This is a genomic window from Neorhizobium sp. NCHU2750, from assembly GCF_003597675.1.
Lineage (GTDB): Bacteria > Pseudomonadota > Alphaproteobacteria > Rhizobiales > Rhizobiaceae > Neorhizobium.
Genome location: NZ_CP030829.1, coordinates 400,591 through 448,010, shown reverse-complemented (window position 1 = coordinate 448,010; position 47,420 = coordinate 400,591). Strand labels below are relative to the sequence as shown.

40 protein-coding genes and 2 pseudogenes (1 of these 42 running past the window's edge) are annotated in these 47,420 nt (G+C 60.1%); 25 read left to right on the top strand and 17 right to left on the bottom strand.

The genetic code is table 11. The annotated features are described in order from the left end of the window. Nucleotides 1-363: 363 nt before the first annotated feature. Nucleotides 364-486: pseudogene (locus NCHU2750_RS30985) on the top strand (IS6 family transposase); the annotation flags it as partial. Between the two features lie 14 nt (nucleotides 487-500). Here the strand turns inward: NCHU2750_RS30985 and NCHU2750_RS31320 are convergent. The 3 genes and pseudogenes from NCHU2750_RS31320 to NCHU2750_RS26125 all read right to left on the bottom strand — a co-directional run. After that, nucleotides 501-623: pseudogene (locus NCHU2750_RS31320) on the bottom strand (hypothetical protein); the annotation flags it as partial. Between the two features lie 166 nt (nucleotides 624-789). Further along, nucleotides 790-1,398, bottom strand: coding sequence for an O-methyltransferase (locus NCHU2750_RS26130; protein ID WP_119944703.1), 609 nt, complete (start codon nucleotides 1,396-1,398; stop codon nucleotides 790-792). 178 nt (nucleotides 1,399-1,576) lie between these two features. Next, nucleotides 1,577-2,551 (bottom strand): helix-turn-helix transcriptional regulator, encoded by a 975-nt coding sequence (locus tag NCHU2750_RS26125; protein WP_119944702.1) that lies wholly within the window; start codon nucleotides 2,549-2,551, stop codon nucleotides 1,577-1,579. Nucleotides 2,552-2,734: 183 nt separating this feature from the next. Between NCHU2750_RS26125 and NCHU2750_RS26120 the strand changes: the two genes are divergently transcribed. From NCHU2750_RS26120 to NCHU2750_RS26110, 3 genes are read left to right on the top strand one after another with little or no spacing between them, the layout of a single operon-like run. After that, nucleotides 2,735-4,975, top strand: coding sequence for a TonB-dependent siderophore receptor (locus tag NCHU2750_RS26120; protein ID WP_119944701.1), 2,241 nt, complete (start codon nucleotides 2,735-2,737; stop codon nucleotides 4,973-4,975). A 10-nt stretch (nucleotides 4,976-4,985) separates the two neighbouring features. Next, nucleotides 4,986-6,092, top strand: a complete 1,107-nt coding sequence (locus NCHU2750_RS26115; RefSeq protein ID WP_119944700.1) for an ABC transporter substrate-binding protein — start codon at nucleotides 4,986-4,988, stop codon at nucleotides 6,090-6,092. Then, the gene (locus NCHU2750_RS26110; protein WP_245480505.1) at nucleotides 6,080-6,949 is read left to right on the top strand and encodes an alpha/beta hydrolase; all 870 of its coding nucleotides are present in this window, start codon (nucleotides 6,080-6,082) and stop codon (nucleotides 6,947-6,949) included. Before NCHU2750_RS26115 ends, NCHU2750_RS26110 begins: the two co-directional genes overlap by 13 nt. 84 nt (nucleotides 6,950-7,033) lie before the next feature. On the opposite strand, the gene NCHU2750_RS26105 is transcribed toward NCHU2750_RS26110, so the two are convergent. Further along, on the bottom strand, nucleotides 7,034-7,645 hold the full coding sequence (locus tag NCHU2750_RS26105; RefSeq protein WP_119944745.1) for a DnaJ domain-containing protein: 612 nt from the start codon (nucleotides 7,643-7,645) through the stop codon (nucleotides 7,034-7,036). A gap of 825 nt (nucleotides 7,646-8,470) precedes the next feature. Between NCHU2750_RS26105 and NCHU2750_RS26100 the strand changes: the two genes are divergently transcribed. Beyond that, on the top strand, nucleotides 8,471-9,484 hold the full coding sequence (locus NCHU2750_RS26100; RefSeq protein WP_119944698.1) for a 2-keto-3-deoxygluconate permease: 1,014 nt from the start codon (nucleotides 8,471-8,473) through the stop codon (nucleotides 9,482-9,484). A 406-nt stretch (nucleotides 9,485-9,890) separates the two neighbouring features. Here the strand turns inward: NCHU2750_RS26100 and NCHU2750_RS26095 are convergent, their stop codons facing one another. The 6 genes from NCHU2750_RS26095 to NCHU2750_RS26065 all read right to left on the bottom strand — a co-directional run bounded on the left by NCHU2750_RS26095 (nucleotide 9,891) and on the right by NCHU2750_RS26065 (nucleotide 17,740). Next, entirely contained in the window at nucleotides 9,891-10,886 is a 996-nt protein-coding gene (locus NCHU2750_RS26095; RefSeq protein WP_119944697.1) for an ornithine cyclodeaminase, read from the bottom strand. Further along, nucleotides 10,883-12,466 carry an FAD-dependent oxidoreductase gene (locus NCHU2750_RS26090; protein WP_119944696.1) on the bottom strand — a complete coding sequence of 528 codons (1,584 nt, stop codon included), beginning with the start codon at nucleotides 12,464-12,466 and terminating at the stop codon, nucleotides 10,883-10,885. Before NCHU2750_RS26090 ends, NCHU2750_RS26095 begins: the two co-directional genes overlap by 4 nt. Before the next feature lie 28 nt (nucleotides 12,467-12,494). Further along, nucleotides 12,495-14,249 carry an ABC transporter ATP-binding protein gene (locus NCHU2750_RS30685; RefSeq protein WP_162939802.1) on the bottom strand — a complete coding sequence of 585 codons (1,755 nt, stop codon included), beginning with the start codon at nucleotides 14,247-14,249 and terminating at the stop codon, nucleotides 12,495-12,497. After that, nucleotides 14,243-15,091, bottom strand: coding sequence for an ABC transporter permease (locus NCHU2750_RS26075; protein WP_119944695.1), 849 nt, complete (start codon nucleotides 15,089-15,091; stop codon nucleotides 14,243-14,245). The genes NCHU2750_RS30685 and NCHU2750_RS26075 overlap by 7 nt, the downstream gene beginning before the upstream one ends. Nucleotides 15,092-15,113: 22 nt before the next feature. Continuing rightward, nucleotides 15,114-16,073 (bottom strand): ABC transporter permease, encoded by a 960-nt coding sequence (locus NCHU2750_RS26070; protein WP_119944694.1) that lies wholly within the window; start codon nucleotides 16,071-16,073, stop codon nucleotides 15,114-15,116. A 65-nt stretch (nucleotides 16,074-16,138) separates the two neighbouring features. Next, entirely contained in the window at nucleotides 16,139-17,740 is a 1,602-nt protein-coding gene (locus NCHU2750_RS26065; RefSeq protein ID WP_119944693.1) for an ABC transporter substrate-binding protein, read from the bottom strand. A gap of 408 nt (nucleotides 17,741-18,148) precedes the next feature. On the opposite strand from NCHU2750_RS26065, the gene NCHU2750_RS26060 reads away from it, so the two are divergent. From NCHU2750_RS26060 to NCHU2750_RS26045, 4 genes are all read left to right on the top strand, one after another. Further along, complete coding sequence (locus NCHU2750_RS26060; RefSeq protein WP_119944692.1) at nucleotides 18,149-20,224, top strand: NADH:flavin oxidoreductase; 2,076 nt, start codon at nucleotides 18,149-18,151, stop codon at nucleotides 20,222-20,224. Nucleotides 20,225-20,243: 19 nt separating this feature from the next. Next, on the top strand, nucleotides 20,244-21,410 hold the full coding sequence (locus tag NCHU2750_RS26055; protein WP_119944691.1) for a mandelate racemase/muconate lactonizing enzyme family protein: 1,167 nt from the start codon (nucleotides 20,244-20,246) through the stop codon (nucleotides 21,408-21,410). A 78-nt stretch (nucleotides 21,411-21,488) separates the two neighbouring features. Next, nucleotides 21,489-22,517 carry a GlxA family transcriptional regulator gene (locus NCHU2750_RS26050; RefSeq protein WP_119944690.1) on the top strand — a complete coding sequence of 343 codons (1,029 nt, stop codon included), beginning with the start codon at nucleotides 21,489-21,491 and terminating at the stop codon, nucleotides 22,515-22,517. 155 nt (nucleotides 22,518-22,672) lie between these two features. Continuing rightward, on the top strand, nucleotides 22,673-23,095 hold the full coding sequence (locus NCHU2750_RS26045) for a DUF4174 domain-containing protein (RefSeq protein WP_119944689.1): 423 nt from the start codon (nucleotides 22,673-22,675) through the stop codon (nucleotides 23,093-23,095). Nucleotides 23,096-23,266: 171 nt separating this feature from the next. Here the strand turns inward: NCHU2750_RS26045 and ftsZ are convergent, their stop codons facing one another. Beyond that, the gene (gene ftsZ, locus NCHU2750_RS26040; RefSeq protein WP_119944744.1) at nucleotides 23,267-24,238 is read right to left on the bottom strand and encodes a cell division protein FtsZ; all 972 of its coding nucleotides are present in this window, start codon (nucleotides 24,236-24,238) and stop codon (nucleotides 23,267-23,269) included. A gap of 342 nt (nucleotides 24,239-24,580) precedes the next feature. Between ftsZ and NCHU2750_RS26035 the strand changes: the two genes are divergently transcribed. From NCHU2750_RS26035 to NCHU2750_RS25995, 10 genes are all read left to right on the top strand, one after another. Next, entirely contained in the window at nucleotides 24,581-25,963 is a 1,383-nt protein-coding gene (locus NCHU2750_RS26035; RefSeq protein WP_119944688.1) for a M20 family metallopeptidase, read from the top strand. A gap of 76 nt (nucleotides 25,964-26,039) precedes the next feature. Continuing rightward, nucleotides 26,040-27,536, top strand: a complete 1,497-nt coding sequence (locus tag NCHU2750_RS26030) for an amidase (protein ID WP_119944687.1) — start codon at nucleotides 26,040-26,042, stop codon at nucleotides 27,534-27,536. Nucleotides 27,537-27,714: 178 nt separating this feature from the next. Next, nucleotides 27,715-28,854, top strand: a complete 1,140-nt coding sequence (locus NCHU2750_RS26025; RefSeq protein ID WP_119944686.1) for an ABC transporter ATP-binding protein — start codon at nucleotides 27,715-27,717, stop codon at nucleotides 28,852-28,854. Continuing rightward, nucleotides 28,851-30,131 carry an ABC transporter substrate-binding protein gene (locus tag NCHU2750_RS26020; RefSeq protein ID WP_119944685.1) on the top strand — a complete coding sequence of 427 codons (1,281 nt, stop codon included), beginning with the start codon at nucleotides 28,851-28,853 and terminating at the stop codon, nucleotides 30,129-30,131. Before NCHU2750_RS26025 ends, NCHU2750_RS26020 begins: the two co-directional genes overlap by 4 nt. 69 nt (nucleotides 30,132-30,200) lie before the next feature. Continuing rightward, nucleotides 30,201-31,082, top strand: coding sequence for a carbohydrate ABC transporter permease (locus NCHU2750_RS26015; RefSeq protein WP_119944684.1), 882 nt, complete (start codon nucleotides 30,201-30,203; stop codon nucleotides 31,080-31,082). An 8-nt stretch (nucleotides 31,083-31,090) separates the two neighbouring features. Then, nucleotides 31,091-31,903: a carbohydrate ABC transporter permease gene (locus NCHU2750_RS26010; protein ID WP_245480503.1), complete on the top strand. Its 813-nt coding sequence runs from the start codon at nucleotides 31,091-31,093 to the stop codon at nucleotides 31,901-31,903. Nucleotides 31,904-32,190: 287 nt separating this feature from the next. After that, complete coding sequence (locus NCHU2750_RS30680; RefSeq protein WP_162939778.1) at nucleotides 32,191-32,346, top strand: hypothetical protein; 156 nt, start codon at nucleotides 32,191-32,193, stop codon at nucleotides 32,344-32,346. After that, entirely contained in the window at nucleotides 32,343-33,074 is a 732-nt protein-coding gene (locus tag NCHU2750_RS26005) for a metal ABC transporter ATP-binding protein (protein WP_119944682.1), read from the top strand. The genes NCHU2750_RS30680 and NCHU2750_RS26005 overlap by 4 nt, the downstream gene beginning before the upstream one ends. Beyond that, entirely contained in the window at nucleotides 33,074-33,937 is an 864-nt protein-coding gene (locus tag NCHU2750_RS26000) for a metal ABC transporter permease (protein WP_119944681.1), read from the top strand. The genes NCHU2750_RS26005 and NCHU2750_RS26000 overlap by 1 nt, the downstream gene beginning before the upstream one ends. Before the next feature lie 23 nt (nucleotides 33,938-33,960). Next, complete coding sequence (locus NCHU2750_RS25995) at nucleotides 33,961-34,857, top strand: metal ABC transporter substrate-binding protein (protein WP_119944680.1); 897 nt, start codon at nucleotides 33,961-33,963, stop codon at nucleotides 34,855-34,857. A gap of 173 nt (nucleotides 34,858-35,030) precedes the next feature. Here the strand turns inward: NCHU2750_RS25995 and NCHU2750_RS25990 are convergent, their stop codons facing one another. After that, complete coding sequence (locus NCHU2750_RS25990) at nucleotides 35,031-35,666, bottom strand: c-type cytochrome (protein ID WP_119944679.1); 636 nt, start codon at nucleotides 35,664-35,666, stop codon at nucleotides 35,031-35,033. Between the two features lie 73 nt (nucleotides 35,667-35,739). Between NCHU2750_RS25990 and NCHU2750_RS25985 the strand changes: the two genes are divergently transcribed. Further along, nucleotides 35,740-36,408: a DUF1007 family protein gene (locus tag NCHU2750_RS25985; protein ID WP_119944678.1), complete on the top strand. Its 669-nt coding sequence runs from the start codon at nucleotides 35,740-35,742 to the stop codon at nucleotides 36,406-36,408. 133 nt (nucleotides 36,409-36,541) lie between these two features. Here NCHU2750_RS25985 and NCHU2750_RS25980 read toward each other — a convergent pair whose 3' ends face one another. The 5 genes from NCHU2750_RS25980 to NCHU2750_RS25960 all read right to left on the bottom strand — a co-directional run bounded on the left by NCHU2750_RS25980 (nucleotide 36,542) and on the right by NCHU2750_RS25960 (nucleotide 41,630). Continuing rightward, complete coding sequence (locus NCHU2750_RS25980) at nucleotides 36,542-38,017, bottom strand: M48 family metalloprotease (protein ID WP_245480502.1); 1,476 nt, start codon at nucleotides 38,015-38,017, stop codon at nucleotides 36,542-36,544. A gap of 7 nt (nucleotides 38,018-38,024) precedes the next feature. Further along, nucleotides 38,025-38,804 (bottom strand): N-acetylmuramoyl-L-alanine amidase family protein, encoded by a 780-nt coding sequence (locus tag NCHU2750_RS25975; RefSeq protein WP_119944677.1) that lies wholly within the window; start codon nucleotides 38,802-38,804, stop codon nucleotides 38,025-38,027. Nucleotides 38,805-38,925: 121 nt separating this feature from the next. Beyond that, nucleotides 38,926-39,996: a nickel/cobalt transporter gene (locus tag NCHU2750_RS25970; RefSeq protein WP_119944676.1), complete on the bottom strand. Its 1,071-nt coding sequence runs from the start codon at nucleotides 39,994-39,996 to the stop codon at nucleotides 38,926-38,928. Beyond that, nucleotides 39,993-40,655 carry a DUF1007 family protein gene (locus tag NCHU2750_RS25965; protein WP_119944675.1) on the bottom strand — a complete coding sequence of 221 codons (663 nt, stop codon included), beginning with the start codon at nucleotides 40,653-40,655 and terminating at the stop codon, nucleotides 39,993-39,995. The genes NCHU2750_RS25970 and NCHU2750_RS25965 overlap by 4 nt, the downstream gene beginning before the upstream one ends. A 291-nt stretch (nucleotides 40,656-40,946) precedes the next feature. Beyond that, nucleotides 40,947-41,630: a DJ-1/PfpI family protein gene (locus tag NCHU2750_RS25960; RefSeq protein ID WP_119944674.1), complete on the bottom strand. Its 684-nt coding sequence runs from the start codon at nucleotides 41,628-41,630 to the stop codon at nucleotides 40,947-40,949. 53 nt (nucleotides 41,631-41,683) lie between these two features. Here NCHU2750_RS25960 and NCHU2750_RS25955 point away from each other — a divergent pair, with 53 nt between their 5' ends. From NCHU2750_RS25955 to NCHU2750_RS25935, 5 genes are all read left to right on the top strand, one after another. Beyond that, complete coding sequence (locus NCHU2750_RS25955; protein WP_119944673.1) at nucleotides 41,684-42,673, top strand: GlxA family transcriptional regulator; 990 nt, start codon at nucleotides 41,684-41,686, stop codon at nucleotides 42,671-42,673. Between the two features lie 655 nt (nucleotides 42,674-43,328). Continuing rightward, complete coding sequence (locus NCHU2750_RS25950; protein WP_119944742.1) at nucleotides 43,329-44,903, top strand: dipeptide ABC transporter ATP-binding protein; 1,575 nt, start codon at nucleotides 43,329-43,331, stop codon at nucleotides 44,901-44,903. Between the two features lie 59 nt (nucleotides 44,904-44,962). Beyond that, complete coding sequence (locus NCHU2750_RS25945; RefSeq protein ID WP_119944672.1) at nucleotides 44,963-45,931, top strand: ABC transporter permease; 969 nt, start codon at nucleotides 44,963-44,965, stop codon at nucleotides 45,929-45,931. Nucleotides 45,932-45,941: 10 nt separating this feature from the next. Beyond that, entirely contained in the window at nucleotides 45,942-46,892 is a 951-nt protein-coding gene (locus NCHU2750_RS25940) for an ABC transporter permease (RefSeq protein WP_119944671.1), read from the top strand. Between the two features lie 114 nt (nucleotides 46,893-47,006). Further along, nucleotides 47,007-47,420 carry the start of an ABC transporter substrate-binding protein gene (locus NCHU2750_RS25935; RefSeq protein ID WP_119944670.1) on the top strand. 1,341 nt of this gene lie beyond the right edge of the window, so 414 of the gene's 1,755 nt are visible here — the first part of the coding sequence; its start codon is at nucleotides 47,007-47,009; the stop codon falls past the right edge of the window.

Genomic DNA, 47,420 nt, shown 5'->3' with positions numbered 1-47,420 from the left:
GCTTGAACCGTTCTGGCGACAAAACTCTAGTTTTCGGAAAACTGCCGCCAGTATCTGCGATTCGCCCGGACTGACAAGGAATTTCTGGTGAATCGTTTCTTAATCCAACGGAATCGGATTCTCGAGCAATTCAGTTATACCACTGAATTTGATAGGTTTTGTGACTGGTCGCCAGAATTTCGCCGACGGGATGCCACTTATAATCTCCCGGTCAGATTGCACGCCACACGTCGCGACGAGCCGATTTCCCACCAGATTGTCATGCGAATCGCAGAGGCAAGACTGATTCTGCCGCCCGTGATTGCGATGAGGTCAAAGCAAGAGCAGTTAAAGATCGTAGACCCCAAAGCGTGGCGCTCGACCCTGACTGACCGAGATCTTCTTTGCCGTCGCCGTCGTTTTCCTTCGGAAATAATCGCCTATGACGTTTGGTTATATTTGCCGTTTTCTCTCAGCCTGCGGATGGCCGAGGACATGTTGGCGGCGCTTCATCTCAATTTCTACTTAGGCAGGGCATAGGCGATGACATAGTCGCCACGATTGCCATTGGTACCGGTGCGGGTGGCACCACCTGCAACGACCACGACATATTGCCTGCCATCCTTACCAACATAGGTCATCGGAGCACCCCCAATTACCCGTTTGTGAAGATGTCCCAAGGGTATCAAGCTGATGCGTCTCCATCAGCAATACTGGAGAGCCAAGCCAGCAGCTTGAGCGCCCTCAAAGGCGGCGCCCATTCAGTTCATGGAGGAAAAGCCGCCGGCCCGTGTGCGGCGACCTGCCTGATCACGATTTCCGGCTGACCTCGATGCCTTCTCCGACCGGCAGGGTCAGGCTTCTCATGTCAGGCAGGGCGCGGATTGCCTCGACATAGTCGGCCACCATGGCCCTGCCCGGGCTGATATTGTCCGCGACGACGATGGCGCCATGGCTCAGCTTGGGATGGAAGGCCTTGAGGCAGGGGAGGTAGAGATCCTTCCACAGGTCGACGAGCACGAAGTCGATCGGCTGCGAGATGTCCCCGATCATGGCAACCGCATCGCCGACGCGGAAATCGATGTAGTCGGCAAGGCCGGCTTTTTCTGCCATGTCCCTTGCGAAGTCCGCCTTGTACTGATGCAGTTCCATGGTGATGACGCGGCCGCCGGTGGCGCGGGCGGCCTGCGCAAGCCAGATTGCCGAATAGCCGAAGGACGTCCCCAGTTCCACGATCGTCGGCGCTTTCAGGCCACTGGCCAGAATGTTGATCAACTGGCCGGTCTGAGGCCCGACCGCGCGCAACCGCATGTCGTTGCCGCCGTCACGCCCGCCCGGCACCTCGATCCTCGGGCTGTTCTTTTCCCGCGTGATCATCTCATGGTAGGTTTCGAGCACTGCGAGAATCTTGTCGTCCATGATTGGCTCCTTGGTTCTGAATTTGGGCGACTAGCACTCCGGACGCTATTGCGGATGCCGGCTCGCGATTTTTGCCCGAAATCTGATGAAGGCTCTGTGGGAGTCAATCAACAAGATCGTGTTGCGGCGTTTGCGGATGCCGAGGAGGTGGACTGCAGCGGTTGCCCATCGCCGCCCATCAGCGGCGGCACTGTTTCGGCGTGAAGCCGTAGCGGCGCTTGAACGCAGTGGAGAAATTGGCCGGGCTTGTATAGCCGGCGATATAGGCGGCCTGGGCGATCGGCAGGCCCTCGGTTTCAAGTGCGAGACGCGCCTGATCAAGGCGGCGGTCGCGAATATAACTGAAGACGCTCGTTCCGTGCGCAGCCTGGAAGAGCCTTTGCAATGTGTTGACGCTGACGCCCGTCGCCGCGGCCACGGTCTCGATGGATGGCGAGGCCTTGTAATCGAGCAGCATGTCTTCGGCCCGCTTCAGGCGTTTGCACTCCGCCAGGCTGAGGGAATTGCGGCCCGTGGCACTGTCTTCCGACAGCAGGCCGAATGCTTCGGCCACCACGCTGATGACCCTGCTTTCCATGTAGAGCCTGGCCAGATGCGGCTCGAAGACCGGGGGATTGATCATCTGTTCGGCGAGCGCCAGAAGCGCGCGGCTCGGGGTCCAGGATCGGGCGGCAAGCTTCTGCTCGGTGAAGCGTTGCAGGCTGAGCGCCTCTCCGCCGGCGAATACGTCGCCGCTCTCCAGCCATTCGGGCAGGATCTTGATGGTGAGCTTGCGCGTCCTGTCGCCGGCACCGGCATGGCGGGTGAACACTTCGTGCTCGCGCTGATGGAAGAGGGTCGCCGACGGGACCCAGCTGCCGCCGGATTGTTCCACCGGCATGGGAATGTCGAGATTGCCTATCCGTGCCGCGATTCCGCCCTGGAAGAAGAGCTTGATACCGAGATGCGGCGGCGCCTCTGTCTTGGTCTGGAGGTCGCGCAGATTGGTGAGATCGGAATAGTGGAAGGTGAGGCCGCGGCGCACCGTCATTTTGCGGAACGATCCGCGCATGAGATCCTCGTCGGCGCCGACATTGGAATCGAGCAGCCTGAACGATCTGTTTGCGGCCTGCATCTGGCCGAAGAATTCGTTTGCCTTCACCATGCTGCTCATAGATGAGCCCTTTCCGGCCTTCAATCCGATCCTTTAACCACCGCAATTGCCGCAAATGCATATGGCGTTTTTGCAAACATGTTTGCGATGGCTTGCAAGCCTCAGATCGCTATAAACCGTAAACATGACTAGTACCATCATGTTTATCGAATGGCTGGGTGTGACGAAATGGCGAGAGGGACGATGAAGAGAACTGCGTTTGTGACGGGGCTGCTGGGGTCGGTCGTCGTCATCATGGCGACGGGGGCAGCGGCGCAGGAACAATCGTCCAACACGCTGAAACCCATCGTGCTCAATTCGTCCGGCAAGTCGGACGCAAAGGATGACAAGGGACCGATCGCCAAGCGCGCCCGCGCCGGCACAAAGACATCGACCCCGATCATCCAGACATCGCAGTCGACCAGTGTTGTCACGTCCGAGCAGGCTCAGAAGCAGGGTGCGACCAGCGTGTCGAGCGCCTTGCGCTACGAGCCCGGCGTCACCACCGGCTCGCGTCCGGGTGACCGGTTCGACAGCGTCTTCGTTCGCGGCTTCGGTGGCTTCGGCGGCAATGCCAACTACGTGCATTACTGGGATGGGCTGCGCCTGCCGACCGGCATCAACTACGACATTCCCTCCGTCGACCCGTTCTTCCTCGACCGTATCGAGATCATGCGTGGTCCGGCATCGGTTCTCTACGGTTCCGGCAATCCGGGCGGTCTCGTCAACCTCGTCAGCAAGACGCCTCAGGCGGAGGCCTCCAACGAAGTGTTCACCCGCTTCGGCAATGATGGCCGCGCGGAAGCAGGCTTCGATTTCACCGGACCGGTGACCGACGATGGCGATCTGCTTTACCGGGTAACGGGTGTCGGCCGGCTTTACGATCTCGGCTTCGACAGTTCCGACAGCAAGCGCGTGGCGATTGCGCCGTCAGTCACATGGTCGCCGGATGCAGACACGACCCTGACCGTCAAGGCGAGCTACACCCGTGATCCGAAAGCGGCTCTGACGAACTGGATGCCGGCGCTCGGCACGCTGCAATCCAATCCGAACGGTCAGATCCCCTCCGACTTCTTCAGCGGCAACCCGAACTACAATACGTTCAGCCGCACCCAGTCGACCATCGGTTACGAGTTCGAGCACCATCTGGACGATGTCTGGACGCTTCGCCAGAACACCCGCTTCATGCACAGCAACAGCGAGTTCAAGGCCTATTCCGTCGTGCCGAACGCCAATGCCTGGGCTGCTGCGGCAAGCTGCGGCGGCGTTGCCTATCTTTGCCTCGGCCGGCAGTCGACCCATTATATCGAGCAGTTCAACGCGCTGGCGATCGACAACCAGGCAGAGGCAGATTTCGATACCGGCCCGCTCGAGCACAAGCTGCTGCTCGGCCTCGACTACCAGCTGGTCAATGCCCAGTCGAAATACGGCAATGGCGCGACGACCTATATCAACTATCTGGACCCGGTCTATGAAAGCGCCCCGACCGTGGCGCTGACGGGACGCCAGGATCAGGTCCGCCACCAGACCGGCCTTTATGCCCAGGACCAGATGAGCATCGACAACTGGCACTTCGTGCTGGCCGGCCGCAACGACTGGTCTTCGATCGATAGCAGTACGACGACGCTCTCGACCGGTGCGTCAAAGGATGTCGACACGCGTGACCATGCCTTCACCTGGAAGGCGGGCATGCTCTATGAATTCGACAACGGCATTGCGCCCTATGCCAGCTATGCCACGTCCTTCGACCCGACCATGGGCACCGGCTATGGCGGCACGCCTTTCGAGCCGACCACCGGCCAGCAGTATGAAGTCGGCGTGAAATACCAGCCGACCGGCATCGATGCCATCTTCACGGCCGCTCTTTATAACCTGACCCAGCAGAACGTGCTGACCACCGATACGGCCCATACCAGCACCGACACCACGGCCACCGGCTGCAGTTCGACGACCTGCCAGACGCAGACCGGTGAGGTCCGCTCGCGCGGTGTCGAGCTCGGTGCGAAGTTCGCCCTCACCCAGGGCCTCAACCTGAGTGCTTCCTACACCTATGCGGATGTCGAGGTGACAAAGAGCAACGTTGCCACCACGCTCGGCAATACGCCGGTCGGTGCGCCGACCAATATGGCGAGCCTCTGGACCGACTACACGATCGGGGAGGGCGCCCTCGAAGGCCTGAATTTTGGTGCCGGCGTCCGCTACATGGGCTCCACCTATGGCGATGCAGCCAATACCCGCGCCATGAAGGTGCCGGCCTATACGCTGGTCGATGCTTCCATCAGCTACGATTTCGGCCATTACGATCCGAAGATGAAAGGGTTCGAACTTGCGGTCAACGCGACGAACCTGTTCGACAAGAAATATGTCTCGGCCTGCGCCTCCGCATACCAGTGCTTCTACGGCACGGGCCGTGTCGTGATGGCAACCGCGTCCTACAAATGGTAAGGCAGATCCGATGAAACGCCACGTCTTGTCCCTGCTGATCGCGCTCGTCGGCACGGTCTCCCTCGCCAATCTCGCCAGGGCAGATATCCGGATCGACGATATCAGGGGCAATGCCGTGACGCTGAAGGCGCCGGCGGATCGGATTGCCGTCGATGACGGTCGCACGATCCTCGCCATGTCCTTCCTGAGTGACGATCCGGTCGGGCTCGTTGCGGCATGGCCGCATGATGTCGACCGTATGGGCCGCGAAATCTACAACGTCTATCGCCGGAAGTTTCCGGCGATAGAGACGCTTCCGCGGCTTGCCAGCAATGCGCAGGACACGAATGTCGAGCAGATTCTTGCGGTCAATCCGGACGTGGTGTTCCTCTCGGCCTTCTCGCATGTCAGTCAGGCTCAGATCGACCAGATCAAGGATGCCGGCATTGCCGTCATCTTCATCGATTTCCAGAACGACCCGCTGAAGGATACCGATCGCAGCCTCGAGATCATCGGCAAGGCGATCGGCAGGGATGAGGCGGCAGAACGGATCGTCTCTCTGCGCCAGAATGCCCGCAAGGCGATCGAGGCGAAGTTGGACGAAGCGAAGAAATCGGCGCCTGCCGATGGCGCGGCAAAGCCGGTCGTGCTGGTCGAGCCGCATGCATCGACGCAGGATCCATGCTGCAATTCGCCGGGAGAGGCCGGTGTCGGCACGTTCCTGAGCCTCATCGGCGTCGACAATGTCGGCCATGTCATCGGCAAAAAGCCGGCGGGCAAGCTCGGGCTCGAATACCTCATCACCGCCAAGCCGACCGTCTATATTGCCACCGGCGGTACTTATATGAAGGATCGTGGTGGATTGCTGGTCGGGCCGGATTTCGACCAGGCGCAGACGAAGGCGTCTCTTTCGGCACTGGTGGAACGGACCGGCTTTTCGGCTCTGGATTTCAAGCCCGATCAGGTCCATGGACTTTCCCAGCAGCTGTTCAATTCGCCGCTCGATATCCTGGCGCTGGAACTCTTTGCCAAATGGTCCCGGCCGCAGCTGTTTTCCGATCTCGATCCGGACAAGACGCTACAGGAGATGAACCGGATGATGGCGGTACCACTGGAGGGACGCTATTGGACGCGTTGAAAAACGCCATGCCGGACGGTGTAACTCTCTGTCTCCCCGGCGCGACGGCCTTCGACCTTGCGCCCGAAAAGGGCGGGCCGGCCTACCGCATTTTCGTTTCGGTGCCCGATGGCGATGCCCCGCCGTCGGGCTTTCCGGTGATCTATGTGCTGGATGGCAATGCCGATTTCGTCACCGTCTCGGAGACGGTGCGGCGGGTGACGCGCCGGCCGGCAGCGACGGGCATCCATCCGGCGATCGTCGTTGGCATCGGATATCCGAACACCGCCAGCTATGATGCCGAGCGCCGCTATTTCGATTTCACCCTTAAGGCGCCCGCCGGCGGCCAGGACCATGACGCGGGCCTTGCCTATGGCGGCCAGGCGGCCTTCATCGATTTCCTGACGCGATGTCTGATGCCGCGCATCGAACGGCGGTTTGCCGCCGATCCGACGCGGCGGATGCTGCTCGGCCATTCGCTGGCCGGTTATTTTGCGCTCGAAGTAGCGGCGCGATGTCCCGGCCTCTTCAGCGGCTATGCCTGTTTCAGCCCGTCGATCTGGTGGGATCGGGAGGGCCTGGGCCAGCGGCTTGACGAGGGTGGGTTGATGACCGCCAGCTCCCGGCTTTATCTCGCCGCCGGCCGTTACGAGCAGGAAACGGCCCCATGGCAGGCGGCCCATGCGGCAAGCGAGGATTATCTGGCGGTGCGCGAAAGCCGCAGAATGGTCGACAATGCCCGCGACCTCGCGGCAAGGCTTACCGCGACCTTTGCGGATGAGGAGCGCATCCGCTTCGAGCTCGGCGAGCAGGAAGACCATGCGACCATCCTGCCGAGCCTGCTCTGCCGGGCCCTGCGCTTCCTGCAGTCAAGCTAGACGGAATTTTTGCGACGGGGCAAAGACAGGTCCTTGCCTGCGTCGCCTCGAAGGAAAGGCGCACCTGTAGCCTTCTCATTCGGTTCAGCAGAAGTCGTTCAACTTGAGGATCTTGAAAGCCTCAATCGCCGCACGCAGCTCATCCTCGGATGAACGGCTGCCCTGGTTGGCATCAGGGTGAAGCATTTTTAGCTTCTGTTTGTAGGCATCCTTGATTTCCCGTGGAGTCGCATCCTCCGACAACCCCAATGTGTCGAATGCCTTTGCTTCAAGGACCCGCAGTTTCCGCTTCTTCTTTTCCGCTTCCTGGGCTTTGCGTTGCTCGACCGATTTTCGGGCGTTCAGCGCTTTCGCCGACCCTGAGCGGGACGTCGATGGAAGAGGCGCGTCATTTGGGACGTCTCGCTGCGTTTTCCCCATCGAGCGCCGCGCGCCGGCTGCCGCCTCTTTCTGATAACGGGCAACTTCCGGGCTCGAGAGAGCACTCGAATAGTTGTATCCGCTGTTGTAGTCCTTGACGTGTTCGGTACAGAACAGGAAGAAAAGCCCCTCGGCTTCCTGGCCTACGGGCGCCTTGTGTTGCCCGACACGTTCGCAGCCATCCCATTGGCATCTGGGGCCTTGAGGAGCCGGCTTCTGTGTCTGCTTGGCACGGATCGGCTTGAGGCCGACGAATATTCTGGAATCGGAGGTCATGCGGCTCATATGCCGCTATCCAATGCATGAGGCAAGACGCATGTGGGACAGCTCTTCCCTTTTGCGTGTTCGTTGGCAAAGCCATCAGAGATTTTGCTCCACCGCTCACGATGGCGGATGCGGCCCCATGATAGCGGCCTCCAGCTCATCTCGTCCCGCCCAGACCTCGACTGACGGGGTTCACTAGATTGACCTGGGCGCAATCGCCACTGGCCCTTCCGACAGTCAACGAACACTTGTGCAACGGTTACGTCGACTGCGTGCGACATCTGTGCGGAAGAGCTGCACCGGCAGGCAGGTTGCGCCGATTTTCAGAAATACAAATCCTCGAAAATATTTGACATTTGAACAGCCAAGGACGAGCTTAGCGAAGGCCTTGCAAGCAAGGCCAACAGCCGGATCACGGGAACGGAGGAGTATCGTGAAGTTGCTGAAATCTGGCAGGTGCTGGCATCATTGCATGCTTCAATCGAGCATAATCATGATTTTTTCGAGGTCCCCTTCTTCGTAGGGTGACAGCACTGCGAGTGGCAGTGCTGTACCCGCGGAATTTCACACGCACGCCCGATCTCAGGGATTTGATGACTGGCGGTGTGCCTGTCCAGGCATAATCACTGCCTATCCAGCTATCGACCGCGTGTCGCCCATACGCCACTGGCTGCCCACATGGTGAGCGCCAAGCCGCCTGTAATCCATCGTTAGAAGGAAACCGCCTCGAAAATTATCACATGTCTGAAAGATCGACACACGCGGGGGGAGCCTGCGTTTTCGAATTGAAATTTGAACAATGCTCTGAGCGCCAGGCACTCAGGGGAGGAGATTGAGATGAATATCAAGGATACTATCGACCGCATACCCGGCGGATTGATGCTGACGCCGCTGCTGCTCGGCGCTCTTTGCAAGACATTTGCCCCGGATGCACCAGCCTATTTCAAGGGCTTCACGCAGGGGATCATGACCGGTGTGGTCCCTATTCTCGCCGTGTGGTTTTTTTGCATGGGAGCTTCGATCAAGTTGAGCTCCACCGGGACTGTTTTGCGCAAATCCGGGACTATCGTTGTCACCAAATTCGTGACCGCCTGGATCATCACGATGATTGCTTCGCTGTTTCTGCCCCCTGAGGGCATACAGACCGGCATTTTCGCTGGCTTGTCTGTGCTCGCGATCGTGTGCGCCATGGATATGACCAATGGGGGACTCTATGCCTCGTTGATGCAAAGCTATGGCACGAAGGAGGAAGCTGGTGCTTTCGTCTTGACCTCCATCGAATCCGGGCCGCTTATGAGCATGATCATCCTCGGCTCGTCGGGCGTGGCACATTTCGAGCCGCAGATCTTTATTGGTGCGGTTCTCCCCTTCATCGTCGGCTTCGCATTGGGAAATCTCGATCCGAAGCTCAGGGCGTTGTTTGCCCCGGGAAGCGTGCTGATGATCCCGTTCTTTGCCTTTGCCCTCGGCAACACCATTGATCTGAGCACTCTGTTGTCGCCACTCGCTGGGCTGGGTATCGTGCTCGCGTTGGCCGTGATCGTATTGACCGGGATCCCGCTCATACTGGCCGACAAATACATCGGTGGTGGAAATGGAACTGCCGGACTTGCCGCGTCTTCGACCGCAGGCGCTGCGGCGGCCAATCCGCTGGCTATCGCAGCCGTAGCACCGCAATTTGCCCCGGCCGTCGGCAGCGCCACGATACTTGTGGCGATCTGCATCATCGTGACGTCTATCGTCGTGCCGATCATCACGGGCCTCTGGTATCGAAAATTTGGCGGTAACGTCGCGGAAAACCAAAGAGACGGAGAAGACTTTTCCGCAGGCGGATTGCGACCTGCTGATTAAGTAATCCAAAATACGGCGTTGCCATCTTCTTATATCCCATATCGGGGTCAAAGATGTGCAACGCCTTTCATACACAGCGGAAATTGTGTTTTTCCGGACTTCTGCGCGGAAGGCCTGAAATCCGAAAGCCTCGGTAGTCTGGAACGATCCGAGGCTTCCTCACCTCTGTGTCGCAACTGTCGGCAGGCCACGGCATGGCAACATTGTCGAAGATATCATTGCTGTTGATGCCATGGAGCGCTGCGGGGCCTGCAGCCCCATGTTGTCTCTCAAGGTCTGACCATGATGCGGCAGCAGACCTTAATCATGTCATCGAGAATCTCCGCAGCCGAGCAATGCTTGATCAGCGTCTTCGACTTCATGAAGATTCGGGCACCCGAGCTCCAAAGGCCATCGCATGGAGCATTCAATTCGGAACCCTATCCGACATGGCGACAGTTTGATTCCCGTTGAGAACGGCAAGGATATGCTGCGCGACAAACAGATCGAGATGTGCCGCACCACCATTCTTGAACACCGTGACGGTGTCTGCATGCTGAGGCGGGCAACGGCCCTGGCATAGCGCGAAAAGGTCGCCGAGGACATCATCTGCCGAGATTACGCCGCGTGAAATGGGCTCAATGAATTCGCCGGTTTTTTCGATCGCGCTGAGATCATCGACATAGATCGCCGCACGCCGCATCAGATCGTCGTCAGCCTCCCGCATGCCGGCCGTGAAGGAACCGATCAGCCCAACATGGGCGCCCGGCTTGAGGCGCGCACCTGCGATCAGCGGCTTTTCGGACATGGTCGCAGAAATGACGATATCCGCCCAGCCCAACGCCTCCGACAGGTCGCCCACGGCACGCGCGCTCACATTGGCCGACTTGCCGACCTGATCGGCAAGTTCGACGGCGCGCTCGTGTGTGCGGTTCCAGATTGCGATTTCGCGAATGCCTGACCGCACGGCACGTACCGCCTCGATGACGTAGGGGGCCAGTGCACCCGCTCCCACCATCAGCAGGCGCGTTGCGGAGGGTGACGAGAGTAGTTTGACGCCGAGCGCGGTGTCGGAGGCCGTCTTGCGGAAGACGATCGCCTCGCCATCGATGATCGTGGATGGCTTGCCGGTGTTCGGGTCGAAAAGCACATAGAGTGCGTCGACCGTCGGCAGGCCATGGCGTGTGGTATTCTGCGGAAAGGAGGTCACGAGCTTTACCCCGATCGCCTCTCCTTCCTGCCAGGCCGGCACGAGGATAAGAGCGTCGGGCTGGCCGCCATCGCGAGGCTGCGTCATCAGCAGGCGGCTTCCCATCGGTTTTTGTCCGACATGGCATTGCCGCATCGTTTCGATCAGCCCTTCCCATTTGGCGACACGGTGTACCGTTTCCGCATCGACCATTCTCAGATTGCGACCCTTCATGCTGTCTGTTCCGCATAGTCGGCGGCAGGCGATTTCAGGATGCGCGGATCGAAATGATCTGCAACGTAGGCGCGGTAGGCATCGACCTCTTCATCGATCCTTTGCTCGTCCCAGCCGAGGATATCCGCAACGGACTGTGCCACCGCGCGAGCATGCGGAATGCCCATGTCCCCCTGCCATCCCATGTTGACGCGTCGGAACATCAGGTCGAGCAGGGTGTGGACATGTTCGTTCGCCGCCGCAAATCGCAGGCTTTCCACCGGCACGCCACCGATCTTCGGCCCATCGCCGGACGGAAGCAGGCGCGCGGCATAGGAAAGCGGCCGCGCCCGGCCGGAAGGGCTTATTCTGCGGGCGACTTCGGCCGCAACCTTGCGGCCCGCATGCCGGTGGACCATGATCGGCGTACCGGTGATCGTCAGTGCATTCGGCATGCCCTCGGCAGCCATGTCGTGCATGGTGAAGGACTTTACCCCCATCTTGCCGGTGTCCGAGGTGCGCGGACGCACGCCACACCATCTATAGACGACATCCTTGCGTGTGAGATTGAGCTTGGGGAAGACCCGGTTTGCTTCCGCGATGATGAAATCTATCTCCTCGTCAAGCACGCGGACGTCTTCCGGCGGGCCTTCATAGATGGTCTCCGTCGGGCCGAAGAAATGGTAATCGCCCCACGGCATCAGGTAGAAAGGCTGGTCAATCGAGCTGATCGTCTCCATCCCCTGGCCGCGGCAATCATCCGGCAGGCGAACCACGACGTTGACGCCCTTGATGCCGACAAGGTGCTTCTTGGGTGAAGCGATTGCCTTCTTCAACACACGGTCAGCCCATGGTCCGGCGGTGTTCACCAGGATCTTGCCCGAGACCTGAATGGTCGCATTGGAGGCCGGCTTCGGTGCCTTGCCCGGATGGCCTGCCGGGGCAAGGGTGATGCGCCAGTCGTCTCCCGCTCGGTCGATTGCGGTAACCTGCGTGTAATTTGCGATCGTCGCGCCGCAGCGTTCGGCATCCATCACGGTATCGATGCATATCCGCTCCGCCCAGTTGTACTGGTATTCACGGAAACAGGCGAGGCCGGAGAGCTTGGACTTCTCCATATGGCGCACCAATCCGTGCCTGGAGGCCGCCTTTTCGGTTTCGAGGTGGTGGTAGCCGAGCGGCGCTTTGCGCGAGCCGAACAGGCTGAGGGCGCGATAACCGAGCGCTACCTTCCAGCCGGCATATTTCCCCTTTTTCTCGACGGGAAAGAAGAAGGTGTAGGGGTTGACCCGTTCCGGCATGGTGCTGGCAATGTGGGTCCTGTTCCTCATGGAAAGACGCGCCATGCGGATGCGCGTAAACAGATCGCGTGGGCGATAGAGGAAGCGCCACAATTCGTAATCCGGTGAGAAATAGGCAAGTCCGCAATAGAGCAGGCGGCTAGACCGGCTGGATGTGCCGGATGCAAAGTCCCCCTGGTCGACCAGCAGCGTCTCGTATCCGGCTGCGGCAAGATTCTGCGCGGACGCTGCGCCGGCAGCTCCCCCGCCAATGACGATTACGTCGTATTTCTTGCCGTCGATGATAGGCTGAGCTGTCATGTTCCATATCCCGCTTGTTCGCGCGGCCTCAAAGTGATGTCTCAAACGATCTGCGCACCGCCTCTGCCTCTTCGAGCCAGCCGATGCGCAATTGCGGCACGGAGCTGCAAAGCAGCCGTGTGTAGGGATGTTCTGGAGATGTCAGCACCGTCTCGGTTGCCCCGGTTTCGACGACCCGCCCGGCTTTCAGCACAACCACCCTGTCGGCAAGCGACGCCACCGTCGCAAGGTCGTGGCTGATATAGAGTACGGCGAGCCCCAGACGCCGGCTGAGATCGGCGATGAGGTCGGTAATGCCGACCGCGACGATTGTGTCGAGAGCGGAGGTGATCTCGTCGCAGATCAGCACCTCGGGGTCCGCGGCGAGCGCGCGGGCAAGGTTCAGGCGCTGCTTCTCGCCGCCGGACATCTCGGACGGCTTCTTGTCGAGATAGCGGGCGGAAAGATGGACGAGGTCGAGCAACTCGATGGTCCGCTCCTCGCGCCTGCGCCCTTTCAGACCCTGGTAGAATGTCAGGGTCCGCCCGAGTATTTGCCTGGCGGTCTGGCGCGAATTCAGGGCGGTATCTGCTGATTGATAAACCAGCTGGATCTTGCGACGCTGGTCGCGGTCCCTTGTCGCGATTGCCGGCGACAGCACTTGCCCGTCGAGCGTCACCGTGCCTGAGCGAGACGGCAAAAGCCCGGCGATGACGCGCGCAAAGGTCGATTTGCCTGAGCCAGACTCACCGATCAATGCAACGACTTCTCCGCGTCTGACTGCAACCGAGGTGCCGTGAAGGGTGGTCACAACCGGTTCGCCATCGCGCGTCATGCCATAGCCGGCAACGACATCCTCGGCGACGATCGCCGGCGGACCGCTTTCGTCCGTTTGAAGTGCCTTGCCGGAAAACGCAGGGGGGAAATGGCGACAGGCATCGAGAAGCTGGCGGGTATAGTCCTCTCTCGGCGCCTCGAGGATCTCTTCTGTCGTACCGATCTCCACGAGTGCGCCATCCCGCATGACGGCGATCCTGTCGGCCAGCTGTGCGACAACCGCCAGATCGTGGCTGATGAACAAGGCTGCCGTATTGCGGGCCTTGATGACCCGCTTGAGTTCGGCGATGACCTCGACCTGCGTGGTGACGTCGAGCGCACTTGTCGGTTCGTCGCAGATCAGCATCAATGGCTGTTCCTGCATGCCCATGGCGATCATGAAGCGCTGCAACTGGCCGCCGGAAACTTCATGCGGAAAACGCTGGGCAATCTTTTCGGGGCTGGGCAGGCTCAGCAGATCGAAGTTTCTCCTGGCAACGGCATCCGCCTCGCTTCGGTTCTGGCTTCGATGAAGAAGGGCCGATTCCGTCACCTGCCTGCCGAGGCGAATGCGAGGGTTGAATGACGCCGACGCGCTCTGTGCGATGTAGGAAACAACGCGTCCGCGCATGCGATTGAGCATGCCCCTCGGTGCCGCAACAATCTCCGTGCCACCGACGCGAACCGATCCGCTTCTGAACACCAGGCCGGGGCGCAGTCGTCCCAGCGCTGTGAGGGCAAGTGTCGTCTTGCCGGACCCGGATGCTCCGATAACCGCAAGGACCTCGCCGCGATTGACCTGCAGGCTTACGCCGCGAACAACATCATGCCCCGCTAGCGTGGAGATCCTGATATCCGTGAGTTCAAGGGCGACACTATCCTTCGCAGCACCCGCCACTGGTGCGGAGGAGGTTGTTGTACTGCCGGCACTTCTTGGCGCGGCGGAAGCGCTGGCCCCATCCTGCATCGTTGCGAAAAGGCTCACCATTTCATCTTCCTTTCCGTCGCATCGACCAGCAGGTTGAGGCTGATCGAGACGAGTGCGATCGCAATCGATGGAGCGAGTGCCGCCCATGGGTTGGTCGACAGTCCATCGAGATTTTCGTGCGCCATGCCGCCCCAGTCGGTCAGCGGCGGCTGTACGCCGAGCCCGACAAAGCTGAGGCTGGACATGAACAGGATCGCGAAACTGGTCCGGATGGCGAAATCGGCGGCCAGCGGGCGGATCACGTGCGGCAGCATTTCGCCAAAAATCACCCAGGCCAGATTTTCGCCGCGCGATTTCACGATCTCGATGAACTCCAGGCGCGCCAGGTCTGCACCTAAGGCCCGCGCAATGCGGAATACCCCGGCCGAATAGACGATGGCTGCCATAATGACGATGACCCAGATCGAAGGTCCGAGAGCGGCGACGACCACCAGTCCGACAATGACCTTCGGAAGGGACAGGATGACGTCGACGATGCGCGACAGAGCCATATCTGTCGCACCGCCTCGGGCCGCAGCCACAAGGCCGAGGCTGCTGCCGATCAGATGGGCAAGCACGGTGGCGCTCAGGGCCATGCCGAGTGTCAGTCGGGTCCCCTCCAGCAATCTGGAAAGGACGTCCCTGCCCATATAGTCGGAGCCCAGCCACAGGCCGGGGCCGATCGGGGCGAAAGGCTCGTCGGTGACGAAGTCCGTCGGATCATGCGGCAGCCAGACGATGGAGAGAAGCGCTGCGCAGATCATCACGCCGATGACCGTCGCCGCCAGGATGAAAGTCAGCGAACGCAGCGGCCCGGAACGGTCCGGCCGAAAATCGTCATTGGTGCTCAAGGTGAGGGTCATGCCTCTACTCCTTTTCCGGATCTCAGGCTCTGGCCGGCATCGAGCGCGGGTCCGAAAGCGAGGCCACAATGTCGGCAAGCAGGATCAGCAGCACGTAGCTGCCGCAGAAAATGAGAGCGCAGGCCTGCACTACCGGGAAATCGCGGGATTGGACCGCATCGACCATCAAGCGGGCGAGGCCCGGATAGGCAAAGACCGTTTCCACCACCAGGATGCCCGAAACCATGTAGGCGATGTTGAGCGCCACCACATTGACGATCGGGCCTATCGCATTGATGAGCGCATGCCGGATGACGACCAGATAGACGGGAACACCCTTCAGCATCGCCATCTCGATATAGGGATAGGCAACGATGTTCATGATGATGGAGCGGGTCATGCGGGCAATCTGCGCGCTGACGACGACGGCAAGTGTACCGGCGGGCAGGATCATGGCCTCCAGCGTCTCCCAGAAGCCCATTCCGGGATTGAGGTAGGAGATCGTCGGCAGCCATTTCAGGTGAAGGGCGAAGAACAGGACCGCGACGGAGGCGACCAGAAATTCCGGCACCGCGGAAAAGGCGAGTACGATCATTGTCAGCACGCGATCGGTACGGCCGCCGTTGTTGATCGCCATGGCGATACCCAGTGCAATCGCAGTCGGGACGGCAATTACCGTGGTGAAGGCTGCCAGCATCAGGGTATTGCCCAGCCGCTCCGACAACATCGCGGTCACCGGCAGCTTGCTGACGATAGACGTTCCCCAGTTGCCGTGCAGGACGAGCGCTCCGAGCCAGTTCAGATATCGCCAGGCTGCTGGCTCATTAAGGCCGAGCTGCTCTCTGAGAGCCGCGACATTCTCCGGGGTGGCGAACTGTCCGAGTGCCACCTGTGCGACATCGCCGGGCAGGATTTCGCATCCGACGAAGACGAGAATGGAGACGGCCAGCAACAAGGCCAGGATGATGATCAGGCGACGGACGATAAAGATTGCAAGCGGCATTTACGCCCCCCTCACGGTTACGGAAAGGCACCCGCCGGCTGAGCGCCCGCGGGTGTTGGTACCGATCAGGCGTCGATCCAGATCTTGTCTGTGAAGTTGAAGCCGCCGAGATTGCCGATCTGCAGCGGTTTCATGCCCTTGATCTTCTTGGATACGCCGTCGACGTAGTTGAGGAAGCAGGGGATGATGATCGCACCCGAATTGTGGAGGATCGTCTGGATGTCGGCATATTGCTCCTTGCGCAACCCCATATCCAGGGTCGAGCCGGATTCGACGATCAGTTTCTCCAGCTTGTCATTCTCATAGTGCGAGAAGTTCCAGACTGCGCCCTTTCGCCAGGCAAGGTTGAGCAGCATCCCATAAGTCGGGCGCGGGTGGAAATTGGTCGTCGCGTAGGGCTTTTTGCCCGCCACTGCCGACCAGTAGCTTTCGGATGGTTCGCGACGGATGGACAGTTTCATCCCGGCGCGGCTCGCCTCGCGCTGAATAAGCTGGCCGAGATCCACCGAATAGAGCACGGCGTCGGAAACGGAGACTTCGAATGGCGCCTGACCTATCCCCGATTTCTGGAAGTGATACTTGGCCTTGTCGAGGTCATAGCCGCGCTGCTCCAGGTCGTGATTGTAGAGCGGGCTCGACGGGCCGATCGGCTGATCGTTGGCAATCGTCCCGTATCCGCGAATGACCGTGTCGAGCAGTCTCTTGCGATCGATCAGATGAGCAATGGCAAGGGTGAGGTCGACATTGGACGAGGGAAGCTGGTTCATCAGCGCCTGGACGGCGGTGAAGCGGGTGCTTTCCGTGACGAACACATCGGCGACGCTCGAGGCTTCGACATCCTGAATCCCGTTGCCGCGCAGCTCCAGAACCATGTCGACATCGCCGGAGAGGAGGGCGTTTGCACGGGCCGCATTGTCCGGAATGGGAAACATTTCGAACCGGTCGATATATGGTTGGCCCTCTTTCCAGTAGTTGGGGTTCTTGACCAGGACCGTCCTCAGTCCCGGTTGGAAGTCCTCGACGGTGAAGGCGCCGGTGCCGATCGGCTTGGAGAAGTCGGTTGTGCCCGCCTTGACCAGAGCGAACTGGAAGAGGCCAACGAGGATCGGCAGATCGACATCAGGCGTCGCCAGTTTGACGGTGAAGCCATCGGTGCCGTCGGGATCGACGGACTGGATGTTGCCGACCAGCTGTTTTGCGGTCGAAGCAACTGCTGGATCCTTGTGGCGCATGATCGAGAAGGCAATGTCCTTTGCCGTCAGCGCGCTGCCGTCGGTGAAGGTGATGCCCTGACGGAACTTGAAGTTCCAGACGGTGGCATCGGCATTCGGTTCCCATTGCGTGGCCACCTCGGGCTGCGGCGCGCCGCCGCGGTCTATCGTCGTCAGATAGCTATAGACCGAGGTGCCGCGGATATAGTCGTTGCCCTTGTCGTAGCGGGCGGAGTCGAAGGTATCCGTCGAGGTTTGCTGAACGAGTGCGAGCTTGACCGAGCCGCCGCGCTTGGGGGTCTCGACCGCCTGGGCGTAACCAAGACCGGGCGCCATCATCGTGGCCAAGCCGCCGGCGAGCAGGCCGCCGGTAAACATCCGGCGGCTCATCGAACAGCCGATCAGCGTATTGGGATCGATCAGGGGACTGCCAGGCGGAAGCTTTGAACTGGTCATTCTGTGGTTCCCTTTTTATGAATTGCCACGGCAAGGCCTCCCGTCAATCAAGACGGCTTGCCGTAGATTTTTGGTGCTTTTTGTGCGTCGATGCCCGTTATCGGGTGTTTCGGGCGTCTGGTGCGACCGTCAGTCTTGCATCGCTCTTGACGATGATCTTTGGAAAAAAGATTGACGAACGAAAGTCCCATTTTGGACGTGATGACTTCCTAATTTGGACATTTTCGCGTCGGCCATTCGACTGCTGATGGCAGGCGCCAGTTTGGGTTGAAGTCGCTGCCAATGTCCAAAATGGGCATGCGATATGTCCGAATTCCAGCTATCCGCCGGTCCACCATTGCAGACAGGCTTAGATGCAAGACAGCACCGGGAAGCCCGGGCGTCAGCCACCAAACCGCCGTGAGCCCCATGATCCCCCAGCAGGCGCAATCTACATTTCCGTCCAGCGATCCCTCTCCGAGCCGGTCTCGCGATCCGCTGCTTCAACCGCTTCGCATCGGTCATCTCACCCTTCGCAATCGCATCATGAGCACAAGCCATGCGATCAGTTACGGTGAAGATGCCATGCCGAAGGAGCGCTATCAGCTCTATCATGAGGAAAAGGCCAAGGGCGGCATCGGCCTTACCATGTTCGGCGGCTCGTCGAACGTGTCGCCGGATTCCGGCTCCGTCTTCGGCCAGTTGTCTGTCGGCCACGACAGGATTATCCCCTATTTCCGTGAATTCTCCGAACGTATCCATCAGCATGGTGCGGCCATCATGTGCCAGATCACCCATCTTGGTGGCCGCAGCCACTGGCGTTCGGACAATTGGCTGCCCACGATATCGCCGTCCCGTTATCGCGAGCCATCGCATCGCGGCTTCACCAAGGCGATGGAGCGGCACGATATCGAGCGCGTCATCCTGGAATTCGGCGAAGCGGCGCGGCGATGTCGCGAAGGCGGCCTGGACGGGCTTGAGATCCATGTCCACGGCCATCTCGTCGGCCAGTTCTGGTCGCCGACGATCAATCAGCGAACCGACGAATATGGCGGGTCGCTGGAAAACCGTGCCCGTTTTGGTCTTCGAATATTGGAGGAAATTCGCCGCCAGGTCGGTGATCGCTTTCTTGTCGGCCTGCGCATGGCGGTCGGCGAGGGGCATGACGATGCGATGAGCGACGAGGAATATCTCGCCATGGGCCGACTGCATGAGCAGTCTGGCCTCGTCGATTTCTTTAACCTCACCTATGGCCGCATCGATACCGAAATCGGCTTGGCCGAATATATGCCGGGGATGGCCGTTCGGCTTGCGCCCCAGCTTCCCTTCATTGCCGCGTTCCGCAAGCATGTCGGTCTGCCGACATTCCACGCGGCCCGGATCACGGATCTTGCAACCGCACGGCATGCGGTGGGCGAAGGGCTCGTCGATCTCGTCGGAATGACCAGGGCGCATATCGCCGACCCGCATATCGCCCGCAAATTGTCTGAAGGGCAGGAGGAGACGATCCGTCCCTGCGTCGGCGCCACCTATTGTTCGTGGCAGCGCAGATGTATCCACAACGCATCGATCGGGCGGGAGAAGCAACTGCCTCACATGATCGAGCGGTCCGAAATACAGAAGCGTGTGACCGTGGTCGGCGCCGGGCCGGCAGGGCTGGAAGCTGCCCGCGTCGCGGCGGAGCGCGGCCATGTCGTCACGTTGCTGGAAGCGGCGCCGCAGGCTGGCGGCCAGCTGCTGCTTGCCTCACGCCTGTCCGGCCGTCGGGACCTGATCGGCATTGTCGACTGGCGGGTGAGCGAACTTGCGCGTCTTGGAGCAGAGATCCGCTACAACTGTTTCGCCGACGAAGAGATGATCGCTGAAACTTCCCCAGACATCGTCATCCTGGCGACCGGTGGCATGCCGGACAACATGGAAAACGAGATCGGCGGAGCCGAGCATGTCGAAACCCTGTGGGAAGTCACCGAGAACCGGGGAACGATGACCGGCAAGGTGCTTTTCTTCGATGCCGTTGGCACGTTGAGTGGCATTATCGGCGCGCAGACGATCGGCGAGCGTGGGGCACAGGTGATTTACGTCACACCGGATAGCGCTCCGGGCAAGGAAATGAGCTACCTGGACCGGCCGTTCGCCATGCGGGGCCTCTACAAGATCGGAGCCGACCTGCGCCCCGACAAGCGGCTGGGCTCGGTGGAGCGCCGCGGCAACCATCTGGTTGCGACGTTGATCAACGAATACACGCTGGAGGTGGAGGAGGTCGAATGCGACCGAGTTGTCGTCGAGCGCGGCACGCTTCCGGTCGACGATCTCTATCATGCTCTTGCACCCAACTCCCTCAACCAGGGCATCATCGATCTCGATGCCTTCGTTGCCGGTGAGGCTCAGCCTCTGATCGATCATGATGAGAATGGCTGGCTCCTTTACCGGATCGGCGACGCCGTATCCTCGCGTGACATCCATGCGGCGATCCTGGATGCCACACGTCTTTGCCAAACGCTCTAGACCCGCATTGGAGATGCACTTGAAGATCAAGACTGCCAATATTTACCTCATCGAAAGCGGCGGCATCAGGCCGATCATTCTCGAACTCATTACCGACGACGGCACGGTCGGCATAGGCGAGGCGGGCGTGGCCTACGGCATCGGCGGCACGGCGGCGGCCGGCATGCTGAAGGATATTATCGAACGCTACATGCAGGGCGGGGTTGATCCGTTCCGCTCCGAACGTCTGTGGCTGGAGATTTACGACCACGGCTTCTGGGCAAAAGGTGGAGGCGCCGTGGCGTTTTCGGCCATGAGCGCGATCGAGCAGGCAATGGTCGACATCAAGGGCAAGGCGCTCGGCGTACCCGTCTACGAACTGCTCGGCGGTCGCATCCATGATGATCTGAGAGCCTATGCCAATGGCTGGTATTTTGGCGCGACCAAGGATGCGGACCTGCCGGCTGCGGCCGAGAAGGCTGCAAAGGACGGCTACAAGGCCCTGAAATTCTACCCCTTCGTCAAGATTCTGCCCGAGGGACGTCTGAGGCATCCTTCTTTCCGTGCCTGCTCGGATCCGGACGTCGTGCGCCGAGCGCTCTATAACATCTCCGAAATCCGTCGGGCTGTCGGGCCGGATGTCGAGATCATGCTGGATCTGTCGGCCGGGCTCTCGCTCGACGACACGATCCGCTTCTGCCGCCGGGTCGCGGAATACGACATAACCTATGTGGAAGAGCCGGCTGTCCCTGGCGATACCGGTGCCCTGGTCAAGCTCGCGAATTCGATCGAGCAGAGCATTGCCGTCGGCGAAAGGCTTTATACGCGCTATGACTTCCGGGACGTTCTCGAATCACGGGCAGTCGACATCCTGCAGCCGGATATCGCCAATACGGGGGGCCTGATGGAAGCCCGGCGGATTGCCGCCATGGCCGAAACCTACAGCCTGAAGGTTCAGCCGCATATCTGCGCCTCCGCCGTATCGACGGCCGTCGGGATGCATTTCTCGGCATCCGTCCCGAATTTCTACATTCAGGAGCATTTCCCCTACTGGGCACGCATTCCGGGCCATGTCGATTTCGTCGAAGACCCGATCGAGGATACGGTCAGGAACGGCAGCATCCCGGTTAACGATCGGCCGGGGCTTGGCATCAGTATCAACCAGGCGCGTCTTGCCGAATGGCGCTGGGCGACATTCCAGCTATGACCGAATTGGCGCCCCGCACTTTCGGACTGGAAAAGCGGGCGCGCGGCAGCAATACTCGCCCGACATGAACGGGCGGGTATGATGTATAAACTGGCATTCCTGTTGTTACCGAATTTCCAGATGCTGGGCGTGATATCGGCGATCGAGACGCTGAGGGTGGCAAACTCTCTCTATACCGAGCCGCCTTTCGAATGGGTTCTCGTGCATGACATGGAGACGCCGGTGAGATCCAGCGCGGGTCTCGGTCTCGATACGTCGGGACATGTGTCAGATCTTCAGGGTTTTGATGCGCTGATCGTCAGTTCCAGCTTCAGTCACGATGCCTACCAGCAGGAAAGCACTCTCAGCCTGCTGCGCCGCTACGACCGGCACGGCAAGACGCTTGGGTCTATTGAAAGCGGTGTCTATCATCTGGCCAAGGCCGGCGTGATGGACGGCCATACGGCAACGTCCCATTTCAACAACCTGCCACTTTTCGCCCAACTGTTTCCCAAGGTAAGTTTTGTCCGGCGGGTCTTTACCTTTTCCGACCGACGCATGACCTGTGCCGGCGGGTCCGCATGCATCGACATGATGCTGCATCTGATCGCCAAGCAATTGGGAGCATTGGTGGCTGCCCGCGTCGCCAACATCATCATCTATCCCTATCGTCGCGACGTCAGCGCACCGCAGGACGATCTTTTCACCTCGGCCTATAATGGTCTGCAGCCGGTGGTCCGCGATGCCTGTCGCGAGATGGAGGCTGCGATCGAGGAACCTCTCAGCATCGGGGAGATTGCGGCCAAGGCGAAGGTTTCGAGACGCCATCTCGATCGCCTCTTTGCGGAAGCGTTCGATTGCACGATGGCTGATTACTACCGGAAGATACGTCTTTCGCGCGCGCGCAAACTGGTCAAGGCGAGCAATCTGGACTTTGCCACGATCAGCAGCAGATGCGGCTTCAGCTCCTATTCGCATTTCCTCCAGCGCTACAGGGAGGTCTATGGAGCGTCTCCGACAGAGGACCGCCATCACGTCCTTCTCGATGCGGGCGATCCGAGCCGTATCTCGCCCAGTCGCGACCTGCATCCGTTTCAAACGCAACTCGATCCGAAACGGATGATCTAGCTTTCGGACCGGCGCTGCAGAAATTGGAGTATCCGACTCCCGAGGCACCCGTTCCGGCGCGGTAATGCAGTTTCTAGCCCTTTGCGAGCAATCACGTCGTTGTGACAGAACACCGTGAGTGCAACTACGTTCTCCGTCTTTGGAGGAAGTTCACAATGAAAAAGATCCTTTTCGCGACGGCTATCGCCGTTCTTGCCGTTACCAGCCAGGCCTCTGCGATGGAAAGTCTGTCCCAATACGCGTGGAAGAATCGTGTGCTGATCCTGTTCGGCACGTCAGGTAACCAGAAACTGGCAAGCCAAGTGCAACTCCTCAAAGGCAGACAGAGCAATCTGGCCGCTCGCGACATGGTCGTCATATCGGTCATTGGTGACGAGATCAGACCGATCTACGGCAATTCCAGCAAGATCGATGCGCGCCAGTTGCGGCGGGAGGCCGACATAACAAGCGGCGGCTTTCAGGCCGTCCTTGTCGGAAAGGACGGCGGGATCAAGCTGCGCAGCCAGGATGTCATCACGGACGCGACCGTGTTTGGTCTCATCGACAGGATGCCGATGAGCAAGAGCGGGCGTAGCTGAGAATGCGGACACCCGCCTAGCCAAACTCACATGAATACAGGCTTGAGATAGGTCCGAGGAAAATTCCTGGTCGCATTCGACCGACGCGACTGTTTTGGAAAAGACGGTCGCGACGAAAGCGAGCATCACTGCCGCCTAGAGCAATGTAGCGGAATACGTCGATACCGGTCTTCAGACCGGCCGGCGGTCGCCTATGCCGGCCGCAACCACAGAGACGCGGAACTTGCCGTCGAGATTGGGATCGAAGATCGCGCCGACGACGATGTCGGCATCCACTTCCACCTCGTCGCGGATACGGCTTGCCGCTTCGTCGACCTCGAACAGGGTCATGTCGGTGCCGCCGGAAATCGAGATCAGCACGCCCTTGGCGCCCTTCATCGAGATCTCGTCGAGCAGCGGGTTGGCAACCGCTGCTTCGGCGGCCGCAAGCGCGCGACCATCGCCGGAGGCTTCGCCGGTGCCCATCATTGCCGGGCCCATGTTGCGCATGACCGATCTCACATCGGCGAAATCGAGGTTGATGAGACCTTCCTTGACGATCAGATCGGTGATGCAGCCGACGCCTGAATAAAGCACCCGGTCGGCGATCATGAAGGCATCGGCGAAGCTGGTCTTGGCATCGGCGATGCGGAACAGGTTCTGGTTGGGAATAACGATGACGGTATCTGCCGCATCGCGCAGCGCCTCGATGCCTTCGTTTGCCGTCTTCATCCGTCGCTGGCCTTCGAAGGTGAAAGGCTTGGTGACGACCGCGACCGTCAGGATGCCGGCATCGCGGGCAGCCCGCGCGATGACCGGAGCAGCACCCGTACCGGTTCCGCCACCCATGCCGGCGGTGACGAAGCACATATGCGAGCCGGCGAGATGGTCCATGATTTCATCGAGCGATTCTTCCGCAGCCGCGCGGCCGACATCCGGAAGCGAGCCGGCGCCGAGGCCTTCGGTAACCTGGGTGCCGAGCTGGATGCGTCGCGATGCCTTGGAAGTGGCCAGAACCTGCGCATCGGTATTGGCCGCGACAAATTCCACGCCGCGCAAATTTTCGGCGATCATGTTGTTGATCGCGTTGCCGCCGCCGCCGCCGACGCCGATCACGGTGATCTGCGGCTTTAGTTCGACAAGACCGCTTTTGATATCCGTCATCGTCGTCTCCTTGAATGTCATGTGTCGTCCAGACCGGGACGACGAATCGCGCGACAGGCTATATTCGCAACGTGTCGGAAACTAGGTGGAAATCCTGCATGGGTGGGTTCAATTTTCACCTTTGCCTTGCAGGCAGCGCATCGATCGAACGGGCTCCTGCCACTTGCCGGTGAGGCCGGTCGTCGCCCTGAGATTCATCGGTGCAAATGCAGCGCCGGGCAGCAGACAAGATGTCGACAATCTGTGAAAGAACGATGCTATGATAATGACGATTTTAAAGCCCGTCCGATGGGTGCCGGCTAGCATACTTGGACGCATACTTGACGGTGTAAGATATTGGAAATGGAAAGAAATGCCATCCTTTCCGCCGCTTCTGCCTATGCGCGCGACGGGGCTCTTACAGACGATCTGAAACGCTTGGTGGCACATCGATCGATCAGCCAGTCCGAGGGCCTGCCTGAAGACCTGATGCGTTATCTCGATGAGGAGATGGTGCCGCTTCTGGTCGGCATGGGCTACAAGACGGATATCTTCGATAATCCGCGAGAGGGTGGAGCGCCGCTTCTGATCGCCAGCCGGATCGAGGGAGAGGATTTGCCGACCGTACTCACTTATGGACACGGCGACGTCTGCAACGGCGAGCCCGGTCGCTGGCGCGAGGGGCTCGATCCTTTCACCCTGACGATCGAGGATGGCAAGCTTTTTGGCCGCGGCACGGCCGACAACAAGATCCAGCATCTGATCAACCTCAAGGCGCTGGAGCATGTCATCAAAGGGCGGGGTGCGCTCGGCTTCAATTCCAAGATCATTATCGAAATGGCGGAGGAAACGGGCTCCTACGGGCTGCGGGAGTTTTTCAGTGAGCAGAAACAGGCCTTGGCCGCCGACGTGCTGATCGCCTCCGATGGCCCGCGGCTTGCGGCCGATACGCCGACCATGTTCATGGGGTCTCGCGGCGGCTTGCCCTTCGATCTTGTCGTCAATCTGCGTGAGGGCGATCATCATTCCGGCAATTTCGGCGGATTGCTGGCAGATCCGGTCATCATCCTGTCGCATGCGATTGCCTCGATCGTCGATGCACGCGGCCAGATCCGTATTCCCGAATGGCGTCCGACCAGCCTGACGAACGATATTCGCCGCGCGCTGAAAGACCTGCCGCCGCGACGACACGATGCGGACTGGGGTGAAGCCGAGCTGACGCCCTCCGAACGGGTGTTCGGCTGGAATTCTTTCGCCGTGCTGGCGATTTCCGCAGGCAATATCGCCGCCCCGCAAAATGCCATTGCGAGCTCGGCCCGGGCCCGCTGCCAGCTGCGCTTCGTCGTGGGAACTGATGTCGACGATATCCTGCCTGCCCTGCGGCGCCATCTCGACGCCCATGGTTTTTCGATGGTCGAGGTCTTGGGACTGAAGGAAGAGCCGTTCAGGGCAACACGCTTTTCGCCGGATCACCCGTGGGTCGGCTTCGTCGAACGGTCGATTGCCGCAAGCAGCGGCAAGCCGCCGCATGTTCTTCCCAACCTCGCCGGGTCGCTGCCCAATGATGCCTTTACCGACATTCTAGGCCTGCCGACGATCTGGGTGCCGCATTCCCATGCCGAATGCGGCCAGCACGGACCGAACGAGCATGCGCTCCTGTCGATCGCGGATGAGGGGATACGGGTCATGACCGCTCTTTTCCTCGATATCGCCGATCATGCCTCGGAGCTGCGCAAGACAGCCTGATCCCTGCTTTTCCCGATCTGTCCAAAGAGGCGGGCAATCCGGCCTCAGGTCGGCGGATGCCAATTGGAGAAAGACGATGACCAAATCCCATCCCGCCGATCTGACCGCCAGGGAAGCCGCGCGGCTCATTGCCACCAGGGAGCTCTCACCCGTGGAGATGGCGAAAGCCGGCATCGAGCGGGTGGAAGGGCTGAACCCGGCGATCAATGCGGTCATCGCCAGCAATTTCGACCGGGTTGTCGATGAGGCGAAGGCGGCGGAAGACAAGGTGATGGCCGGTGAACCGCTCGGGCCGCTGCATGGCGTGACATTCGGCGTCAAGGACATGATCGATGTCACCGGGCTGCCGACCACCTTCGGCTCTGAAATCTTCCGCGACAATATTGCGACGAGAGACGATGCCATGGTTGCAGCCATGCGCTCGGCCGGCGCCATGCCGCTCGGCAAGACCAATAACCCGGATTGGAGCGCCGGCGGAAACACGATCAATAAGGTCTATGGTGCGACCGGCAATCCGCACGATCCGACGAAAAGTGCTGCCGGTTCCTCCGGCGGTTCGGCGGCGCTGCTTGCCGCGCGCATGGCACCGCTTGCGACGGGCTCCGATCTGGGCGGCAGCCTGCGTAATCCGGCCGCCTTCTGCGGCGTCGTCGGCTACCGGCCGTCGCCGGGCGTCGTGCCGGGCGATCTGCGGGCCATCGGGCTTTTTCCGCTTTCGACCAGTGGACCGATGGCGGGCAATGTCGGCGATCTCGGCCTGATGCTGTCGATCCTGGCGCGGCCGGATCGTCTCGATCCCTACACGATCGTCGTCGACGGCAAGACTGCCTGGGATCCGGCAGCCTTTGCCGATCCGAAGCCGCTCGATCTCAAGACGGTGCGTATCGCCTTCACCGAGGATTTCGGCTTCGCGCCGACCGAGAGCGTCGTGCGCGAAGCCTTCCGCACGGTGGCGGCACGGATCGCGCCCAATTTCGGCATCTCGGATGAGCTGCATCCGGCCTGCGATGATGCGGACCGGATCTTTGCCGTGTTGCGCGCGGTCGGCTTCGTCGGCCATGCCCGCTATCTTGCCAAGGATGCCGACAAGGTCGGCCCGAATGTGAAGGCCAATATCGAGGAGGCCTTCACCTATGGCGTGCAGGATGTCTATGACGTCCTGGCTTCGCAGACCGTCTATTACCGCAACTGGCAGCGCTTCTACGACGATTGGGACTTCATTCTCTGCCCGGCGGTGACGATCAGCCCGCGCGACTGGCACGAGCTCTACCCGATCGAGATCGATGGAAAGCCGACCAAAAGCTATTACCATTGGCTCGCCATGGCGTATGCCTCGACGCTTGCCGGCCACCCGTCGATCACCATTCCGGCGGGGCGTGATGCCAGGGGCATGCCGTTCGGCCTGCAGATCATCGGCCGCCGGCACGACGATCTCGGCGTGCTGCGCATGGCCGCTTCGGTCGAGGCGCTGCTGTCGGGCGATCCCGATCTCGCACCTCCGATAGTCGATCTCGACAGGCTTGCCGGAGCACCCCCCATCCGCGACATGCCGGGCTTCCTGCCGGACTGGTAAGGCGCGGCTGTCATATCCACGCGCCGTGATCGGCGACCGAAAATGCGGCGACACCCCCGGAACTCAACGGATCAGCGGAAAATGTGACAGTGTCTTGCGGCAGGCCCGTCTCTGTCACCGGTCCGTCATGGAGCTTTGATAGCTGCCTTCAGGATAATCGGAAGGCAGGTAGCGGATCGTGGCCGGGGTATTGGTTGAAGCATTGGTCAAGGCGTGGGGCGATGCCCGCGCCGTCGACGACATTTCTTTCAGCGTCGAACAAGGAAGCCTGACCGTCCTCCTCGGCCCGTCCGGCTGCGGAAAATCCACGACGCTCCGGATACTGGCGGGGCTCGAGACCGCCACAGGCGGCACGATCAGGATCGGCGGCCAGGATGTGGCCGGCCGGGTCGGTGCCGCACGCGGTGTCTCCATGGTGTTCCAGTCCTATGCGCTGTTTCCGCATATGACGGTCGCCGACAACATCACGTTTGGCCTTTCGGTCCGGCATGTCGCAAAGCCGGAGATTGCCGAAAGGCTGGCGAGAGTAGCCTCGATCCTTGGCCTCGAGCCATTTCTGGCCCGCAAGCCGAGCCAGCTGTCCGGCGGCCAGCAGCAGCGTGTCGCCCTTGGCCGCGCGCTGATCGCCGAGGCGCCGGTCTGCCTGATGGACGAACCGCTGTCCAATCTCGATGCCAAGCTTCGCCAGGACCTGCGCCGGGAAATCCGCAGTCTGCAGCAGCGGCTCGGCATGACGATGATCTATGTGACGCATGATCAGACCGAGGCGATGAGCATGGCCGACCAGGTCATTCTGATGAATGGCGGGCGGATCGAGCAGGCGGGAACGGCTTCCGATCTTTATTCGCGCCCGGCCTCGATGTTTGCCGCCCGCTTCGTCGGCGGCTCGCCGATGAGCTTCATCGATCTCGACAACGATGCGAGCGGCAGGAATGCCGTCTTCCAGGGCGTCGATCATCCGCCGGTCCTGTCGCGGCCGGGCAAGGGACTGGTGCTGGGCATGCGATCCGAAGACGTGCAGATCGCAACGTCGACTGTTCCGGATGGACATTGGATCGACGGTCCGGACGCCACGGCCGAAGACATCGAATATCTCGGGGCGGATGCGCTCGTGACCTGCCGGGTTGGCCGCCACCGCATCGGTGTGCGAGTCCGGGGAGCGGACGCGCCCCCATCCAACATCACTCTTCCGCTGCGTTTTCGGGCCGACGCAATGCATGTCTTCGACCGCGACAGCGGAAACCGGATCGAGCCCGCCGGAGAACCCGGCCGCCTTGAGGCTGCTTCACCAACCGCACATCACAGGGAACCAACATGATGACGTCTTTTTCCAAGGCGCTTGCAGGTCTCGCACTCGCCAGCACCATTATCGCCGGCCCGGCATTCGCCACCGAGATCAATTTCTACTATCCGATTGCGGTAGGTGGCCCGATCACCAAGATCGTCGATGGCTATGTGGCTGAATTCGAAAAGGCCAATCCCGACATCACCGTGAAGCCGGTCTATACCGGCAGCTATCAGGACTCGATCGTCAAGGCGATGACCGCCGCTCGTGCCGGCAATGCGCCCGACGTTGCGGTGCTCCTGTCGACCGACATGTTCACTCTCATCGACGCGGACATGATCCTGCCCTTCGATCAGGTGGCGACGTCGGCAGATGACAGCCAGTGGCTGAAGTCCTTCTACCCGGCCTTCATGGCCAACAGCCAGGCCGAAGGCCATACATGGGGCGTTCCCTTCCAGCGCTCGACCATCGTCCAGTATTACAACAAGGAAGCCTTCAAGAAGGCCGGCATCACCGATGCCCCGAAGACCTGGGACGAGATGGTTGCAGCGGCCAAGAAGCTGAAGGTAAAGGACGCATCCGGCAACGTCACCCAATGGGGCGTCGAAATTCCGTCGTCGGGCTTTCCCTACTGGCTGTTCCAGGCGCTCGCCATCGAGAACGGTGCAGAGCTCGCCAACCAGGATGGCACCAAGGTCAATTACAATGGCCCGGCCGTCGTCGAGGCCGCCCAGTTCTTTGCCGATCTCGGCCAGAAGGATGGCGTGATGCCGAAGGGCATCATCGACTGGGGCACGACGCCGAAGGACTTCTTCGAAGGCAAGACGGCGATGATGTGGACGACGACCGGCAACCTGACCAACGTCCGCGCCAATGCCAAGTTCGATTTCGGCGTTGCAGAGCTTCCGGCCAAGGTGCAGGGCGGATCGCCAACCGGCGGCGGCAATGTCTACCTGTTCAAGACCACCGACAAGGCCAAGCAGGAAGCATCGCTCAAGCTTGCCAAGTTCCTGACGTCGAAGGAACTTGCGGCCGACTGGGGCATCCAGACCGGTTACGTCGCGACCCGCCCCGACGCCTGGGAGACCGATCGCATGAAAGCCTATGTCAAGGACTTCCCTGCTGCAGCCGTTGCCCGCGATCAGTTGAAGGTCGCCAAGGCCGAACTGTCGGTGCATGACAACCAGCAGGTCACCAAGGCTCTCAACGACGCATTGCAGGCGATCCTGACCGGCACCAGTGCCGCCAAGCCGGCGCTCGATCAGGCACAGAAGACGGCTGAAGGCATCCTCGCCTCCTACCAGAACTGACGGTCACAGCAATCAACAGGAACCGGTGCCCGATACGGGTGCCGGTTTCCCGCAAACATTCGTGGCGCGATGAAAGCTCTATTCGACAATATTCATGTCCGGGCCTGGCTGATGGTTCTGCCGGCGGTCGTCCTACTGGCCGTCTTCACCCATATTCCGGCCGTCGCCACCTTCATCGAAGGGTTCTATTCGACCCCGCGCGGCGCGCGCCCGGCGCATTTCATCGGGATTGCCCAATATAACCGGATGTTGGCCGATCCGATTTTCTGGCAGGCTTTCGTCAACAACCTCATCTATGCGCTGATCACCGTGCCGGTGGCGATCGCGCTTTCGCTGGTCATGGCGCTCTGGGTCAACGGGCGCATCCCCGGACGCGGTTTTCTGCGGCTTGCCTTCTTCACCCCGACCATCCTGCCGATGATCGCAGCGGCCAATATCTGGCTGTTCTTCTACACGCCGGGTTATGGCCTGCTTGACCAGATCGCCGGGCTGTTCGGCTTCGGCAGCACGAACTGGCTGGGCGATCCCGATACGGCGCTGGCATCGCTGATGGCGGTGACGGTGTGGAAGGAGTCTGGCTTCTTCATGATCTTCTTCCTGGCGGCACTGCAGCAGGTGCCGACCGACGTCTACGAAGCCGCGCGGATGGAGAATGCCGGCCGCTGGCAGATTTTTCGGCGGATCACCTGGCCGCTCGTCATGCCGACGACACTGTTCGTGGCGATCAATGCGCTGATCAACGCCTTCCGCATCGTCGACCAAGTGATTGCAATGACCGGCGGTGGCCCGAACAATTCGACGTCGCTGCTTCTCTACTACATCTACCAGGTAGCATTCAGTTTCTGGGATTCCAGCTATGCCGCGGCCTTGTCCAGCGTGCTGCTGATCGTGCTGGCGTTGATCGCCTGCCTGCAGTTCTTCCTGCTCGATCGCAAGATCCATTACCGATAGGATGACGCATGTCTGAGCGGATGGTCCAGATCCTTTTCACGACGGCCGGATGGCTCGTCGGGCTCCTGTGGGCTCTGCCGATGCTTTACGCGCTCTGGGCAGCCTTTCACCCGTCTGCCTATGCGACGCATTTCACCCTGGCGGCCCCCTTCACGCTCGGCAATTTCGCCAAGGCGTGGGAAGCGGCTCCGTTTGCGCGATACTTCCTCAACACGATCATTCTCGTCGTGGGCATCATGGTTGCGCAATTCGTCATCTGCACGCTGGCGGCCTTCGCGCTTGCCCGCTGGCCGTTTCGCGGCAGCGGCATCCTGTTCGGCCTGGTACTCGTGCAGTTGATGGTAACGCCGGACGTCTTGATCGTGCAGAACTACAAGACATTGCACGACATGGGGTTGATCGACACGCTGACCGGCATCGCCATTCCCTACATTGCGTCTGCCTTCGGCATCTTCCTTCTGCGCCAGAATTTCAAGACGATCCCAAGAGAGCTGGACGATGCCGCCTATCTGGAAGGCGCGACGACGTTCCAGACCATTACGCGCATCTATCTGCCGCTGGCCCGGCCGATCTATGTCGCCTACGGCCTCGTTTCGGTCAGCTATCACTGGAACAATTTTCTCTGGCCGCTGATCGTCACCAGTTCGGTGGACAAGCGCCCGCTGACTGTAGGGCTGCAGGTATTTTCCTCCGTCGACCAGGGTATCGACTGGTCGATCATCTGCGCCGCCGCACTGATGACGTCGGCGCCACTGATGATCCTCTTCCTTTTGTTCCAGCGCGCCTTCATTCAAAGCTTCATGCGCGCGGGGATACGCTAGGCGAGGCTCCGGGCCCAAGTCTTGTCGTCTGCTGTCGAGGAATGATGTCAAACATGCCTTGCCGGCATGTCATCCGATGCAGAGCCCAGATCGCCGTCTTTGCCCAAGATAACAGGCGTTGCCGTTTGGCGCGCTCCTGACGCCATTATCGAAGTCTGCAACATGCCGAGTTCTGCAGAACGCAGTTCGGGGATTGACAAAGCCTTGCAGTGTAATGTTATTACGTTTTTTATTGAACGTAACGATGTAACATTACATTACTGAGTTTTCCGGCCTCGGCAGTGTCCATGTTCCCACCCGCAACGATCGCCATGGCAAGAGACAGAAAAAACCCCTTCCAGACATCCCTGATCGCACGCTCATCTTTGTCGCGCCTGCTTTCCGTCGCGCTCCTCCTGCTGTTTCTCTGGCTTGCGATCTATTGGGCGATCTCGCTCTCATGACCGCCGCTGTCAGCTTCGACAATGTCAGCGTCGCCTATGACCGCCATATTGCCCTGAAAGGCGTGACCGGAAGCTTTGCGCCGGGCAGTGTCACGGCGATCGCCGGGCCGAATGGTGCAGGCAAGTCGACACTCCTGAAGGCATTGATGCAGGATCTGCCGCTTGCATCCGGGGCAATCGATCGCGGCGGACTGCGCCGCGAGGATTTTGGCTACCTGCCGCAGGCGACCCAGATCGAACGCCAATTCCCCCTGACTGTCGCTGAGACGGTCATGCTCGGAGCATGGCGGGAGACCGGCGGATTTCGCGGGCTTTCCCGCCGCATGGCGGAGCGTGGAATGGAGGCCCTGAAGGCTGTCGGCCTGCAGGATTATGGCCGTAAACATATCGGAGCATTGTCATCCGGTCAGTTCCAGCGCGTGCTGTTTGCCCGCCTGCTGCTGCAGGATCCCAAGTTCATCATTCTCGACGAGCCCTTTACCGCCATCGATGCGACAACGACCCGCGACCTGCTGGCGATCATAACCCACTGGAAGTCGGAGAGCCGCACGATCGTTGCCGTCCTGCACGACTTCGACCAGGTCAGGGCACATTTTCCCCAGACGCTTCTCCTGTCGAAAGAGGCAATCGGCTGGGGTGCGACCGACATGGTGATGTCGAGCGCGAACCTGATGCGGGCAAAGGCACTGTCGGAAGACATGGCGCCCGCGTTTGCGGCGGTGATGTGATGAGCCTCTACGACATTTTTCTCGATCCCTTCGTAGAATATGGCTTCATGCGCCGCGCCCTCATCGCCTGCGTATGTCTCGGTCTCGGCTCCGGCCCGATCGGCGTTCTGCTGATGTTGCGGCGCATGAGCCTTGTCGGCGATGCCATGAGCCATGCTGTCCTGCCCGGAGCGGCAATAGGCTTTCTCATCGCCGGCGGCCTATCCCTGCCGGCCATGGGGCTCGGCGGTGTCGTGGCCGGCCTGATCGTTGCGCTCCTGTCGGGTTTGGTCAGCCGAACCACCGTGCTGAAGGAGGATGCGAGCTTTGCGAGCTTCTACCTGGCATCGCTTGCCGCCGGTGTCCTGATCGTCTCTCTGCGCGGTTCCAATATCGATCTGCTGCATGTCCTGTTCGGCACGATCCTCGCCATAGATTCGACAGCACTCTATTTCGTCGGCGGCATCACATCCTTCACCCTGGTTGTTCTGGCGGTCGTCTACCGGCCGCTTATCGCCGAATGCTTCGACCCGGGTTTCCTTCGTTCCGTCAGGGGATACGGGTCCGCCTATCACTTCCTGTTCCTGTTTCTGGTCGTCCTCAATCTCGTCGCAGGCTTCCAGGCGCTCGGAACGCTGATGGCGGTCGGCCTGATGATGCTGCCGGCAGCCGTCGCCCAACTCTGGGCCAAAACCCTTCCGGCCATGATGGCGATCGCCGCGGTCGCTGCTGCGGTCTCAGGCTTTGCCGGCCTGATCGTTTCCTATCACTGGGATCTGGCTTCCGGTCCGACGATCATCCTGATCGCCGCCTTCATCTACTGCGCATCGCTGCTGCTTTGCCCATCCGGCGCTCTCAGGCGTCTCTTTCCAGCCCGCATCTGAGGATGCTTCCAAGGAGATCTAGAATGAAACACATCCGAAACCTCGCCTATATGGGCACGGCACTGATTGCCCTGACGGCCTATGCGAGTGCGGCTTCCGCAAAGACGCTGAACGCAGTAGCGAGCTTCACCGTTCTCGCCGATGTCGTCCATGAAGTCGGCGGTGACCATGTCAAGGTCAAGTCGCTGGTCGGTCCCGATGGCGATCCCCACGAATTCGAGCCGTCGCCGACCGATGCCCGCAACCTGAAGGCTGCCGATGTCGTCTTCGTCAGCGGCGAGGGCCTTGAGGGCTGGATGGATCGCCTGATCACAGCCTCCGGCTACAAGGGAACGCCTGTCGTCGCCTCGCAAGGCGTGAACACACGGACGATGGAAGAGGATGGCAAGACGATCACCGACCCGCATGTCTGGAACAGCCCGGTCAATGTCCTGGTTTGGATCGACAATATCGAAAAAGCCCTCAAGGCGGCCGATCCGGAGGATGCAGCATCGTTCAAGGCGAATGCGGACGCCTATCGCAAGAAGGTTCAGGCCCTCGACGCCTATGCCCATTCCAAGCTTGATGCCATCCCCGAAGACAGGCGCAAGATCCTGACCAGCCATGATGCGTTCGGGTATTTCGGCCGCGAGTACAAGGTTACGTTCCTGTCGCCGCTCGGTGTCTCGACGGAAACCGAAGCATCGGCCGCCGACGTCGCCAAGCTGATCGGCCAGATCAAGTCGGAAGGCGTGAAGGCCTATTTCTTCGAAAACTCCAACGATCCGAAGCTCGTCAAGCAGGTTGCCGCGGCGACCGGCGCAACGCCGGGCGGCGAGCTTTATGTCGAGGCTCTCTCCAAGAAGAGTGGTCCGGCTTCGACCTACGAGAAAATGTTCCGTTACAACGTCGACAAGGTCTCAGCCGCAATGGCGAATTGATCATCGCTGGTGCCGTCTGAACCGCATGGCACCAGTTTTGTACACACCGGCTCCCGGACAGGCATTTCTCTGCGGAAAATTGCCTGTCCGCACGATGCCCTGCGGAGCATGGATGGAGACGCAATCCAATCGCCGTCGCGCTGGTGATCGCAGACCCTGATTGAGGGCTGTCGCTACTTCTGGCTAGGACTGTCGGCGCGGATCAATTTGCCGATCGCGACGTTATAGGGTTGGTACATCGTATTCACGTCGCTCTGGTACTTTCTTATGTCGGCGGGCCATGTGGACTTGATGTAGGAGAGAACAGCAAGGATTGCATCATCCGACAGGATGGCTCCGAATTTCGGCATGCTGTCAGGCGCAAGCGGGGCGCAATTTCCCGCGGCCACGCCATCGCGAACCAATTGGAACAGCGCAAAGTCGGGATGTTGCCAGGTATGCCCGCTCGCATCCTGCGGCGGAGCCTTCGGTAATCCCGCCGGCCCATTCCAGGCGAGCGGACGGCCTTTCGCCGGACCGTGGCAACTCGTGCAATTCTGCTGATAAAGGCTTCTTCCCTCGGTGATAACGGAATGATCACGCCAGGACAAAAGGCCTTTGGCCGTATCGGTCGGGCGTGATTGCAAATATTGCCAGGACATGCAGGAGACGCCACTCAGCAACAGGAACAGGACAGCCCGCAGGGGCCATCCTATCGTCCGGCCTGAAGTTGCATCTCCTCCCTTGGCGGCAACGGCGGAACCATCGCTGCAAGCCATCACTTCTTCATCCGGCGCATTCACAGGTTCACCAGCAACGCGAGCTTCCATATCTGCGCATCTCCTGTCATTACCTGATGTTGCCGAACTTGAATTGGCCGCATTTTTCTTCGAGTGACATCACATGATCACCACCCATTTTGGAAGCCGATTTGCCGCAGCGATCCTGATCATTTTTCTGGCATTTCCAAAGCTCGCCTTCGCTCACCCGCATATCTTTGTGGATGCCAGTTTCGAGGCCGTGGCAGATGCAAGTGGTGACCTGTCGGAATTACGTGACACCTGGCGTTTCGACGAGGTGTTTTCCTCTTCCGTGCTGCTGGATTTCGACAAGAACGAAAACTCAACCCTTGACCCGCCAGAACTTGCTGCGGTGGCGAAAACGATCCGTACGTCGCTTGCGCAGTACAACTACTACACCAGCGTAACCATCAACGGCAAAGCGGTCTCGCTCAATAAACCGGATGTCATCCATGCCACCTATGACAACGGGTCTCTGGTCCTGACTTTCACGCAGAGACCCGCGGAGAAGACACTGTTGAAAGGCTTGATCATCTTCGGTGTCTATGACCCGACGCTTTACACGGCACTCGATTTTGCAAATGACACGGACCTGAAGACAAGCGGCGAAGGCTTCAGTCGTTGTACCCGTAAGGTCGTCAGGCCAGGTTCGAAGGAAATCCTTGCGGAAAACCAGGCCATGTTGACGACGCTTTTCTTCAACGATCCGACCGGAACGGACTACTCGCAACTGGTTGCCACCCGGCTGGAAGTGCGCTGCCAGAACGGATAGCCACGCTGTCGTTTCTTGCCGTACGCTCCGTCCGATTTCCCCCTCGCCATTCGAGCCGGGTCGGTGGAGCCCCTTGCATATGCACGATAAGACGTTTTTGAGCTTCCGTTTGCGGACCGGTTACCGCTGGAAATCACCGGCTGGATATGATCTTGAACAACTCGCCTGGATGAACTGCATAGCCATCGGGCAGGCCGTTGATGATCTGAAACATCTCAACTGGAGACGCAACACCGTCCATCCTGCTTGCAAGGGTATCGACGCTATCATTCGGACCAGCCGTAATGACACGTATCCGCGTCGGTTTCGCATCGTTGATTTCGGCATCGGTCATCTTGCGGATGCTATCGCAGAGTGGAGTGGTGATCGACGCAAGTGCGTCCCGCTTCTGGGCAGCAACGATAAACCGCAGTATCTTCTTGTTTGCGCGAACGACCACAACATCGAAGAACCACTGGTCGCTTGCTGCAGACGCTACCGCTCCTTCGAGCCCCTGGAAGGAAACCTGATGGACGCTTTCCTTGTCCAATCCGGTAACCCAGCCACTCGACAGGTAATCGCTGAGTGAGCCGATCCCATCGTCTGAAATACTGTCATAGCGTATGGCACTGTCCTGCGGGCCGCCGGCCTGGACCACGCCATTGTCGTTCTCGGCGGTAAAGCCTGCCGGAAATGCAAAGCGGATGCCGATCTGTGGCAGCAGCAAGGTATTGTCGCGCAGAAGGCCGCCGTCGGGGCTTGGCCCATAGAGCATTCCATCGATACCATTGAGGTAATAGTCGTGACCGCGTTCGCCGACTTTTCCCTCCTGACCGAAGGCGCTGGCCCTGTCGCGCGCCAAAGCTACTCGTTGCGGCGTGCTCGGATGGTCCGCCAGGAAGTCGACGGCTTGAGTTGACGAGGACGTTCCGCCCGACAGAAAGTCGTTATAGGTCTGCATCGTCGTCAGGAAGTCGGCTGCGGCATAAGGGTCGTATCCCGCCTCGCCGATGGTACGAATGCCGATTTCATCCGCCTGGACTTCCTGTAGTCTGGAAAAAGCAGCGAGGCGCATCTTGCCTTTTGCTCGCGTGGCAAGTTCGTTGACCCGGTCGTTGGGGAAGAGATGGGCGACGACTTGATCGGCAATTTCCTCCGTCTCAGCCTGCTGCGCCCGTTGATAGCCGTGATTTTCCGTAACATGGGCCATCTCATGCCCGAGCACCGCGGCAACTTCCGAAGCATCGGAGGCGAGCGCCAGAAGTCCTCGGGTGACGTAGAGATAGCCACCGGGAAAGGCGAAAGCATTGATCGTTGGCGAATCCAGAATGGTGACCCGGAACGACTGCTGGGGATTCTCGTCAACCGCAGTCAACGCGCCCTCGATCCGCGCGACGAGCCGTTCCGTCTTGGCGTCCTTATATTCGCCGCCGAAACGCGCGAGAATTTCGGGGCGTTGCCGCGCCGCGAGCTCCGCATCGGTATTGCCTTTCTGCACTTCGGAAACGATGGCAGGCGTCTGGGATGGCCCGATCTGAGGCTCGTAGGCATCACCGGGGATGGTACATCCTGAGAGCATCAGAATGAGAAGCCAGAATGGCGGTGCGCCTTTGGGAAAATTGTAGTTCACGCAGCCCCTATCTTACAGCAACCGGCCTGCCGATGAACCGTCCGACAGCATCTGTAACAGAGCCGATGATCGCATCCTGGTAATGGGTAGAATTCAGAAGTCTTTCGTCGGCGGGATTGGACATGAAGGCCATTTCCATCAAGGCGCTTGGAACTGCCGTCGAACGCAGGACGGCAAAATCGGCATGGCGTTGCGGATTGTGCAGCAGCTTGACGTGATGTCCGAGCGATTTGATCAGTTCTCCCTGCACTTGCGACGAAAAGGCCTTGGTCTCTCTCTCCATCAGGTTTTCCAGAATGGAAGCAACTTCAGGCGAAACATTGTCCAATCCGAGATTGGCGGCCGGATCGACGCTGTTTTCGCGGTCGGCCAGTTTCTGCGTCTGCGCGTCCGAAGCCGATGCCGCGCCCGTATAGACGCTTGCGCCACGCACGCGGCGGTCGGTGAGCGCATCCGCGTGCACGGACAGGAAGAGGGCGGCATTGTGCTGCTCTGCAAACCGGACGCGCTCGGCAAGCGGAAGGAAATCGTCATCGCCCCTGGTCAGGACGACGGAGCAGCCGAGCTTCGTTTCCAAGACCGGCTTGAGCCTCGTCGCGACCATCAGCGCGATATGCTTCTCGTAAAGGCCCGTCGCTCCGATCGCGCCAGGATCATGGCCGCCATGGCCGGGGTCTAGAACGACCATCGGTTGGTTCGTTCCCGTCGCCGCCATAGCCTGCGATGCCGCGAGGGCCAGCACACCGGCGGTCGTACCAGTCACAAAGGTCCGTCTTGTGATCGTCATGCCATGCGACGCTCCGTAAGGTCCACATTCATCTTTCAAGGCCGGCGCCTTTCTATCATCCTGCGCCGTCAAGTAAATTCCCGCGCCCGCTGCCCGCACAAGACGGGAGGTCACAATAATTTCAAACCATGCCGGCAGACGCCATGGCGCCGATTTCCATCGTCAGCCCGAACAACAATACGGCAGCCGCGGCCAAAAGTTGCAGGCCTGCTGAAACCCGTCGTGTGGTTCCTTGGGCCGGCGCTGCAAGCCTCAGCACCATGGCACGCGCAAAGACCGCCGCGACGGCGACCAGGCTGACTGTCAGGGCAGTACCGGCCGCCATGGCGAATACCGACAGGATGCCGGGGAGGGCGAGGCCCTGGGAAAGGGCGAAGACGAGAACGATCAGCGCGCCGGCGCATGGCCTCACGCCGACGGAAGCAACTGTCGCAAGCCGTTCCCGGATTGTCGCCCGCGGCCGGGTGGCATAGGCGAGCCCGATATGTTCGACGCATCGGCAGTCTTCTGCATGGCGCAGCAGATGCCACATTGTACTCCAGCGCCGGCCCACAGGCTCGCCGTTGACGAAGCCTTCGCAAGCATAGGCGGATGTAGCGCCGGTCGGCCCGGCGATGCCCTTCGGGCCGCGAGAGAAGAATTGCCTCGATCTCGCGGCGACCATTGCAAGGCCGACCAGCGTGATCAGGCCGTAGCTGACGATCTCGATCTGATCCGTCATCCGGGTGATCTCGGTTGCGGTCGCATCGAGGATGGTGACGGCCACGACGATGATCACGATTGCCGAGATCGCCTGCAGGAAGCTTGCCAGCACCGACAGCGTGACAACACTTTTGAGTGTTTCGCCGGTCGCCATGACGTAGCTCGACATCACCGCCTTGCCGTGGCCGGGGCCGACCGCGTGCAGGATACCATAGACAAAACTCAGGAATACTAGCCAGAAGGCCGCGTTGCCTCCGAGGGCAAACTGATCAAGAGCAGCGGTGAGCTGTTTGTAGAAGTAGGTCTGCCACTGGATCGCCAGAAGAAGTATAGGTGCTGCAGGCCCCGAAACGGCGCCCATCCCCGGCGCATCGGGCGTCGCCACACCGAACGGGCTGCCGGCGGCGAAGGCAGAGCCCGGCAGCAGACAGGCGAGGCCTGTCGCAAGCTTCAGTCTCGCATCCTGCAATGCTGCTGGAAGCACTCTCATTGGCAGGTCACCGTGAAGATATTTGCAAGCCCGACGGCGGCATCCGCGAGAGCCGGCGGCAGGTCATGTTGATCCACCGGTATGGCGGCAAGGGCCGCCATCATTTTTGAATCGAGCGGCTTGGGCGGAACGTAATGGGCCTCGCATCCCGGCGCCTTGCCATCGATCGCAACGGCATCGTGATCGGGAAACGTATAAGCGACGAAATATTCGGGATCGAAGACCTCGACCTTGAGATCTCCATCCAAGGGAACGGGCTGCTTCAGCGGCATGGTGAATGTCAGAGTCAGCCGGCCATGCTCGAACCGATAGGATGCGTCCCGCGGGGGGGCCAGATCCACCTGCTTGCCCTTGCTCGTGACCCAGCTGAAGAAATGATATTCCTCAAGCGCTTTCATCGATGTCGCCGCCAAGGGCTTCAACTCGTCCGGCTCCAGCTTGTGGTCATGGTTCTTGTCGAGACCGGTGACCGCAAAGGCTGAGAAAGGCGCATCGAACGTCCAGGTGTTCCTGACGGCCAGAAGTTCGCGGATGGGATCGGTCTCAAGATAGGCCTTTCCGTCGGCGAAGACGTGCGGATGAGCCAAGGCCGGCGTGGACATGAACGCGATGCCAGCCGTGGCGCAACCCAGCGTCATCGCCACATTCACAAGCTTCATCCGCACCAGTCCCCGCTTTCCGATTCCCGCCAGGCTACAATGTGGGACATTATGGCGAAAGCTTGGGCATGATGGCAACTCGCTCCGTCCGTCACAACACCTTTCGGTGACCGGGCTGGCCGATGCCGGCCGTTCCCCGGATATCGTGGCAGACCGGTTGAACACCCGCCGACCTCGACCCGCCGTTCACCACGGATCGACAGGCAAAACATCGTCTCTCAGGCTGCTGGCGGAGGGAATGCCAAAGGCACGAAGTTTCAGACCATATGAGGAATTAAGGGCCGGTTCTGCTCAATGATCGGGCGTCCGCCGAGCAGGTGAAAGAAGTATTTCACGCTCCTTTCGCGACTGCGCCATGCGCTGGCGTGCAATCGCGACAATCTCCGGGCGGGCACGGCACGGCAGTCCCGCATCGAAAGGCGGCGCCGGCGCATACTCAAGCGACAGTTGGATGGTTTCGGCTTCATCCTTCCCCATCAATTCCGCAATGACCGAAAGGCCGAAATCGATCCCGGATGTAACACCGCCGGCAGTTATCAGCTTGCCATCGCGAACGACCCGCTCCTCTGTCGGGATGGCGCCAAAGGCCGCCAGCAGGTCCATCGCATTCCAGTGCGTAGCAGCGCGCTTTCCTGCGAGCAGGCCCGCTTGCCCGAGAACCAGCGAGCCCGTGCATACCGAGGTGACAAAGCGGGCGGTCTCCGCCTGGGACCGCACGAAATCCAGGGTTTCCGCGTCCGTCAGCAGAGGGTTCACTCCGCCGCCGCCCGGAACGCAGATGACGTCGAAATCAGGCGCCTCGGCGAAACTTACATCAGGTGTCAGCCATAGCCCAGTCGAAGAGCGGACCGGCTCGGTGGTCTTCCAAACGAGATCGACCTGTGTATCGGAAGCGGATGCGAAAGCCTCATATGGACCGGTAAGGTCGAGTTGCTGCACGCCCGGAAAGCACAGAATACCAAAGCGAAGGGACATCATCTTTCTCCTGTCTTGACCACACGACCATGACAGGGAATAGTTTGGCACGAATGCCAATATTCCCTCGTTTTGTGCCAATCGCCATGACACGCCGGATTGAAATTCTGGTTTTCCCCAACGCCCAACTCCTCGACGTAACCGGCCCTGCGCAGGTTTTTGCGTCCGCCAATGAACTGTCGCACGCAATTGCCAAGGTGCCGCTCTACGAGATCGCCCTTGTCGCGGACGAGGCCGAGGTCACCTGCAATTCGGGCATCACGCTGAAGTGCCAGCCTTTCGCAGGGAGCATGCCGACGCTAGATACCGCCATCGTGGTCGGCGGCAGTGGCGTGAATGCTGCTTGCCGGCGTCCGGAGCTGATCGAATGGGTTCGTAGCCGGGCGAGCCGTGTCCGAAGGATGGCTGCGGTTTGCAGCGGGGCATTCTTGCTGGCTGAAGCCGGATTGCTGGATGGCCGCCGTGCCGTCACGCACTGGCACCGCTGCGACGAATTCGCCTCGCGATTTCCGCAGGTAAGCCTTGAGCGCGACCCGATCTTCCTGCGTGACGGATCGATCTGGACGTCAGCCGGTGTCACGGCAGGGATCGATCTCGCCCTGGCGATGGTGGAGGAAGATCACGGACGACCACTCGCCCTTGCCGTCGCGCGTGAACTGGTGGTGTTTCTCAAGCGACCGGGCGGTCAGTCGCAGTTCAGCGCGCCGCTGAAGCTTCAAGCAAGTGATGAGAGGTTTTCGGATCTTCACGCCTGGATGTCGGCAAATCTGGCACGTCCGCTGACGCTCGACACGCTTGCAGACAAGGCGGGCATGAGCCGGCGCTCCTTTGCCCGCCATTATCGGAAGCGGACAGGCTGCACGCCGGTTGAGGTGGTCGAGACGATCCGGCTGGAAAGGGCTCAGGGATTGCTCGAAGCCGGCGCATCGGTTTCTGCTACTGCGCGCAAATGCGGGTTCGGTTCCGCCGAGACCATGCGGCGCGTATTCCTGCGCAGGCTCGGCGTCGGACCGAAGGAATGGCGGGAGCGGTTCTCAGGTTGAGGACCGCCGGGTGCCCCGAATAGGCAATTGATCTGCTCTTGGCCCGCGAGCCACCGGAGAGAGCAATCCCGTTGATCTTGATCAAGGGGGCGGCAACGGAATCCTGTAGGATTTCTCTCAGTCCGCACCTCGCACGCCCTTTTCGGGCGGGGTCGGACGGACCGCGGTCGCCATCCCGCATATCATCTCCGACATATCGACACCAGCGGCGTTCCGGTTTTACCTTCACGGAAGGATAGCCGGCATTTGAAAAATTTATAGGCTCAACGGTATATCAAATTTCCCTTTATGCGGGACCGCCTATACATTTTTTCGCAGCGCAACAAGCCATTGTCGCTGCAGACACATTTTCAATCCGAGTACTGAGCCGGAGCGCAGCTTCGGCATTTGCGTAGCATTGCATTGCATGGACTGTCGTGGGCAATTTCCGGCCTCCGGTCAGACATCGAGTTCACAGAACAACCGACGCCCCCGTTTTCCACAACGACCGGCCGTAAGCGGCTTTGACAGCCACTTGTTGCGTGCCGGTCCCTGAAAAGGTGACGCTTTGCTTCTATCGACCGCAATATCGGACAGGACGGAGATTGCCGACGCGGCCTCTGCTGCACTCGGCTCTTTCAGGATAGACAACCTGTCGGTCGCGCTCCCCGCCGGCATGGACCGCCACTATGCCGTCGAGGACGTCAGTTTCGATCTGCAACAAGGCGAAATCCTCTGCATCATCGGAGAATCCGGTTCCGGCAAGTCGGCCTTGGCCAATACGATCCTCGGTCTTCTGCCGCCAAACCTGAAGACGGAACAGGGACAGATCCTGTTTCATGGCAAGAACATCCTGACGCTTGGCGAAGACGAACTTCGCACGCTGCGTGGTCGATCGATTTCGATGATCTTCCAGGATCCGCTGTCTGCCCTCAATCCGCTGATGACCGTCGGCAATCAGATTGCCGGCGTCATGGCGGCCCATAATGTCGGGACCCCGGCCACTCGCCGGCAGTCCGCTCTTGCGCTGATGCGGGAAGTCGGTCTTCCCGATCCGGAGATGATGTTGGATCAATACCCGTTCCGGCTTTCCGGTGGCCAGCGGCAGCGCGTGATGATCGCCATGGCGCTGGCGCTGGAGCCGGAAATCCTGATCGCCGACGAGCCGACCACTGCGCTCGACGTCACGACCCAGGCGCAGATCCTGCGGCTGATCAAGGATATCCAGCGCCGCAAGAAGATGAGCGTGATCTTCATCACCCACGATTTTGGGGTCGTCGGTGAAATCGCCGACCGTGTGATGGTGATGCAGAAGGGGCGGTGCGTCGAAATAGGTACGGCACGGCAGGTGCTTGAAACGCCGCAACATCCCTATTCCCGCCAGCTGGTCGCAGCAGTGCCGCATCTGTCCGACGAGGTGCGGGCCATTCAGCCCGAAGCGCCGGTCGTACTCTCCGTTCGCGATCTTCGAAAAACCTATCAGACGGGTGGGAGCTTCCTGTCGAGGAAGCGGCACGTGACCGCGGTCGATGGCGTCAGCTTCGAGATCCGCAAGGGGCGCACGCTCGGTATCGTCGGGGAAAGCGGCTCGGGAAAATCATCGCTCGGAAAACTGCTCCTGAAACTGATCGACAGCGATGCCGGCGAGATCGTTCTGAATGGGAGCAATATTGCCCCGCTGCCGGAAGAGGTCTTTCGCAAACAGCGCAGCAATATCCAGATGGTCTTTCAGGACCCTTTCGGATCGCTGAATCCACGTCACCGCATCGATCATATTCTGACCGTCGGTCCAATTACCCATGGCGAAACAGCCGGTGTCGCCCGCGCGGCGGCTCTGCGCTATCTCGATATCGTCGGCCTGCCCGCCTCGGCCATGAACCGTTTCCCGCACGAGTTTTCGGGTGGCCAGCGCCAGCGGATCGGCATTGCGCGGGCGCTGATGTTCAATCCGGAAGTGATCGTTGCGGACGAGGCGATTTCGGCCCTGGACGTGTCCATACAGGCGCAGATCCTGAAACTGTTTTCCGATGTCCAGCAGGCGACCAAGGTCGCCATTATCTTCATCACCCACGATCTTCGGGTGGCAAGCCAGATCTGCGACGAGATCGCCGTCATGCATAAGGGCCAGATCGTCGAATACGGCCTGCCGGCGCAGATCTTCCGCTCTCCGAAGAACGACTACACCCGCAATCTCGTCGCCGCCATACCAGGGCGGAAAAACGAGGAAAGGCTCACTCTCACCGAAAGCTAGCACCGGCAAGCGCCACCACGTTCAGCGACCACCCCTACCGCTAACAGGAACGCATATCGATGGATACCGCCCGCTACATAATCCGACGCCTCATCTACGCGGCCATCATGATGCTGTGCACATCGGCCATGATCTTCTTCCTGATCAATATGCTCGGCAATCCGGTTCAACTGATGTTGGCGGAAACGCCTGGAATATCCCAGAGCACGATCGACATGATCTCCGCTCAATACGGCCTCGATAAGCCTCTGCTGCAACGCTACTTCATCTGGATCGGCAGCATCCTGCACCTCGATTTCGGCACCAGCATCGTCTACAACCTGCCGGTCGGACAGATGATCGGCTCCTGGGGCCTGCAATCGGCAAAGATCCAGCTCCCGGCGATCATCATTTCGGTCATTTTGGCCCTGCTTGCCGGCACATATGCTGCACGGCGCCAGCACAGCAAGCGCGATTTCACCATCATGAGCGTCGTGCTGCTCGGCCAGTCCATGCCGGCCTTCTTCATGGGCGTCATCCTCATCTACCTGTTCTCCTTCCTGCTCGGATGGTTCCCGAGCTATGGCGTGATCTCGACGCGGCGGATGCTGATGGGAAGCGCCTTTCTCGACGGGCTCTGGCACATGGTGATGCCGGTGATGATGCTGACCTTCTTCAACATTGCCACACTGACGCTTCTCGTGCGCACCAATATGATAGAAACACTGCGCCAGGATTTCATCAAGACGGCCCGCGCGTCGGGTCTCAGCGAAGGCGCCATCATCCGCAAGCATGCGCTGCGCATGGTCCTTTTGCCGGTCATCACCTATGTGGGTCTGTTGCTCGGCCTGATGCTCGGCACCTCTCCGGTGACCGAAACCGTATTCACCTGGCCCGGCCTCGGCTCCCTTTACGTCACCGCGATCCAGCAGCTCGACTATCCGCTGATCATGGGCATCAGCATCGTCATTGCCCTGGCGCTGATCTGCATGACGACGCTGACGGATATCATCTACGCCGTCGTCGATCCACGCGTGCGGCTCAGTTGAGGAGATTGCCATGACCCTGAGCAATAACGACACCGCCCTCGACGCCGCAGACGCCATCGGCAATCGTCCTTCGCCACGACTGGGACTGCTGCGCCGCTGCCTTCGCGACAGCATGACCGGTCGTATCGGCTTCGTCCTGGTATCTTTCGTCCTGCTCCTTGCCGTCTTCGGACCCTTCCTGTCGCCCTATGCGCCAAAGGACCAGTCGGCCATGTATACGGTCGGCGCCAATATGGGGCCGAGTGCGGCCCATTGGCTCGGTACCGACCGGATGGGCTATGACGTACTCACTCAGATCATCTACGGCTCGCGGACCGCATTGATCGTCGGTCTTGGCGCGGCGCTGATCTCCGGCACAATCGGCATCCTCTTCGGCGGCATTGCCGGCTATCGCGGTGGCTGGGTGGACGAAGTCATGATGCGGGTGGCGGAGTTCTTTCTCGTCATGCCGATCTTCATCATCATTCTAGCGGTCGTCCGCGTCCTGTCGAAGGCGGTGACGGGAAGCGCATTGGAAGGGGTTTCCTATTTCAATCTTCTGGTGATCATCCTGATGATCGGCCTGTTTGCCTGGGCGCCGGTCGCGCGCATGACGCGCGGCGAATTCCTGCGGATCAAGAATCTGGAATTCATCATGGCCGCGCGCTGCAATGGATTGACCGGCCGGCAGATCGTCATTCAGGAAATCCTGCCCAACGCGTTCCCATCCGTGGTCGTGCTGATCGCGCTGGAGGTTGGCGGCGCCATTCTTGCCGAGGCAATGATCTCCTTCCTCGGTTTCGGTGATCCCAATGCCGTCAGCTGGGGGCAGATGCTCTACTTCAATTATCAGTCGCTGAAGATCTATCCGGTCGCATCACTGGCTCCGGGTGCGATGACCTTCATCACCGTGATGGGGTTCAATCTGTTGGCGGACGGCCTTTCCGATGCTGCCAATCCAAAGAGCCATCGCGACGGTTGAGCCCGATACTGTGACCGCAGCTACGGCTGTGGCCGAGCAATAGAACGACCACCGGAGCAAACCGGGGGCAGATGACCCATGCGCATATTTCAAGAACCATAAGAGGGAAACAAGATGTCGAAATACAGCCCCACCCGCCGAGAGTTCATGCGAACGGTCGGCGTCGGTGCCGCCGCCGTGACCGTTCCGACTGTCGTCTGGACACCCGCGAAAGCCCAGACCCCGTTCTTCAAGTTCTATCTGACGATCTTCAACAACCAGCAGACCCGCATGATCTGGACGGATCTGATCGGCAAGAACATCGCCCAGTTGGGGATCGAGGTGGTCACCAGCTATGTCCCGCCATCCGAGATTATCGCCCGGCGCGCCAACAAGACCGGCGCCACCTATACCGAGGGCGGCTATGACATGTATTCAGAGCGCATCTATTACAACACGCTCGTCCCGGTGCCGGATCTTCTCTACGCCAAGCGCGCCATGCCGCCGCTCGGCCAGAATTTCTACCGGATCGATGATCCGGTTCTCGAA

Bases quoted from the DNA above. Each gene is read 5' to 3' on its own strand.
- NCHU2750_RS26130 (WP_119944703.1), bottom strand. From the start codon at position 1,398: ATGGACGACAAGATTCTCGCAGTGCTCGAAACCTACCATGAGATGATC.
- NCHU2750_RS26125 (WP_119944702.1), bottom strand. From the start codon at position 2,551: ATGAGCAGCATGGTGAAGGCAAACGAATTCTTCGGCCAGATGCAGGCC.
- NCHU2750_RS26120 (WP_119944701.1), top strand. From the start codon at position 2,735: ATGAAGAGAACTGCGTTTGTGACGGGGCTGCTGGGGTCGGTCGTCGTC.
- NCHU2750_RS26115 (WP_119944700.1), top strand. From the start codon at position 4,986: ATGAAACGCCACGTCTTGTCCCTGCTGATCGCGCTCGTCGGCACGGTC.
- NCHU2750_RS26105 (WP_119944745.1), bottom strand. From the start codon at position 7,645: ATGACCTCCGATTCCAGAATATTCGTCGGCCTCAAGCCGATCCGTGCC.
- NCHU2750_RS26100 (WP_119944698.1), top strand. From the start codon at position 8,471: ATGAATATCAAGGATACTATCGACCGCATACCCGGCGGATTGATGCTG.
- NCHU2750_RS26095 (WP_119944697.1), bottom strand. From the start codon at position 10,886: ATGAAGGGTCGCAATCTGAGAATGGTCGATGCGGAAACGGTACACCGT.
- NCHU2750_RS26090 (WP_119944696.1), bottom strand. From the start codon at position 12,466: ATGACAGCTCAGCCTATCATCGACGGCAAGAAATACGACGTAATCGTC.
- NCHU2750_RS30685 (WP_162939802.1), bottom strand. From the start codon at position 14,249: ATGGTGAGCCTTTTCGCAACGATGCAGGATGGGGCCAGCGCTTCCGCC.
- NCHU2750_RS26075 (WP_119944695.1), bottom strand. From the start codon at position 15,091: ATGACCCTCACCTTGAGCACCAATGACGATTTTCGGCCGGACCGTTCC.
- NCHU2750_RS26070 (WP_119944694.1), bottom strand. From the start codon at position 16,073: ATGCCGCTTGCAATCTTTATCGTCCGTCGCCTGATCATCATCCTGGCC.
- NCHU2750_RS26065 (WP_119944693.1), bottom strand. From the start codon at position 17,740: ATGACCAGTTCAAAGCTTCCGCCTGGCAGTCCCCTGATCGATCCCAAT.
- NCHU2750_RS26060 (WP_119944692.1), top strand. From the start codon at position 18,149: ATGATCCCCCAGCAGGCGCAATCTACATTTCCGTCCAGCGATCCCTCT.
- NCHU2750_RS26050 (WP_119944690.1), top strand. From the start codon at position 21,489: ATGATGTATAAACTGGCATTCCTGTTGTTACCGAATTTCCAGATGCTG.
- NCHU2750_RS26045 (WP_119944689.1), top strand. From the start codon at position 22,673: ATGAAAAAGATCCTTTTCGCGACGGCTATCGCCGTTCTTGCCGTTACC.
- ftsZ (WP_119944744.1), bottom strand. From the start codon at position 24,238: ATGACGGATATCAAAAGCGGTCTTGTCGAACTAAAGCCGCAGATCACC.
- NCHU2750_RS26035 (WP_119944688.1), top strand. From the start codon at position 24,581: ATGGAAAGAAATGCCATCCTTTCCGCCGCTTCTGCCTATGCGCGCGAC.
- NCHU2750_RS26030 (WP_119944687.1), top strand. From the start codon at position 26,040: ATGACCAAATCCCATCCCGCCGATCTGACCGCCAGGGAAGCCGCGCGG.
- NCHU2750_RS26020 (WP_119944685.1), top strand. From the start codon at position 28,851: ATGATGACGTCTTTTTCCAAGGCGCTTGCAGGTCTCGCACTCGCCAGC.
- NCHU2750_RS26015 (WP_119944684.1), top strand. From the start codon at position 30,201: ATGAAAGCTCTATTCGACAATATTCATGTCCGGGCCTGGCTGATGGTT.
- NCHU2750_RS26010 (WP_245480503.1), top strand. From the start codon at position 31,091: ATGTCTGAGCGGATGGTCCAGATCCTTTTCACGACGGCCGGATGGCTC.
- NCHU2750_RS30680 (WP_162939778.1), top strand. From the start codon at position 32,191: ATGTTCCCACCCGCAACGATCGCCATGGCAAGAGACAGAAAAAACCCC.
- NCHU2750_RS26005 (WP_119944682.1), top strand. From the start codon at position 32,343: ATGACCGCCGCTGTCAGCTTCGACAATGTCAGCGTCGCCTATGACCGC.
- NCHU2750_RS26000 (WP_119944681.1), top strand. From the start codon at position 33,074: ATGAGCCTCTACGACATTTTTCTCGATCCCTTCGTAGAATATGGCTTC.
- NCHU2750_RS25995 (WP_119944680.1), top strand. From the start codon at position 33,961: ATGAAACACATCCGAAACCTCGCCTATATGGGCACGGCACTGATTGCC.
- NCHU2750_RS25990 (WP_119944679.1), bottom strand. From the start codon at position 35,666: ATGGAAGCTCGCGTTGCTGGTGAACCTGTGAATGCGCCGGATGAAGAA.
- NCHU2750_RS25985 (WP_119944678.1), top strand. From the start codon at position 35,740: ATGATCACCACCCATTTTGGAAGCCGATTTGCCGCAGCGATCCTGATC.
- NCHU2750_RS25975 (WP_119944677.1), bottom strand. From the start codon at position 38,804: ATGACGATCACAAGACGGACCTTTGTGACTGGTACGACCGCCGGTGTG.
- NCHU2750_RS25970 (WP_119944676.1), bottom strand. From the start codon at position 39,996: ATGAGAGTGCTTCCAGCAGCATTGCAGGATGCGAGACTGAAGCTTGCG.
- NCHU2750_RS25965 (WP_119944675.1), bottom strand. From the start codon at position 40,655: ATGAAGCTTGTGAATGTGGCGATGACGCTGGGTTGCGCCACGGCTGGC.
- NCHU2750_RS25960 (WP_119944674.1), bottom strand. From the start codon at position 41,630: ATGTCCCTTCGCTTTGGTATTCTGTGCTTTCCGGGCGTGCAGCAACTC.
- NCHU2750_RS25955 (WP_119944673.1), top strand. From the start codon at position 41,684: ATGCCAATATTCCCTCGTTTTGTGCCAATCGCCATGACACGCCGGATT.
- NCHU2750_RS25950 (WP_119944742.1), top strand. From the start codon at position 43,329: ATGGACCGCCACTATGCCGTCGAGGACGTCAGTTTCGATCTGCAACAA.
- NCHU2750_RS25945 (WP_119944672.1), top strand. From the start codon at position 44,963: ATGGATACCGCCCGCTACATAATCCGACGCCTCATCTACGCGGCCATC.
- NCHU2750_RS25940 (WP_119944671.1), top strand. From the start codon at position 45,942: ATGACCCTGAGCAATAACGACACCGCCCTCGACGCCGCAGACGCCATC.